Here is a 55,042-nt window from a genome sequence, read left to right as displayed (position 1 = left end):
CGGCGACGCGCCGTCGCCGCCCGCCCTCGCCAAGCGCGTGCGCACCGCGTTCCGGCTCGACGACCAGCAGTGGCGAGCTCTCGTGGACGAGGCGGCGGCGGGAGCCAGGGCGTGGACCCACGCCGACTGGCTCGACCTGCCCGTGCGCGACCGGGTGGCCCTGTACGCCGCCTCTGGAGCCGACCGCCCCACGGTCGAGCGCCTGGCCGAGTCACGCACCGTCCACGGTCCCTCGTTCCTCGTCGATCGCGACGCCCTGCGGATCGACCTCGGAGACCCGGTCGCGGTGCCCGAGTGGCTCCTCGTGGCACAGGAGCACGACCTCGTCACGCGTCTGAGCGTCGAGGTCGCCGGATCCGAACCGGTGCACGTGGCCGGGACCTCGTTCATCTCCGGGCTGGCGTTCGACCCCGAGGCCGACTCCGTCCGCGTCGAGGCCGCCACGAGCCATGGCGCCCTCGAGACGGCCGTGACGATGCGACCCGATCCCGTCGCCGACGCCGAGTCGGGGGAGCGCTGGGCCGACCAGACCGGCGCGTCCTGGTGGGCCACGATCGAAGCTGACCGTAGCGAGCCGATCACCCTGACGGTCACCATCGAGTCGGCCGGGGTGACGCGCACCGCCGAGGCCGTCGTGCCCGCGCTGACCGGGGCGGTGCCCGTGGTCGTCAGTGCCACCGGGTCGGGCGTGCTGCTCGACGCCGGCGACCACACGCTGCGGGTGGCCGCGACGTCCGAGGGCTGGGGCGCCGGGCCGTCACCGCTCTCGCTCGAGGCCCGGATCGACCGGTTCGGTGTCGCCGCCACGATCCCGGCGGGGCGCTTCGCCGTCACCGCCGACGAAGCCCTCGAACTCGCCGACCCCTCGGTGCTTGAGCTGCCCCTGGCCGAGCGCGCGATCGACCTGGTCGACCTGCTCGTCACGCCACGGGGCTGGTCGCCGGGAGAGGCCGCCGTGTCGCTCGTGGTCCGCAACCCGATCCCGGTGCACGACCGCGGACGCCGCCGCCAGCGACTCCTGCTCGACGAGGTGCGCGAGCAGGCGGGTCCGCTGCGCGAGCGAGCCGTCGCGATGTGCTTCGGCGGCGCGGGCGCCGGCGACAGCGTCGCCCCCGTGGCGCGCGAGCTCGTCCACCGGGGGATCCCGGTCGACTGGGTCGTCGCCGACCACTCCGTGACCGTGCCCGACGGCACCCGGCCCGTGCTGCTGCACTCGCGCGAGTGGCACGAGGCGTTCACGCACGCGCGGTACCTGGTCAACAACGCCGAGTTCCCGCACTACGTGCGCTTCCGCGACGGCCAGCGCTACCTGCAGACCTGGCACGGCACCCCGCTCAAGCGCATCGGCCGCGACATCGCCTCACCCCGGCTCTCGGCCGGCTACACCGCCGCGATGGCCCGCGAAGCCGCCGTCTGGGAGGCGCTGCTGGCGCAGAACCCGTTCGCGGCCGAGACGCTGCCGCGCGCGCTGGGCTTCGCCGGCCGGGTCCTGGGCGAGGGCTACCCGCGCAACGACGCACTCGCCGGTGACTCGGGCCGGGCGCTGAGGAACGCCACCCGTATGGCACTCGGGCTCGGCGACGAGCGCGTGGTGCTCTACGCGCCCACGTGGCGCGATGCCGCCCGCACCGAGCAGGGCCGCCGGGCGTTCGTCTCCCACCTCGACGCGGCCGCCGTGCACGAGCAGACCGGTGCCACCGTCCTGCTGCGCAGCCACAGCAACGCCGCGGCGGGTCGCGGCCGGATCAGCGGCCCCGGTGTCCTTGACGTGACGGCGCACCCCGACGTCACCGCGCTCCTGGCGGCCGCCGACGTGCTCGTGACCGACTACTCCTCGGTGATGTTCGACTTTGCTGTCACCGAGCGCCCGCAGGTGCTCCTGGTGCCCGATGTCGACCAGTACCGCGACGACCGCGGCTTCTACTTCGACCTGCAGCAGGCGCCGCCCGGCCCCATCGTGACCTCCACCGAGGAGGTCGTCGAGGCGCTCGCCGCTGCCGGTGGGACGTCGGAGCAGGCGCGCGCGTTCCGCGAGCGGTTCGCCCCGCTGGACGACGGCGAAGTCACGGCCCGCGTGGTGGACGCGTGGCTCGGCCCTCAGGCGCCGAGCAGCCCCAGCAGGTAGCTGCCGTAGCCGCTCTTGACCAGTGGCTGGGCCAGCTCGGCCAGCTGGTCGTCGGTCAGCCAGCCCTGGCGCCAGGCGATCTCCTCGGGGCACGAGACCTTGAGGCCCTGCCGCTTCTCGATCGTGCGCACGAACGCTCCCGCGTCGGCCAGGTCGTCGAACGTGCCGGTGTCGAGCCAGGCGGTGCCGCGCGGGAGGACCTCGACCTGGAGGGTGCCCTCCTCGAGGTAGGTGCGGTTCAGGTCGGTGATCTCCAGCTCGCCCCGGTGCGAGGGCTTCAGGTCGCGGGCCCGCTCGACCACCGAGTTGTCGTAGAAGTACAGGCCGGGGACCGCGAAGTTGCTCCGCGGGTGCTCCGGCTTCTCCTCCATCGAGATCGCCCGGCCGCTCTCGTCGAACTCGACGACGCCGTAGGCACGCGGGTTCGCCACCTGGTAGCCGAAGACCGCGGCGCCCACGGTGTGGTCGAAGCGGTGCAGGCTCGTGCCCAGCCCGGCCCCGTAGAAGATGTTGTCGCCCAGGACGAGCGCGGCGCCCTCGCCGCCCACGTGGTCGGCGCCGATGATGAACGCCTGCGCGAGCCCGTCGGGGGAGGGCTGCTGCGCGTAGGTCAGGTTCACGCCGAACCGCGACCCGTCGCCGAGCAGGCGCTCGAAGGCCTCCGCGTCGTGCGGTGTCGTGATGATGAGGATGTCGCGGATCCCCGTCGCCATCAGCGTCGACAGCGGGTAGTAGATCATCGGCTTGTCGTAGACGGGGACGAGCTGCTTGCTGACGCCGAGGGTGATCGGGTGCAGTCGCGAGCCGGTTCCCCCGGCCAGGATGATGCCGCGCATGGTTCGTACCCTAGGTGATCGCCGCGAGGGACGGCATCCGTCGGCCGGTACGCTCGTGCGCATGCGTCGATTGCTGGTCACCGGCGGTGCCGGGTTCATCGGGTCCAACTTCGTCCGTCAGGTCATCGACCGGACGGACGATCACGTGACCGTCCTGGACAAGCTCACCTACGCGGGCAGCCGTGAGTCACTGGCGGGGCTGCCCGAGGACCGGGTGTCGCTCGTCGTGGGCGACGTCGCCGACTCCGAGCTGGTCGACTCGCTCGTGGGGCAGCACGACGCGGTCGTGCACTTCGCCGCCGAGTCGCACAACGACAACTCGCTGGTCGGGCCGCGCCCGTTCCTGGACACCAACATCATCGGCACCTTCGCCCTGCTGGAGGCGGCCCGCAAGCACGACGTGCGGTACCACCACATCTCCACCGACGAGGTCTACGGCGACCTGGAGCTCGACGATCCCGAGCGGTTCACCGAGTCGACGCCCTACAACCCGTCGAGCCCCTACTCCTCGACGAAGGCCGGCTCCGACCTGCTCGTGCGGGCCTGGGTCCGCTCGTTCGGCGTCCGCGCGACGATCTCCAACTGCTCGAACAACTACGGGCCGTGGCAGCACATCGAGAAGTTCATCCCGCGCCAGATCACCGGGCTGATCGACGGCGTCCGTCCGCGCCTGTACGGCGAGGGGCTGAACGTGCGCGACTGGATCCACGTCGACGACCACAACTCGGCCGTGCTCACGATCCTGGAGTCGGGCGCGATGGGCGAGACCTACCTCATCGGCGCCGACGGCGAGAAGTCCAACCGTGAGGTCGTCGAGGCGCTGCTGCAGCTCTTCGGCCGCGAGCCCGACGACTTCGACCACGTGGCCGACCGCGCGGGACACGACCTGCGCTACGCGATCGACTCCACCAAGCTGCGCACCGAGCTGGGCTGGACGCCGCAGTTCTCGGACTTCGCGTCGGGCCTCGAGGACACGGTGCGCTGGTACCGCGAGAACGAGCAGTGGTGGCGCCCCGCGAAGGCTGCCACCGAGGCCAAGTACGCAGCGACGGGTCAGTGAGGGAGCCGATGAAGATCGAGACCACTCCCGTCCCGGGCCTGCTCGTCGTCCACCTGGACGTCCACGGCGACAACCGCGGCTGGTTCAAGGAGAACTGGCAGCGCGAGAAGATGGTCGCCGCCGGGCTGCCCGACTTCGGGCCCGTCCAGCAGAACATCTCGTTCAACGGCGTCGCCGGCACTATCCGCGGCATCCACGCCGAGCCGTGGGACAAGTACGTCTCGGTCGCGTCCGGGCGAGCCTTCGGCGCCTGGGTCGACCTGCGCGAGGGCGAGTCGTTCGGCTCCTCGTTCTGGGTCGAGCTGAACCCGCAGACCGCGGTGTTCGTGCCGCGCGGGGTCGCGAACTCCTTCCAGGTCCTCGAGGACGGCACCGCGTACAGCTACCTCGTCAACGACCACTGGCGCCCCGACGCGGTCTACGCCAACGTCAACCTGCTCGACCCGGAGGTGGCCGTCCCGTGGCCGCTGCCCGTGGCCGAGATGTCCGAGAAGGACCGCAACCACCCGCTCCTGGCCGAGGTCACGCCGCTCGCGCCGCGCCGCACCGTGGTCATCGGGGCCGGCGGCCAGCTGGGCAAGGCGTTGCAGCAGCTCCTCCCGGACGCCGAGTACCACGACTTCCCCGAGGTCGACCTCTCCAAGCCCCAGACCCTCGACTCGATCGAATGGAACGGCGTCGGCACGCTCATCAACGCCGCGGCCTACACGAACGTCGACGGCGCCGAGACCCCCGAGGGCCGCACGCTGTGCTGGGCGATCAACGTCACGGGCGTCGCCGCCATGGCCCGGATCGCCATCGCCCACGGCCTGACCTTCGTCAACGTCTCGAGCGACTACGTGTTCGACGGCACGAAGGAGGAGCACGAGGTCGACGAGCCCGTCTCGCCGCTGGGCGTCTACGGCCAGACGAAGGCGGCCACCGAGGCCGTGACGTCGGTCGTGCCGAAGGGCTACCTGGTTCGCACCAGCTGGGTCGTGGGGGAGGGCGCGAACTTCGTCGACACGATGCGCCGCCTCGCCCGCGACGGCGTCTCGCCGTCGGTCGTCGACGACCAGTTCGGCCGGCTCACACCGGCATCGGTGCTGGCCGAGGGGATCCTCGACCTGCTCCGCACCGAGGCGCCGTACGGCATCCACCACGTCACCGGCCGCGGCCCCGTGGAGTCGTGGGCCGACATCGCCCGCCGCGTCTTCGCCGAGGAGGGCCGCGACCCCGCCGACGTCACCGGCGTCTCCACCGAGGAGTACATGGCCGGCCGTCTCTCCGCCCCGCGGCCGCGCCACTCGGCGCTGCGGCTGAGCTGAGGCCGCCCGGTTAGGGTGGCCGCGTGGCGCGTTCCCTCACCCCGCTCGACCCCGCCGAGTTCACGGCGATCTGTGCGCGGATCGACACGGGCACGGCCGACCGGGCCGACCTGAAGGCCGCCACGAAGCACCTGCTGGCGCTGCTGCAGCGACGGGCGCCGGGGCACAGCGTCGAGGTCCGCATCCCGCCGTTCGCCGCGATCCAGTGCATCGAGGGGGCCAGCCACACGCGCGGCACGCCGCCGGCCGTGGTCGAGACCGACCCCGAGACTTGGATCGCGCTCGCGCGTGGCCGACTCGCCTGGGCCGATGCGCGGGTCCGCGCGAGCGGCGAGCGCTCCGACCTCACGCCACTGCTGCCGCTGGTGGAGGACGACGCTCGCTAGGGTCTTCCCCATGCGCGTGCGACTCCTGCTCCTGTCGGCCCTCGTCCTCCCGATCCTCGCTGCCTGCGGCGGAGGGGACGACGACTCCGCCTCCTCGTCGGGCGAGTGCACGTACGCGCAGGAGGGCGCGGCCGCCAAGGACGCCGAGCTGCCGCCGTCGGACCTGCTCGCGCCCGAGACGCTCACGATGAAGACGAACCGGGGCGACTTCGCGCTCACCCTCGACGCCGAGGCCGCACCCTGCACCGTGAACTCGTTCGCGTCGCTGGCCGAGCAGGGCTACTTCGACGGCACGAAGTGCCACCGCCTCGTCCCCGGCTTCGTGCTGCAGTGCGGCGACCCGTCGGCCACCGGCAGCGGCGGGCCGGGCTACAGCTTCGAGGACGAGCTCAGCGGCGACGAGACGTACCCGGCCGGCACGCTCGCGATGGCCAACAGCGGACCGGACACCAACGGCTCGCAGTTCTTCATCGTGCTCGACGACGCCGAGCTGCCCGCGGCCTACACCGTGTTCGGCACGGTCGACGAGGACGGGCTCGAGGCCGCCCGGGCGATCGCCGAGGAGGGCAACGGCCCGGACGGAGTCGCCCCCAAGACCGACGTCGTGATCGAGTCGGTCTCCTGACTCAGACCTGGCGCGCCGCGTCGGTCCAGTAGGGCTTGCGCAGGTCGCGCTTGAGGATCTTGCCCGAGGGGTTCCGCGGCAGCAGCTCGACGATGTCGATGCTCCGCGGCACCTTGTAGTGGGCGAGGTTCTCGCGCGCCCATTCGATGATCTCGGCCTCGGTCGCCTCGGCCCCGGGACGCAGCGCCACGACGGCCTTCACGGACTCGCCCCACGTCGCGTCGGGCACGCCGATGATCGCGACCTCGAGCAGGTCGGGATGCTCGGACAGGACCCGCTCGACCTCGGGGGAGTACACGTTCTCGCCGCCGGTGATGATCATGTCCTTGATGCGGTCCTCGACGTAGACGTAGCCGTCGGCGTCGATCCGGCCGATGTCGCCGGTGCGGACCCAGCCGTCCTCGGCGTACAGCTCGGCGGTCGCCTCGGGACGTCCGTGGTAGCCGGCGGTCGCCTGCTCGGTGCGGAACCACAGCTCGCCGGCCGCGCCGGTCGCCACGTCCTGCAGGGTGGCGGGGTCGACCACGCGGGCCTCGACGCCCGGGATCGGCTTGCCGGCCGAGAGCAGCCGCTCGGGATGCTCCAGGTCACGGTGCTCGTCGTCGTGCAGCATCGTGACGACGCCGCAGAACTCGGTGAGGCCGTAGACCTGGTAGAACGCCGTGTCGGGCCAGTGCTCCTGCGCCCCGCGCAGGATCGTCAGCGGCATCGGCGCGGCGCCGTAGGAGAAGCCGCGCAACCCGCTGAACAGCTTCATCGCATCGGGCCCGGCCTGCAGCAGCATCGCCACCACCGCGGGCACGAGGAAGGCGTGGGTGACGCCCGACATCATCGCGCCGGCCAGCGCGCCGGCCTCGACGTCGCGGATGATGTGGCCCGGCACCCGGTTCTTGAGGCCGAACATCGCGTAGGACGTGCCGCCGACGTGGAACATCGGCATCGCGACCAGCATCTTCGCGTCCTCGCCGTAGGCGATGCCGGTGTCGGCGTTCTCGGTGTGCGCCACCAGGTTGCGCTGGCTGAGCATCACGCCCTTGGGGCGGCCCGTGGTGCCCGAGCTGTACATCAGGACGACGGTGTCGTCGACGGACGAGTCGTCCGCCTGTTCGAGGGGCTCGCCGGCGGCCTGCCACGCCTCGAACTCGTCGGCGTCGCCGCCCATGACGACGATCTTCTCCACGGTGGTGAGCCGGTCACGGATGACGTCGACCTGGTCCAGCAGCTCGTGACCGACGAAGAGCACCTTCGCGCCGGCGTCGTTGATCGTGTAGTCCAGCTCGTCGCCGGCCAGGCGCCAGTTCACGATGGCCGTGGAGGCGCCGATCAGGCTGGCGCCGAGCACGAGCTGCAGGATCGCCGGGTTGTTCTTGTCCACGACGGCGACGTGGTCGCCGCGACCGATGCCCTCCGCCGAGAGAGCGCCGGCGGTCCGCCGGATCGAGTCCCAGACCTGCGCCCAGGTCCACTCGCGGCCCTCGTAGATCCAGCCCGTCTGGTCGGGCGCGGCCTGCGCGGCGGCTCGGGCGTGATCGGCGATGAACGTCGCATCGGACATGGGGTCTCCCTCTGAGGCCTTGGCTGTGATGTGCCTCACACCGTAGTGCTCCGAGTGCCTCGACGGAAGACTTCCAGTCAACCTTGACTGTTAGTGCGCGCGTCCGCTCCGGGCGGTACTGGTCGGGGAAGGCGGGAACGGCCGGTAGACTGCCGGTGTGCCCCGCGGAGATGGTCTCCTGACCCACGAGCTCGATCCCAGTGACGCCGGACCCCAGGACGCCTGTGGCGTGTTCGGCGTCTGGGCCCCCGGCGAGGAAGTCGCCAAGCTCACCTACTTCGGCCTCTACGCCCTGCAGCACCGAGGGCAGGAGTCGGCCGGCATCGCCGTGAGCAACGGCCGCCAGATCCTCGTCTACAAGGACATGGGCCTGGTGTCCCAGGTCTTCGACGAGGCCACCCTCGAGTCGCTCCAGGGCCAGATCGCCATCGGCCACGCGCGCTACTCCACGACCGGTGCGAGCGTGTGGCAGAACGCCCAGCCCACGTTCCGGCCCACGGCCCAGGGCTCGGTCGCGCTGGGGCACAACGGCAACCTGACCAACACGCACGAGCTCGTGCAGCTGCTCCGCGAGCGGACGGAGGGCGACGCCAAGTCGGTGTCGGCCGAGACCGCCACCACCGACACCTCGGTGATGGCCTCGCTGCTGGCGTCCTACCGCGACCGCTCGGTCGAGGACGCGGCGCTGGAGGTCCTGCCCCAGCTGCGCGGCGCGTTCTCCCTCGTGTTCATGGACGAGACCACTCTCTACGGCGCGCGCGACCCCCAGGGCATCCGCCCGCTCGTGCTCGGCCGCCTCGAGCGCGGCTGGGTCATCGCGAGCGAGACCGCCGCGCTCGACATCGTCGGCGCCTCCTACATCCGCGAGATCGAGCCGGGCGAGTTCGTCGCGATCGACGAGAACGGCCTGCGCAGCAGCCGGTTCGCCGACGCCGCGCCGAAGGGCTGCATCTTCGAGTACGTCTACCTCGCGCGCCCCGACACCACGATCAACGACCAGCGTGTCTTCAGCGTGCGCGAGCGCATCGGTCGCCGCCTGGCCAACACCGCGCCCGTCGAGGCCGACCTCGTCATCCCGGTGCCCGAGTCCGGCACGCCCGCCGCGATCGGCTACGCCGAGGAGAGCGGGATCCCGTTCGGTCACGGCCTGGTGAAGAACTCCTACGTGGGCCGCACGTTCATCCAGCCCTCGCAGACGATCCGCCAGCTCGGCATCCGGCTCAAGCTGAATCCGCTGCGCGACGTCATCGCGGGCAAGCGCCTCGTGGTGGTCGACGACTCGATCGTGCGCGGCAACACCCAGCGTGCCCTCGTGCGGATGCTCCGCGAGTTCGGCGCCGCCGAGGTCCACGTCCGGATCTCCAGCCCGCCGGTGAAGTGGCCGTGCTTCTACGGCATCGACTTCGCCTCGCGGGCCGAGCTGGTCGCCAACGGCCTCACGGTCGACGAGATCTGTCGCTCGATCGGCGCCGACAGTCTGTCGTACGTCTCGCTCGACGACCTCATCGCCGCCACGAACGTCCCGGCCGACAACCTCTGCCGGGCCTGCTTCGACGGGGTCTACCCGATCGAGCTGCCCGACGACGACCTCATCGGCAAGCACCTGCTGGAGCTGCCGTCCAACGGGACCGAGCCCTTGAAGGTGATCCAGTGACCTCGTACGCCTCCGCCGGAGTCTCCATCGAGGAGGGCGACCGCGCGGTCGAGCTCATGAAGCAGTGGGTCGCCAAGGCCACCCGTCCCGAGGTCGTGGGCGGCATCGGCGGCTTCGCCGGCCTGTTCGACGCCTCGGCCCTGAAGAGCTACACGCGCCCGCTGCTGGCCACGAGCGCCGACGGCGTCGGCACGAAGGTCGCCATCGCGCAGGCGATGGACCGCCACGACACGATCGGGTTCGACCTGGTCGGCATGCTCGTGGACGACCTCGTCGTGTGCGGGGCCGAGCCGCTGTTCCTCACCGACTACATCGCCACCGGCAAGGTCGTGCCCGAGCGGATCGCCGACATCGTCAAGGGCATCGCCGCGGCATGCGCCGAGACCGGCACCGCGCTGCTGGGCGGCGAGACGGCCGAGCACCCCGGCCTCCTGGCCCCCGACGAGTACGACGTCGCCGGATCCACCACGGGCGTCGTCGAGGCCGACCGTCTCCTCGGCGCCGAGCGCGTGCGCGAGGGCGACGTGGTGGTGGCGATGGCCTCCTCGGGCCTGCACTCCAACGGGTACTCGCTCGTGCGCCACGTCTTCTTCGACATCGCCGGCTGGAAGCTCGACCGCGACGTGCCGGAGTTCGGCCGCACGCTGGGCGAGGAGCTGCTGACCCCCACCCGCCTCTACACGAAGCCGTGCCTCGCCCTGGCCGACGCCGTCGAGGTGCACGCCATGTCGCACATCACCGGCGGCGGGCTCGCGGCGAACCTCGAGCGGGTCCTGCCCGACTCGGTCTCGGTCCGGCTCGACCGGTCCTCGTGGACCCCGGCCCCCGTCTTCGGCCTCGTGGGCGAGCTCGGCAAGGTCGCGCAGGCCGACCTCGACCTGGCCCTGAACATGGGCGTCGGGATGGTCGCGATCGTCCCGGCCGACGCGGCCGACGCGGCGGTCGCCCTCCTCGGCCAGCACGGCGTCGACGCGTGGATCGCGGGCGAGGTCGCGGCGGCCGGAACCCACGGTGCGGGCGGTTCGGTCACCCTCAGCTGAGAATATTCGTTGCAACGACGGTCAGGCGGCTCGCCTGACCGGGGGTCGTTCATGCGTTCCGAGGTCCTTTGGGTACTCTTGGGAGCACGACATACTGAACCACTGAGTGCGAGGGGGTCGAGCCCATGGGCCGCGGCCGTGCCAAAGCGAAGCAGACCAAGGTCGCTCGCGATCTCAAGTACCGGACATTGGACACGGACTTCAATGATCTGGAGCGAGAGCTTCATGGAGAGTCGGGCGACCCGATTCCCGACCAGTACGTTGATCTCGCCAAGAAACTGGGAGACCCTGCCGCTAGTTGAGCGGTAGGGCGAACTTCTCCCTGGTGTCGGCTCTCTCCAGCGCCTGCATCGGACATCGAGCTCACGACCCGTGGGGCACCTCTGTGCCCCACGGGTGCTCGGCGTTTCCGCCCTCAGCGTGAGAGCTTGCTCGGCCACCAGAAGCGGCGGCCGCACAGCGCGACCAGGGCCGGCGTCGCCACGCCGCGCACCAGCACGGTGTCGAGCAGCACGCCGAACCCGACCACGACGCCCAGCTGGGCCAGCAGCACGAGCGGCAGCACGCCCAGCACGGTGAAGACGGCGGCCAGCAGCACGCCCGCGCTGGTGATCACGCCGCCCGTCACGGCCAGCGCCTTGACGATCGATCCGGTCGCGTCGCCGGTGAGGGCCATCTCCTCGCGCGCCCGCGCGGTGAGGAAGATGTTGTAGTCCACGCCCAGCGCGACCAGGAAGATGAAGGCCAGCAGCGGCGTGCTGACGTCCATCGCCGACCAGCCCAGGACGTGGTCGAACAGCAGCCAGCCCACGCCGAGCGCCGACAGGTACGACAGCACCGTGGTGGCGCACAGGATCACCGCGGCCACGACGGAGCGCAGCAGGACCAGCAGCATGATCAGGACGATGGCCAGCACGATGGGGATGACCGTGGCGCGGTCGTCCGCGGCGGTCTGTGCCTCGTCCAGCGCCTGGGCGTCCGGGCCGCCGACGAGGGCGTCGGGATCGACGTCCTGGACCGCGGTGCGCAGGTCCTCGATGGCGGTGAGGGCCTCGTCGCTCTCGGGTGCGACCGACAACACGACCTGGACCTCGGCCACGTCGTCGGAGGCGCCGGCCGGTCGGGCGCTCTCGACGCCGGAGACCTCGCTCGCGGCGGCCGTGACGGCCTCGACCTGATCGGGAGAGGTCGCCACGACGGTGGGCGCGGAGATGCCGGCGGGGAAGCCGTCCTGCAGCGTCTCCTGCGCCTGGATCGACTCGGGTGTGTCGAGGAACTGCTCGCTCTGGCCGAGGCCGGTGGTGAGGGTGAGGGCACCGGCGGCCATGGCCGTCAGGACGCCCAGGGAGGCGATGGCTACGGGCCAGGGGCGCGACGTGACGGTGCTGCCGACGCGGAACCACCAGCCGCGCTCGGACGGGTCCTCGTCGCCGTTGCGCGGAACGAACGGCCAGAACAGCCAGCGGCCCGGCAGGACCATCGCCGAGGGCAGCACGAGCAGGGCGAACGCCACCGCGATGACGATGCCGATCGCGCCGGCCAGGCCGATGCCGCTGACGAACGGCGAGTCGGCGATCAGGAGGGACAGCAGGGCCAGGACCACGGTGCCGGAGCTGGACAGGATCGCGGGGGCGGCCCCGCCCACGGCGGTCTGCATCGCCTCGTGGCGCGAGTCGTGGCGGCGCAGCTCCTCGCGGTAGCGCGCGATCAGCAGCAGCGCGTAGTTCGTGCCCGCGCCGAAGACGAGGACCGAGGTGATGCCGGTGATCGAGCCGTCGATCTCGAAGCCGAAGGCCCCGGAGATGCCCTCGAGCGTGCGGGCGGCGACGCGGTCGCCGATGCCGATGACGGTCAGCGGGACGAGCCACAGCCACGGGCTGCGGTAGGTGATGATCAGCAGCACCGCCACGACGGCGGCGGTGACGGCGAGGAGGCGCACGTCGGCGCCGTCGAACACCGCACCGAGGTCGGCCTGGACCGCCGGGGCGCCGGTGACCTCGGCCTTCACGCCGTCGGGCAGGTCGGCGCGGGCGACCTCACGGATCTGCTCGACCAGCTCGGCGTTGTCGTCGTTGCTCAGGCCGGTCTTCACCGGGATCGCGACGATCGCGGCCGCACCGTTCTCCGACGGCACGGGCGGGCTCGCCTCGAGGTCCAGCTCCGCGCCGATCGCCTGCGAGCGCTCGCCGAGCGCCGTGAGGTCCTCGGGGGAGAGACCGCCCTCGCGGGAGAACACGACGATCGCCGGTGCCTCGTCGGCCTGGGGCAGCTCGTCGAGCAGCGCCGCGGCGCGCGCGGACTCCGCCGACTCCGGCAGGTTGGAGCCGGCCTCGTTGCCGGAGGTGGGCTCCGGGGCGAAGGCCATGATCAGTCCGGAGACGATCAGCCCCAGCAGCACCACGACGATGGATCGTCGCGGCCCCACGAGGCGCGCGAGCGGAAAGGACCGATGGTCGACTGGAGGCACGCTAGAAGGCTAGGCGATCTAACTAAATCGGAGGTACATCGGGATGCCCACCGGTCCTCCCGCCGGTGTCACGGGAGCCGGATCTGCGCCAGCCGCCCGATCTCGCGGATGCGCTGATCGGCCTGGCGGTCGGCGGCCTCGGCGGTGGTGATGCCCTCGCTCGCCGCGCGCTCGAGGACGGCCAGCGTGGTGTCGAAGATGCCGGTGGCCCGCGCCTTCGCGCGGTCGAAGGAGAAGCCGCTCGGGTCGAGCTCGTCGGCGACCTGGATGACGCCGCCGGAGTTCACGCAGTAGTCCGGCGCGTAGACGATCCCGCGGTCCGTCACGAGCTTGCCGATGCCGTCGTGCGCCAGCTGGTTGTTCGCCGCCCCGGCCACGACACGCGCCGTGAGGGCCTCGACCGACGACTCGTTGAGAGCCCCGCCCAGGGCGCACGGCGCGTAGACGTCGAGGTCGGCGGCGATCAGCGCCTCGGTGGACTCGGCGACCTCGAGGCCCGGGTACTGCTCGACCAGGCGGGCCACGGCGGCCGGGTCGATGTCGGTGACGACCACCTGGGCGTCCTCCTGCACGAGGTGGGCGGTCAGGTGACGCCCGACCTTGCCCACGCCGGCGATGCCGACGCGCTTGCCGGCCAGGGACGTGTCGCCCCACGCGAACTGCGCCGAGGCGCGCATGCCCTGGTAGACGCCGAAGGCGGTCAGGACGCTGGAGTCGCCCGCGCCGCCGTGCTCGACCGTGCGGCCGGTGACGTAGTCGCACTCGCGGGCGATGACGTCCATGTCGGTGGAGAACGTGCCCACGTCGCACGCGGTGAAGTACCGGCCCGCGAGGCTCTGGACGAAGCGGCCGTAGGCGCGCAGGAGGGCCTCGGACTTGTCGGTGCGCGGGTCGCCGATGATCACGGCCTTGCCGCCGCCGAGGTCGAGTCCGGCGAGGGCGTTCTTGTAGGCCATGCCCTGGCTGAGGTTGAGCACGTCGGCCAGCGCGTCACCCTCGCTGGCGTACGGGAAGAACCGGGTGCCGCCGAGGCCGGGACCGAGGGCGGTGGAGTAGAGGGCGATGATCGCCCGCAGTCCGGAGGCCTCGTCGTGGCAGAAGACGACTTGCTCGTGGTGGGTGCCGAAGCTGCTGGGCGTGCTCATGCTTCCTCTTCCTGGGCTGGCGGGGGTGGTGCCGGCCTGTCGGTTGCGGTGGTGTCGCGCGGCCGGGGGTGGTGGCCGCTGTGACCCACGCTACTCGCGAACGTCGCCGGCGGCGGCACGACGTGCGAGGTTGCGGTCCATGCGCCGGAAGAACGGCGCGGTCGCCCGCGTCACGACGCCGGGTAGCAGGGCCATCGACGTCTCGCCGGCCACGCCGAACGCGCTCGTGATCCGCGAGGGGCGCGACACCACGGCGCGCTCGATCCATCGGCCGGCCTCGTCCGGGCTCATCATCGACATCGCCCGGTAGATCTCGGTGCCACCGGACATCTCGGTGCGCACCATCGGGAAGTGCACGGTGCTGGTGGTGATGCCGCGGTGCCCCAGCTCGGCCGACAGCGAGCGCACGTAGGACTCCAGCGCGCTCTTGCTGGCGAGGTAGGCCGAGAACAGGGGGATCGGCACCTGGGTCGACAGGGTCGAGCTGACCACGACGTGGCCACGCCCGGTGGCGAGCATCGACGGCAGCACGAGGTGGATGAGGCGCACGGCGGCGAAGTAGTTGATCGCCATGACGCGCTCGTGGTCGTGCAGGCGGTCGAGCGAGTCCACGATGGGGCGCCGGATCGAGCGTGCGGCGTTGCTGACGAGGACGTCGACGCGGCCGTGGTCCGCCAGGATGCGCTCGACGGCCGAGCGGGTGGACGCCTCGTCGGTGAGGTCGACCGGATGGGCGTGGGCGTCGCCGCCCTCGGCCCGGATCGCCGCGGCGACGGCCTCCAGCTCCGCCTCGCGCCGGGCCAGGAGGCACACCGTCGCACCGCGGGCGGCGAGCCGGCGCGCGGCCGCGGCGCCGATGCCGCTGGAGGAGCCCGTGATGACGACGACCTGCCCGGCCGGATCGATGCCCATGCGTTGTGATGGTAGTCACAGGGTTCGCGTATCGTGGTGGGGTGCTGGCCGAACTCCTGGACCCGATGAAGAACCCACTGACCTACGCGGTGCCGTTCTTCGTGCTGAGCATCGCGATCGAGCTGGCCGCGCTGAAGTGGCTCGACCACGACGACAACGTCACGGGCTACGCCTTCAAGGACGTGCGTACGTCGATCTCGATGGGCATCGGCTCGATCCTGTTCCTGACGGTCTTCAAGATCATCACCTTCTTCGCGTTCGTCTTCGTGTTCGCCCACTTCGCCCTGTTCGAGCTGGACGTCTCGGCCTGGTGGTACTGGCCGGCGCTGCTCGTCGGACTCGACTTCTGCTACTACTGGCACCACCGCTTCAGCCACCGCGTGCGGATCGGCTGGGCCGGCCACCAGTCGCACCACTCCAGCGAGTTCATGAACTTCGGGACCGCGCTGCGGCAGAAGTGGAACCCGTGGTTCGAGTTCTTCTTCTGGCTGCCACTCCCGCTGCTGGGGTTCGCGCCGTGGACCCTGTTCGCCGCCTTCGCGATCAACCTGATCTACCAGTTCTTCGTGCACACCGAGGTCGTCGGCAAGCTGCCGCGGCCGATCGAGTGGGTGTTCAACACCCCCTCGCACCACCGCGTGCACCACGGCTCCGACCCCGAGTACCTCGACAAGAACTACGGCGGCATCCTCATCGTCTGGGACCGGATGTTCGGCACCTTCCAGCGCGAGCTGCACCGTCCGCGGTACGGGCTCACGCACCCGGTCGAGACCTACAACATCCTCACGCTGCAGTACGGCGACTACCGCAAGATGGCCGCCGACGTGAGGTCGGCGTCCACGTGGCGCGAGAAGGTCGGCTACGTGCTCGGTCCGCCCGGGTGGAAGCCCGACGGCACGATCGACCGAGGCCGCACCGAGGCCGGCACGCGCTGAGACGCGGCGGGCGCATGAGCCCCGATCCTCCTAGGCTGGCAGCACCGACTCCGCACCACCGAGAGGATCCCCCGATGGCCAAGAGCAAGGTCGAGAAGAAGCTCCGCGACACGATCTCCACGATCAACGACCTGCGAGGTGAGCTCAAGAAGGTCCGCAAGGCGGCCGAGAAGGCGGCGGCCCAGCAGATCGACAAGGCCACCCGGTCGTCCTCCGCCGAGCTGAAGAAGGTGCGCGAGGAGGTGGCCCAGGTCCGCGACACGACGGCGAAGCAGATCGCCGACCTGACCGCGATGGTCGCCCGGCTCGCCCCCGACCTCGTCAGGCCCGGAGGCTCCGCCACGCCGCCGCCGGCCGAGGCCACCGCGCCCCCGGCCGAGACCGGCTCGGACCGACCGCACGGCGACCCCCTGGCCGCCGCAGCGGCGCAGAGCGTTCCGGCGAAGAAGGCCGGTGCGAAGAAGACGACCGCGAAGAAGGCCACGCTGCCGGACTCCGCCACCGAGGCCGACGACAGGCTCTCCTTCGCCGGCGAGGCACTGGCCGCGTCGGACGCGAGCGGGCCCGTCGACCCCGAGGTGCCCGGCACCGCTCCGACGGCCGAGGTGACGCCGGAGCCGGCCGTGAAGGCCGCGGCGAAGCGGCCGGCCGCCGCCAAGAAGACGCCCGCCACGAAGTCCCCGGCGAAGAAGACCACCACCGCGAAGAAGACCGCGACCGCGAAGAAGACCGCGACCGCGAAGAAGACCGCGACCAAGAAGGCGCCGGCGAAGAAGGCCGGCGCGACGTCCACCGCGAAGCGCACGGCCTCGCCGGGCCGCAAGACCGCCGCGCGCAAGGCCACGACCGCCACCGGGACCACGTCGCCCACGACGCCTCCGGCCACGCCGCAGAACCCGGCCAGCGCGGACGCTCCCGCGTCCGACTGAGAGGACCCGCCGGCCCTGCCACTCACTGGGGCCGGCGGTGCACCTTCCACTGCGCGGCCTGGGCGACCGGCTTGATGACCATCAGGTCGACGTCCACGTGCCGCGGCCGCGTGGCGACCCACGTGATCGCGTCGGCGATGTCCTCGGCCACGAGCGGCTCGTCCACGCCCGCGTAGACGGCGTCGGCGCGCGTGCTGTCACCGTCGAAGCGGGTCAGGCTGAACTCCTCGGTCCGGACCATGCCCGGCGCGATCTCCGTGATCCGCACGGGCTGGCCGTTGAGCTCGAGTCGCAGGGTCTCGGTGACGGCGGCCAGGGCGTGCTTGGCCGCGGTGTAGCCGCCGCCGCCCTCGTAGGTCACCCGGCCCGCGGTGGAGCCGACGTTGATGATCGTGCCGGCACCGGAGTTGATCAACGCCGGCGTCAGCGCCTTCGTCACCGCGACGGTGCCGAGGACGTTCGTCTCGTACATCCAGCGCCAGTCGTCCAGGTCGGCCTCGGTGACGTCCTCGAGGCCCTTCGCGCCGCCGGCGTTGTTGACGAGCAGGTCGAGCCGGTCGCCGACGGCCTCGGCCAGCCGGGCCACGTCGTCGGGGTTCGTGATGTCGCACGGCAGTGCGATGGCGTCGATCTCCTCGGCGAGCCGCTCGATGCGGTCGCGTCGGCGGGCGGCGGCCAGGACGGTGTAGCCGGCGGCCGACAGGGCGCGGGCCGTGGCCTCGCCGATCCCGCTGCTGGCTCCGGTGACGACGGCTGTGGGCATGGGGACAGCGTGCCAGAATGGATCGCATGGCTGCCCGAGGGATCCGTCGTGTCGCGATGCTGTCGGCGCACACCTCCCCCCTCGACCAGCCGGGCACCGGCGACGCGGGCGGCATGAACGTCTACGTCCTCGAGCTCTCGCGCCGGCTGGCCGCCCGCGGCATCGAGGTCGAGGTCTTCACCCGGGCCACGTCCCGCCACCTGCCTCCGGTCGTCGAGGCCGACGAGGGCATCCGGGTGCACCACGTCGCCGCCGGACCCTTCGAGGGACTGACGAAGGGCGACCTGCCGAGCCAGCTCTGCTCGTTCGTCCGCGACGTGCTGCGCGTCGAGGCCTGGCACGAGCCCGGCTACTTCGACCTCGTCCACTCCCACTACTGGCTCTCGGGCCAGGTCGGCACGGTGCTGCGCGAGCGCTGGGGCGTCCCGCTCGTGCACTCGATGCACACGATGGCCAAGGTCAAGAACGCGTCGCTCGCGGCCGGCGACCGTCCCGAGCCCGTCGGCCGGGTCGCCGGTGAGGAGGAGATCGTGCGGTTCGCCGACCGGCTGATCGCCAACACCGCCGAGGAGCGGCGCGAGCTGATCGACCTCTACGAGGCCGACCCGCGCGCCGTCGCGGTCGTGCACCCCGGTGTCGACCTCGACGTCTTCAGCGCGAGCGAGCCCGACGACGAGCCGCCGCTCGTGGTCTTCGCCGGCCGGATCCAGCCGCTCAAGGCACCCGACGTGGTGCTGCACGCCTCGGCGCTGCTCGACGTGCCGCACCGGGTCGCGATCATCGGCGGGCCGTCCGGCAGCGGGCTGGACCGCCCCACCGAGCTCACCGACCTCGCCCACGAGCTGGGCATCGCCGACCGGGTGGAGTTCGTCCCCACGGTCACCCAGGCCGAGCTGGCCACCTGGTACTCGCGGGCCGCGGTCGTCTGCGTCCCGTCGTACAGCGAGTCGTTCGGGCTCGTCGCGATCGAGGCCCAGGCCTGCGGCACCCCCGTGGTCGCCGCGGCGGTCGGCGGCCTCACCACGGCCGTCGCCGACGGCGTCACCGGCACGCTCGTCGACGGGCACGACCCGGCCGCCTACGCGGCGGCGCTGCGGCCGTACCTCGCCGACCCGGAGTTCCGGTCCGACGCCGGCGCCAAGGCCGTGCGCCACGCGGAGTCGTTCGGCTGGGACGTCACCGCCGAGCGCACCCTCGACGTCTATGCCGCCGCCCTGCACGATCGCGAGGCGGCGCGGGAGGAGGCAGGATGACCGACGTTCGCGACGTGATCGTCAGTTCGCTCGACGACGCCGGCCTGGAGTACGTGCGCCACGGGCAGGACGTGTTCGAGGTCGAGCTGCCGGGGGAACGCAAGCTCAAGACCACGTGCCGCCTCGAGGTGGGCCGGCACGCGCTCGGCGTCCACGCCTTCGTGGCGCGCAACCCCGACGAGAACCACGAGGCCGTCTACCGCTGGATGCTGGAGCGCAACCTCAAGCTGTTCGGCGTCGCCTTCGCGATCGACTCCGCGGGCGACATCTACCTCGACGGCCGGCTGCCGCTGGAGGCGGTCACCGCCGACGAGCTCGACCGCCTGCTGGGCTCGGTGCTGTCGTACGCCGACGAGTCCTTCAACACGATCCTCGAGCTCGGCTTCGCCTCGAGCATCCGCAAGGAGTGGCGCTGGCGCGAGTCCCGGGGTGAGCCCACGCGCAACCTCGACGCGTTCCGCCACCTGCGTCCCCAGGACTGAGCCGTGAAAGCCATCGTCTTCGCCGACGTCGTCGACGCCTGGTCCTACGTCGGCGCCGTGCGCTTCGAGCGCGCCGCGGCGCTGTTCACGATCCTGACCGGTGAGCCGGTCGAGGTCTCCTATCGGGCCGCCACCTTCGACGCCTCCGCCCCGGCCGACGACGTCGTCGCCGCCGCTCGCATCACCGGCATCGACCTCAACGTCGACGAGGTGGTGCCGGCCGACTCCACCGACGCGTGGCGCCTCCTGACGTGGGCGGCGGAGTCCGGGCCCGAGGTCCAGCGCGAGCTCCTGCACCAGCTGTGGCGGGCCCACTTCCTCGAGGGCGCCGACATCGCCGACGGCTTCGTGCTGGCCAGCCGCGCCGCCCTCGTGGGGCTCGACCTCGAGACCTCCGAGGCTCTCCTGGCGAGCGACGAGCTGCTGGTCGAGGTGGGGGAGCAGCGGAACACCGCCGCCGCCATCGGCGCCGACGCCGCGCCGTTCGTGGTGGTCGAGGCGCGCTACACGCTCGCGGGCGTGCACTCGCAGGACGACTACCTGCGGGCCCTGCAGTCCATCACCGCGCAGTCCTGAGCCGGGCTCCCGGGCCCGGCACTAGGCTGTCGCCATGAGCACCTTGGTCCTGCTGCGTCATGGTCACAGCGAGTGGAACGCCCTCAACCTGTTCACCGGATGGGTCGACGTCGACCTCAACGAGCAGGGGCTCCAAGAGGCGCTGCGCGCCCCGGAGCTGCTGCGTGAGGCGGGCCTGCTGCCCGACGTCTCGCACACCTCGCTGCTGCGGCGCGCGATCCGCACGGCCGAGATCACCCTGAACGGCATCGACCGCCACTGGATCCCCGTGAAGCGCAGCTGGCGCCTCAACGAGCGCCACTACGGCGCCCTGCAGGGCAAGGACAAGAAGGCCACCCTCGAGGAGTTCGGCGAGGAGCAGTTCATGACGTGGCGGCGCTCGTACTCCACGCCCCCGCCGGCGCTGGCCGACGACTCGGAGTTCAGCCAGGTGGGCGACGCCCGCTACGCCGACCTGCCGAACGAGCTGATGCCGCGCACCGAGTGCCTGGCCGACGTGCTCGTGCGGATGCTGCCGTACTGGTACGACCAGATCGTTCCCGACCTCCGCGCCGGCAGGACGGTGCTCGTCACCGCGCACGGCAACTCGCTGCGCGCGCTGGTGAAGCACCTCGACGGGCTCGGTGAGGAGGAGGTCGTGGGACTGAACATCCCCACCGGCATCCCGCTGGTCTACGACCTCGACGACGACCTCAAGCCCACGCAGCGCGGGGGCCAGTACCTCGACCCCGACGCCGCGGCGGCCGCCATCGCCGCCGTGGCGAACCAGGGCCGCTGACTAGGCGTACTTGTAGCCCAGCCCCCGCACGGTCGTGAGGATCGTGGGGTGGGCCGGGTCGTCCTCGATCTTGGCGCGCAGGCGCTTGACGTGGACGTCGAGGGTCTTGGTGTCGCCCACGTAGTCGGCGCCCCACACCCGGTCGATCAGCTGGCCGCGGGTCAGGACGCGACCGCTGTTGCGCAGGAAGAACTCGAGCAGCTCGAACTCCTTGAGCGGCAGCTTCACCTCGCCGCCGTCGACCGTGACCAGGTGACGGTCGACGTCCATCCGGACGCCGCCGACCTCGATCACGGCGTCGTCGTCGACCTCCTCGGGCGCGCCGCGACGCAGCACCGCCCGGATCCGCGCCACCAGCTCACGCGGGGAGTAGGGCTTGGTGACGTAGTCGTCCGCCCCCAGCTCGAGCCCGACGACCTTGTCGACCTCGGTGTCCTTCGCACTGACCATGATGATCGGCACCGAGGACGTCTGGCGGATCGTGCGGCACACCTCCGTGCCCGACAGCCCCGGCAGCATGAGGTCCAGCAGGACGATGTCGGCACCGCCGCGCTCGAACGCGGTCAGCGCGTCGGGGCCGGTCTCGGCGACCGCGACGTCGTAGCCCTCCTTGCGCAGGACGTACGACAGGGCCTCGCTGTAGCTGGCCTCGTCCTCGACGATCAGGACCTTGGTCACTCGAACTCTCCTTCATCGACGTCCCGCGCCGGCAGCACCAGCGTGAAGGACGAACCGAGGCCTGGTTCACTCCAGACCTCGACGGAGCCGCCGTTGCCGGCGGCGACATGCTTGACGATCGACAGGCCCAGGCCCGTGCCCCCGGTGGCGCGGGCGCGCGCCGGGTCGACCCGGTAGAACCGCTCGAAGATCCGGTCCTGCTCCTCCGGCGGGATGCCCACGCCGTGGTCGGAGACGGTGATGCGGATGTCCTCGCCGTCGCCCGTGGCGGAGACCGCGACGACCGAGCTGTCGGGACTGTAGGTGACGGCGTTCTCGACGAGGTTGCTGACCGCAGCGTGCAGCTGGGCCCGGTCCCCCTGGACGTAGAGGTCGGGCTGGACGTCCTGCGAGATGGCGATGGACTTGGCCTCGGCGTCGGTGAGCGAGTGCTCGATCGCCTCGGCCACGAGCTCGCCGACCTTCACGAGCGCGGCGTCGTCGCTGGCGACGTCGGCCTGCAGCCGCGACAGGTCGATGATCTGCTGCACGAGGCGCGTCAGGCGCTCGCCCTCGGTCTGCATGCGGCCCGCGAACCGGTCGACCGCCTCGGGGTCGTCGCGGGCCTCGCTGACCGCCTCGGCGAGCAGGCTGATCGCGCCGATGGGGGTCTTCAGCTCGTGGCTGACGTTGGCGACGAAGTCGCGGCGCAGGGCCTCCACGCGCTGCTCGCTCGTGCGGTCCTCCACGAGAGCGAGCATGAGCCCGTGCGACAGCGGCGCGACCCGGGCGCGGACGTAGACGAGCGGCCGGCGGCGGATGCGGATCTCGAACTCGTCCTCGCGGACCTCGCCGTCGCGGCGGACCTGCCGGACCAGGTCGAGCAGCTCACCGCTGCGCAGCCGGTCGTCGTCGGTGACCAGGCCGAGGGCGATCGCCGGCGCGGAGGCGCGCAGGACGCGCTCCTCCTGGTCGAGGACCACGGCCGAGGACCGCAGCACCGACAGCACGGTCGCGATGTCCGGCGGGACGGCCGCGGCCGGAGCGGGCGGGACGACCTCCTGGGATCGCTCGGAGAACCGCCACACGTACGTGATCACGGCGCCGAGCACGATGCCGGCAGCGCCGGCCAGGATCTGGGAGACCTCCACGGGACCGATCGTAGGCCGACGACACGTGCCGGCCACCATCGCGGCGGGCCCGAGAGGCACGGTTTCCGCTGGCGTTCACCCCCCGTTCACCGCAGGTCGTCTCGCATTCATGCGGCGCGCCTACCGTCGAGCCATGCGCGACCAGTACTACGAGCAGCTCGACGTCATCGTCGACGAGCTCGTCCTCATCACCGACCGGGTGCGAACCGCGGTGGCCGACGCCACGACCGCACTGCTCGACACCGACATCGCAACCGCCGAGGCGGTCATCGGCTCCGACCGTGGCATCGAGGAGGCGATCGACGAGGTGGAGGAGCGGGCCCTCGTGCTGCTGGCGACCCAGCAGCCCGTCGCCACCGACCTGCGGCAGCTCGTCTCGACCTTGCGGATGGTGGCCGACCTGCAGCGCATGAGCGCGCTGGCCGTCCACGTCTCCAAGATCGCCCGCCGCCGCGCGCCCGAGGCGGCCGTGCCGCTGCCGGTGCAGCCGCTCATCCGTGACATGGCGCGGGTCGCCCACTCGATGATCGGGTCGGCTGCCCGGATCGTCTCCGAGCGCGACCTCGGCGCGGCCGCCGAGCTCGAGATCGAGGACGACGAGATGGACCGCCTGCGCCAGGAGCTCTTCCGCGTCCTGCTCGACGGCACGTGGGAGCACGGCGTCGACACGGCGATCGACCTCGCGCTGCTGGGTCGCTACTACGAGCGCATCGGCGACCACGCCGTCAGCATGGCCCGCCGCGTCGTCTACCTCGTGACGGGCGAGCTTCCCGTCGCCTGACCTGCGGAACGCGAACGGCCCCGGCGATCGCCGGGGCCGTTCGTCGTGCTCGGGGTGAGGATCACGACGAGGGCGGGGACGTGTCCTCCTGCTCGACGTCGGACTGGTCCTCGCCGCCCTCGGCCGGATCGGACTCCTGCTCCTGGACGGTCTTGGCCTCGCCGGTGGGACGCTTCGCGACGTCGGCGTACATCTCGGTGCGGGCCACGACCGGGACCTCGATGCTGACGTCCCCACCGGGGGTGGCCGCGAAGCTGATGACCACGTAGTCGCCGGCCTCGATGTCGCTCTTGACGACGATCTCGCCCGCCGTGCCCAGCGTCAGCAGCGTGTCGGGCTTCAGCGTGATCGGACGGGCCAGCTTCTTCGCGGCGCCGTCGACCGTGACCGACTCGATGGTCTGGTTCTCGGTGGACAGCAGGCCGCCGGAGAAGGTGGCGGTGCCGTCGGCGTTGTCCACGAACAGTCCGTTGTAGACGCCGATCGGGCCCGTGCGCAGGTTCGAGCCGACAGCGGCTTGGTACTGCTGGTTCGTCTGGGCGCCGAAGCTGGTGCCGCAGGCGGAGAGCGCGAACGGGGCGGCGACGGCCAGGGCGATGGCGGCAAGGGTGCGACGTGTGCTCACGCTGGCATGGTATCCGGGGCACCCGGGAGCGAAGGCAGGCAGGGTACTCGTTCCGCCATGTTATTCTGGTCACCTAGGAAAGGTGCTTTCTCCATGGCTTTCTCTGTCGGCGAAACCGTCGTGTACCCCAATCATGGCGCGGCGGTGATCGAAGACATCGAGGTCCGGAACATCAAGGGCGTGGACCGCACGTACCTCGTTCTCCGGATCATCGCTCAGAACGATCTGGTCGTCCGCGTTCCTTCCGACAACGTCGATCTCGTGGGCGTCCGCGACGTGGTCGATGAAGCAGGACTCGAGCGGGTCTTCAGCGTGCTCCGTGCCGAGCACGTCGAGGAGCCCACCAACTGGTCCCGACGTTACAAGGCGAACCTGGAGAAGCTGCACTCCGGCGACGTCCTCAAGGTGGCCGAGGTCGTCCGCGACCTCTGGCGCCGCGATCACGAGCGTGGCCTCTCGGCCGGCGAGAAGCGGATGCTGGCCAAGGCGCGCCAGATCCTCGTCTCCGAGCTCGCGCTCGCCGAGAACACGAACGAGGACAAGGCCGAGATCCGTCTCGACGAGGTCCTCGCCTCCTGACGCAGCAACCCACTCACTGACGAGCGCCCGGCTTCGGCCGGGCGCTCGTCTGTTGTGGGGCGGTCACCACCAGGCGAGGCCGAGGGCGACGAGGTCCTCCACGAGCTCCTCGCGAGTCAGGGGAGGATCGTCGTCCAGCACGAAGCGCACGGCCAGCGACTCCACCGCCAGGACGATCAGCCACGAGGGCGGGCCGGGTCGCGACGCCGGGCGCCGGGAGGCTGCCGGCCGCCGAGGTAGGCGCGCAGCACGTCGCGCACCCGTCGCTCCAGGCCGAGCCGGTCGTCGAGGTGACGCGACGCCGGCAGCTCCTGCCACACCACGCGCAGCAGCGTGGGGTCGCGTTCGAGCGCCGACAGCAGGGCCTCGGCCGTCGCACGGGCCATCGCCTCGGGATCCTCGTGCACGTGGTCGACCAGCGAGGCGACCACGTCCTCGGCCAGCCGGTCGACGTACCGCGCGGTGACCTCCTCGACGATCGAGGCCTTGTCGGGGAAGTACTGGTAGAGCGAGCCGGGGCTCACCCGGGCCCGGTCGGCCACGCGGTTCGTGGTGAGCCGGTCGTAGCCGCCGGCCACCAGCACCTCGCGGGCCGCGGCGACGATCCGGTCGACCATGTCGCGTGAGCGCTGCTGACGGGGGAGCTTCCTCAGGGCCATGACGCGAATTGTATGCGAGCAATTACTCGTGTCACGGTGTCGTCATGACGACGGTCCAGAGTCCGCCCGCCCGCTTCCGGGCCGGGGGAGAGCGCAACGTGAGGCTGGGCCGGGTGCTCAAGGTCCTCGCCGGGGTGCGTGAGGTCGACGAGCTCCTGATGGCGCGGATCGGACGGGGGTTCACGCAACGCGACGAGCTGGGCGCTCGGCTGGCAGCGGCGATGCGCCTGCCTGCCGGCGATCCCGAGCGCGTGTCCATGGCGCAGTTCCGCGCCGCGCTGGAGCACGGCATCGACGCCGAGGCGCCGCCCGCGCTCGCGGAGTTCGTGGGGACCTTGCGGGAGGACCCGCCCTGGCTCGACCGCGACCTGGTCGAGGAGGGGGCGCGGGTCTTCCGGCGCTTCGGGCGGAACGCGGCCGACGTGCTGCTGCAGCTCTCGCTGATCGGGGGCTACCGTTTCGGCGGGCCTCCGGACCTGCTCGTGGCGACCGGAGCGCTGGCCGGGGAGAGCACGCAGCGTCGGCTCGCCGAGACCCAGTCGTGGGCGGTGGCGGTGACGACGGCCGGCGGCCTGGACGTGCACGGCGAGGGCTGGCGCACCACGGCGCACGTGCGGGCGATGCACGCGCTGGTGAACCACACGTTCGAGCCGCGGTGGGACGTCGAGCGGTGGGGCCTGCCGATCAACCAGGCCGACCAGGCGGGCACGCTCGGCCTGTTCGACGGCACGGTGCTGATCGGTGTGAAGGCGCTCGGGGTGCCGGTGGGTCAGGACGACTCACGTGCCGTGATGCACCTGTGGAAGTACGTGGGCTGGCTGATGGGTGTTGACGAGCCGTGGCTGGTGGACTCCGAACGCGAGCGCCAACGGATCAACTACCACGTCGTGCTGGCCCAGGACGGGATCACCGAAGCGGGACCGCAGCTCTCGCAGGACATCATCGCCGTGCTCGGCCGGTTGCCGCACGGGCGCTGGAAGACCGAGCGCTCACTCAGCATGCTGAGCCTGTTCCTCGGCCGCGAGAGCATGCGTGAGCTCGGACTGCCGTGGCGACCTCCGTGGGCGCACGTGATGCTGTGGGTGGCCAACTCGGCGCGGCACCGGGTGCTGGGGCGGCTGCCCGGCGGGAAGCGGCGCCTCGAGGAGAGCGGCGCCCGCGTCGCGCAGAAGATCCTCGCGGAGTACTACGCCTCCGACGACCGCGCCGTGGCCGACCTGCCCAGCTGAGTCGCCGCCTTCTCAGACGTAGCGCTCCAGAATGCTGGACTCGGCGAGGCGGGAGAGGCCGTCGCGCACGCCGCGGGCCCGCAGGTCGCCCACGCCCTCGACGGCCTGGAGGTCGTCGAGGCTCGCGCCGAGCAGGCGCTGCAGCGTGCCGAAGTGCGTGATGAGGCGCTCCACCACCGAGCCGGGCAGGCGCGGGATGCGCGCGAGCAGCCGGTAGCCGTGCGGCGAGACCGAGGCGTCGAGCGAGTTGCCGTCGCCGATCTGCAGGGCGGCGGCGACGACACCGAGGTCGAGCACCTCCTGCGACTCCAGCGCGGCCAGCTCGTCGAGGACCTTGACCACCTGGTCGTCGGCGCCGGCGGGCAGGTAGTCGCGCACCACGAGGGTGCGCTCGGACTCGACCCCGCCGACGAGCTCGTTGAGCTGGAGCGACAGGAGGCGGCCGTCGGAGCCGAGCTCGAGGACGTACATGTCGATCTCGTCGGAGATGCGTCGCACCATCTCGAGGCGCTGGGCCACCGCAGTGACGTCGCGGACGGTGACGAGGTCCTCGACCTCGAGCGCCGACAGCGCGTCGGACACCTCGTCGAGGCGGGTGCGGTAGCGCTCGAGCGTCTGCAACGCCTGGTTCGCGCGGCTGACGACGACCGTGGGCTCCTCGAGGACGTAGCGCTGGTCGTCCTGGTACAGCGCGATCGTGTGCATCGACGCCGACACGGAGATCACCGGGACGCCGGTCTGGCGGGCCACGCGCTCGGCGGTGCGGTGGCGGGTGCCGGACTCGGTGGTGGGGATCGACGGGTCGGGCATGAGGTGCACCGCGGCCCGCATGATCCGCGTGGCCGAGGAGTCCAGGATGATCGCGCCGTCCATCTTCGCCAGCTCGCGGACGCCGGTGGCCGTGAAGGGCACGTCGAGGGCGAAGCCGCCCGTGGAGATCGAGTCGACGATCCGGTCCTGGCCGATCACGATCAGGGCGCCGGTGCGCCCGCGCATGATGCGCTCGAGTCCCTCACGCAGCGCCGTTCCGGGCGCGACGGAGGTGAGTGTGGCCCTCAGGTCCGGAACCGCCACGACATCCCCCGCTCTCGGTCATGGACGTGGTCGCCTCATCCTAGGGCAGCGCCCGGAGCGCGGCGGCCAGATCTCCGGTTCGCAGCACCTTCAGGCCCACGCGGTCGAGGTTCTCGCTGCCCGTGGGGACGATCGCGTGGGTGAAGCCGATCCGCGCGGCCTCGCGCAGCCGGGCCTCCAGCCCGCGCACGGGACGGACCTCGCCGGCGAGTCCGACCTCGCCGATGGCGACGAGCCCGCCGGGCAGCGGCGAGCCGCCCGCGGCCGAGATCACGGCCAGCGCGACGGCCAGGTCGACCGACGGCTCGTGCAGGCGGGCACCGCCGACCGAGGCGGTGTAGACGTCCTGGTTGCCCAGCGAGACACCGGTCTTGCTCAGCACCGCCAGCAGCATCGCGACGCGGGAGGAGTCCAGGCCGCTGGAGGAGCGCCGGGGCGACGGCGTGGTGGCGGCGACGGTGAGGGCCTGGACCTCGGCCAGCAGCGGCCGGCGCCCCTCCATCGTGACCGTGACGCACGTGCCCGGGACCGGGGACTCGTGACGCGAGACGAACAGCCCCGTCGGATCGGGCACCTCGACGATCCCGGCGTCGACGAGGTCGAAGCACCCGATCTCGTCGACCGGGCCGAACCGGTTCTTGGTGGCGCGCAGCAGCCGCAGCCTGCTGGTGCGGTCGCCCTCGAACTGCAGGACGACGTCGACGAGGTGCTCGAGGACGCGGGGGCCGGCGACCGACCCGTCCTTGGTGACGTGGCCGACCAGGAGGGTGGCGATGCCCTCGGCCTTGGCGCGCCCGATCACCGTGGCAGCGACCTCACGCACCTGGGTGACACCGCCGGGGACGCCCTCGATCGAGGCCGACCCGATGGTCTGGACCGAGTCGACGATCAGCAGGCTGGGCTTGACCGCGTCGATGTGGGTGAGCAGGCCGCCGAGGTCGGTCTCGGCGGCGAGGAAGAGCTCGTCGGCCAGGGCGCCGGTGCGCTCGGCACGCAGCCGGACCTGGGCGGCGGACTCCTCGCCCGAGACGTACAGGGTGCGGCGGCCGGCGCGGGCCCAGCGTGCGGCCACCTCGAGCAGCAGCGTGGACTTGCCCACGCCCGGCTCGCCCGCCATCAGCATCACGGCACCGGAGACGACGCCACCGCCGAGGACGCGGTCGAGCTCGGGGATGCCCGAGCCCACGGAGGCCGCCTCCGTGGCGGTGACCTGGGCGATCGGGACGGCGGGGCTGGAGACCGGGCCGGCCGCCGTGCGGCCGTTGCGCGAGCTGCCGCCGACGACGTCGACGGTGCCCCACGCCTGGCACTCTCCGCAGCGGCCGACCCACTTGGCGGTGGTCCAGCCGCACTCGGAGCAGGCGAACGCGGAGGCGGTCTTCGGTGGCATGGAAGGAGCCTAGACGCGAGGTCCGACAGACCGCCGGGTCAGATGCGGACGGTCCCGTCGGGCGTCTCGAACTCGGCCGCGAGGATGCCCGGCGCGCCGTTCGGGGCGACCCACCGGACCTCGATCTGCTCGAGGGCGCCGACGGCCGGCTCGCCCAGCCAGTCGGCCAGGCGCTCGGGGCTTCCGGCGATCTCCAGGCCGACGAGCGCGATCTCGGTCTCGGCCATCTGCGAGGGGTGCTCCTCGGGCGGCACGCCCCAGCTCATGACGAACGGCAGCTGCGGATCCGCGCGCATGCCGTGGACGCCGATCTGCTCCCACGTGAGGTTGTAGCCGTCGGGACGGTGGCGGTTGCCCGGCACGGCGTGACGGCCGATGCGGTGCTCCACGGACGTGATGTCGTCGACCGAGACGCACCAGCCCATCCAGCCGCCGCCGAGCTCGGAGCGTGCCTTGACGGCCTGGCCGAAGGGCGCCTTGTCGGAGGCGGGGTGCTCGAGCGCCTCGACGACCTCGAGGTACTGACGGTTCCTCAGCGGCAGGATCATGTTGTTGGTGCCGAAGCGGGGGTGGACGCCGCCGGCCTGGAACACGGCGCCGAACTTCTCACTCAGCTCGGTCGTGGTCTCGATGAGACCGGCCGGACCGACTGCGAACGACAGATGATCGAGGTGCATACGGCATTGTTGCCCGTCATGTGATCGCGGTCGCAGTCAGGGTCACCTTGGGTCGGCGGGGTGCGGCACCGGCCGTCCCGCCGCGACGAAGCGCTCGCAGTGGACGACGAGCTCGGCGTAGCCGGCCTCGCCCATCAGCGCCGTCAGCTCGGCGCGATTGCCGACGTAGACCGGGTCGGCGGCCACGTGGGACTCGGTGTTCGACGAGCAGTACCAGTCGAGGTCGGCGCCGCCCGGGCCCCACCCGGCGCGGGTGTACTCGCCGATGCTGACCTCGGTGTAGGACGAGCCGTCGCCCGGGTCGACCTCGCGGAACTGACGTCGCAGAGGCAGCTGCCAGCACACGTCGGGCTTCGTCGTGTGGGGCTCGAGGCCGGTGGCGAGGGCGTGGGCGTGCAGCGCGCAGCCGTAGCCGCCGGGGAAGTCACGGGAGTTGTGGAAGATGCAGGCGCCGTCCGCGACGCGCGTCTTCAGCTCGCCGTCCTCGTCGCGCTCGGTCCACCCGTCGCGGTGCCCCAGGTCGTGCAGCTCCCACTCGGTGGGGTCCAGCCGCTCCACGAAGCCGGCCACCCGGGCGTGGTCGTCCTCGTCGCTGAAGTGGGCCCCGAGGGTGCAGCAGCCCGAGTCGGGGGCGTCCGCGTAGATGCCAGGGCAGCCGGCGCCGAAGATGCAGGTCCACCGCGACGTGAGCCACGTGAGGTCGCAGCGGAAGACCTCGGTGGCGTCGTCGGGGTTCGCGAACTCCACGAAGGAGCGGGGAAATCCCAGGTCGACCTCGGGCACGGTCACACAGTAGGTCACGTGGCGGTGCCACGTAGGGTTGACGAACGTGATGACCGGGGGACGACCCACCACGGCGTGGTGCACGATCGCGGGCGCCGCGTCGGCGCTCGTCGTGCTCGGCCTGTACTGGCCCGGCCGCCTGCCCGGCGCGGGTGCGGCCACCGAGATCCTGCTGGTCGCCGCCGGCGCGCTGCTGGGGCACACGCTGCTGGTGGAGCGTGGCCGCCCGCTCGGGCCCGCCCTCGGAGCCGGACTGCGCCTCCTCGTGCCGCCCCTGCTCGCCCTCGTCGCCACCGGGCTCGCGGTGCAGCGCTGGGTCGACGTCCGTGCGTGGGACCCCGTGCTGGACGAGGTCCGCGACGCAGCGGTCGCGGCCACCAACGTCCGCGGAGTCGCCGCCGAGTCGCCCGTCTACCTCTTCTGGATCATCGCGCTGCTGGTGCAGTCGGCCGCGCTCGTCCTGGTGCTGCGCTGGGTCGCTGGCCGGCTCGCGAGCGGACTCGGCCTCATCGTGCTCGCGCTGTCGGTCGCGTCGTTCGCCTGGTGGGCGTTCGACCCGGCGGGGCATCTCGGGGCGAGGTTCTGGCCGGTCGGACTCGGCGTCCTGGTGTCCCTGGCGATGGCCCGGCGGCCCGAGGCGGCCGAGCGGCGCGAGCTCGCCGTCATCGCCTGGCTCACGACGCTGGCCGTGGCGGGCGTCGCCGTTCTCGGAACGGGCGGGGTGCTGGACACCGTCACGGGCGCCGTGGTCGGCCTCATCCTGGTGCTGAGCGGGCCCGCCCCGGGTTCGCCCGCGGTCCTGCTCGGCCCGCGGCTGGCCGCCTGGTTCGGCGCCGTCGCCTGGGCCGGTCTGTGCTGGGCGGGCCCCGCGCTGCGGCTCGCGCCCGAGGTGATCGGACGCGAGCTCGGCCTGCGCGACCGTGCCTTGCTGCTCCTGATGGTGGGTGCCGTCGCCGTCGCCACGGTGGGCCTGATCGCCGCCGTGCGCGCGCTCGTCGATCGCGGCGGGGTCTGGGTCGGCGTCGCGGCCGCCTCGGTCCTGGCCGCCTTCCTGGTCACCGTGCCGGGCCTGGGCCGGGTCGAGGCGATCGAGAGCGACGTCGCCCGCGTCGAGACCGTGATGACGGCCGACCTGCCCGACTGCCTCGGTGCGATGACGATGGCGGCGGTGAGCGACGGTCGTGACTGCGCCAACCCTGAGCTCGACGGCGTCATCCGTCCGCCCCTGAACCGGGCCCGGTGGGACTTCGAGTCCTACCTCGACTGCTGGTCGGACCCGAGCGACGCCGATCTCGACGTCTGCCAGCTGGGGGAGGACGCGAGCCCGGACCCCGACGTGCCCCGCGTGCTCGTGCTGGGCGACTCCCACGCCCGCGTGCTGCTGGGCGCCTTCCGCCGCCTCGACGAGCGCGGCGTGATCGAGGTCGACGCCGCGACGAAGGCCAGCTGCGGGTGGAGCACCCTGCCGGTCCTGGACCGCAAGGACACCGAGCGTGGCCCGCGGTGCGACGTGTGGCGCGGGCGGCTGGCGGAATGGCTGGTCGACCACGTCCAGGACTACGACGTCGTCGTCACCACCGCGTACAACGGCCGGATGAAGGGCCCGGACGCCCGCCAGGTGGCCAGCCACGTGGAGGCCTGGAAGCCGGTGGTCGAGGCGGGCGTGCCGGTCGTGGCGCTGCGCGACAACCCGCGACTCGAGGAGGACACGCTGGACTGCCTGACCGAGCTGGACTCGCGCGAGTGGTCGAGGTGCGACGTCCCGGTCGAGGATCTCGTCCCGGAGTTCGATCCCTTCGGCCCGGCGGCGGAGCAGCTCGAGGGCGCCCACTTCGTCGACACGAGGCCCTTGTTCTGCGTCGACGACCGGTGCCCGGCCGTGATCGGCGGGGTCAACGTCTACCGCGACTACAACCACGTCTCGGCGACCTATTCGGCCACGCTGGCGCCGGTCCTCTACCGCGAGATCGCCCGCACCGGGGTGTTCGAGCCGCGGTGGACCGCTGCGCAGGCGGTCGCCTCGATGTCAGACTGAGCCCATGCGCATCGGCGTCCTCGACATCGGTTCCAACACCGGGCACCTGCTCATCGTCGACGCCTTCCGGGGCGGACCGCCGGTGCCGGCCCACTCCTTCAGCGAGCCACTGCGGCTCGCGGAGAACCTCGACACCGACGGTCACCTCACCCGCGAGGGCATCGACCGGCTCGCCAAGTACGTGGTCGAGGCGGGCTCGCAGGCCGAGGACAAGGGCGCCGAGCGCGTGCTGGCCTTCGCCACCTCGGCGGTGCGCGAGGCGGGCAACGCCGACGAGGTCATCGCCCGCGTCGCCGACGCCAGCGGCATCCAGCTGCAGATCCTCCCCGGCGACGACGAGGCGCGACTGACGTTCCTCGCGGTGCGCCGCTGGTTCGGCTGGTCGTCGGGCCGTCTGGGAGTGTTCGACATCGGCGGGGGCTCGCTCGAGCTCGCGGTCGGGTCGGACGAGACGCCCGACACCGCGACGTCGCTGCCCCTCGGAGCCGGCCGACTCACCCGCGAGTGGCTCGACCGGGGTCTCGACCACGACGACCTGCGCCGCGAGGTGCGACGCGAGATCGGTGCCGTCGCCGGCCCGCTGCTGCGGGGCGGGCCCTTCGACCAGGCGGTCGCGACGAGCAAGACGTTCCGCTCGCTGGCGCGGATGTGCGGTGCTGCCCCGTCGGGCGACGGCCCCTACGTGCGTCGCACCCTGAAGCACCGCGACCTCGTCGAGCTGGGCCAGGAGCTGCGGGTCGCGTCCGACGAGCAGATCGCCGCGATGCCCGGCGTGTCCGCCCTGCGCGCGCACCAGATGCGAGCGGGCGCCGTGGTGGCCGAGGCGACGATGGAGCTCTTCGGACTGGAGGAGCTGCTCATCTGTCCGTGGGCCCTGCGCGAGGGTGTGCTGATCGAGTACCTGGACCACATGTGACCAGCACCGCTCTAGGCTGGGAGTCGTGAGCACGCGCTCGAGCGACCCGATGGTCTCGCTGTCCACGTCGTCGGTCTACCCCGAGGGCACGGCAGCCGGCTTCGCGACCGCGGCGCGGCTGGGCTACGACGGGGTCGAGGTGATGGTGGGCCTCGACGAGGTCAGCGCCGACACCACCGCGATCAAGGCCTTGGCGTCGTCGCACGACATCCCCGTGGTCTCGATCCACGCGCCCTGCCTGCTGGTGACGCAGCGCGTGTGGGGCACCGACCCGTGGGGCAAGCTGCACCGCAGCGCCGAGATGGCGCTCGACGTCGGCGCCGACACCGTGGTGGTGCACCCGCCCTTCCGCTGGCAGCGCGAGTACGCCCGCGGCTTCGTCGAGGGCATCACCCGGCTCGAGGACGAGTACGACGTGGCGTTCGCGGTGGAGAACATGTACCCGTGGCGCTCGGGCAAGCGCGAGTTCCAGGCCTACGCGCCCGGGTGGGACCCGGTGCCCTTCGAGTACGAGAACGTCACGGTGGACTTCTCGCACAGCGCCACCTCACGGATCGACTCCATGCAGCTCATCGACGACCTGGGCGACCGACTGGCGCACATCCACCTCGCCGACGGATCCGGGTCGATGAAGGACGAGCACCTCATCCCCGGCCGCGGCACGCAGGGGTGCGACAAGCTGCTGGGCCACCTCGCCGACCGGGGCTTCACCGGCCATGTCGTGGTGGAGGTCAACACCCGCAAGGCGGCCGACCGCGACGCGGACCTGCTGGAGGCCTTGGCCTACGCGCGGCTGCACCTGGCGCCCACGCCCGTCTGAGCCGGGTCAGGACCGCTGGGCGACGCAGAACTCGTTGCCGGCCGGGTCGGTGAGCGTGACCCACTGGAAGTTCTCGTCGCCGCGCTCGGCGACCAGGCCGGCACCGGCCTCGCGCAGCCGGGCGACCTCGGCGTCGAGGTCGTCGGCGAGCACGTCGAGGTGCAGGCGGTTCTTGCCCGGCGTGGGGTCCTCCACCTTCTGGAAGGCCAGCGTGGGGCTGTCGGGCACGGAGACGATGACGTACCAGCCGTCGTTCTCCTCGGTGATGGTTCCGCCGGTCTGCTCGGCCCACCAGGTGGCCAACGCCGTGGCGTCAGTCGTGTCGCACGTGATCATCGCTGGAGTGACAGTCATGGGCCCACGCTAGGGCCGTGCCCCGACAGTCTGGTGGCGATGAGCGAGCCGACGACCAGCTGGAGCTGGTGGTAGACCATGAGCGGCAGGATCATCAGCGGGAACGTGGTCGCGGAGAACAGCACGCTGGCCATCGGCAGGCCCGCCGCGAGCGACTTGTTGGTCCCGCAGAAGTAGATCGCGATCCCGGCGCCGCGGCCGAACCGGCGCCCGGCCAGCCAGCAGAGCACCGACGAGACGGCCAGCAGCCCGACGCAGACGGCGCCCACCACGGCGCCGTCTCCCCAGTCGAGCACGCTCCACACGTCGGCGTTCGTGCCCCGGCTGAAGCCGGCGTAGACCACGAGCAGCACGGTCGACCGGTCGAAGCGTCGCAGTCCCGTCTCGTGGCGCACGAGCCACGGCCGCAGCCACCGCCGTGCGACCTGCCCGGCGAGGAACGGCACGAGCAGCAGGCCGACGATCCGCAGGACGGCCTCGGCGTCCACCGTGACGTCGCCCCCGAGGACCAGCGCCACCAGCAACGGCGTGAGGAAGACCCCGAGCAGGCTCGACGTCGAGGCCGCGACCACGGCGATCGCGCGGTCGCCGCCGGCGATCGACGTGAAGGCCACGGACGACTGCACCGTGGAGGGGACGAGGCACACGAACACGAGCGCGGTGAGCAGCTGCTGCGAGATCACGGCCGGCGCCAGCGGGGACAGGGCCAGGCCCATCAGCGGGAAGACCACGAACGTGACGGCCACGATCACGGCGTGCACGCGCCACGCGGTCAGGCCGTGCACCACCTCGGCGGTCGACAGCCGCGCCCCGTAGAGGAAGAACAGCGCGACGATGCCCACCTGGACCAGCACGGACACCACGTCGAGCACGACACCCTGCGCGGGAAGGACGATCCCGAGGCCGGCCAGGCCCAGGATCATCAGCACGAACGGGTCGATGCGCACCGGGCCACGATAGGCCGCTTCGGCACGCCGTCGCCCGGGGGTCGCCGTCCGGTCGCCGTCGGTTCGTTCCACACTGGCACCGTGACTTCCATGAGTGAGACCACCATCGGCGCCGTCTGCGTCTTCTGCGGAGCGCGCGACGGAGCCCGCCCCGAGTACCTCGCCGCCGGGGAGCAGCTCGGTGCCGCACTGGCCCGCGCCGGAGTCGACCTGGTGTTCGGTGGCGGCGGGATCGGCATCATGGGGGCCGCCTCCCGCGCGGCCCGCGAAGGTGGCGGCCGCGTCGTCGGCGTCATCCCGCAATCGTTGCTCGAGCGCGAGGGTGGGCACCGCGGCGATCCCGACATGCACGTCGTGGAGACCATGCACGAGCGCAAGGCGCTGATGCACCAGCTGTCGGACGCGTTCGTCGTCCTGCCGGGCGGGCTCGGCACGTACGAGGAGTTCTTCGAGATCCTCACGTGGCGCCAGCTGGGCTTCCACGACAAGCCGATCGTCGTGGTCGACACCGCCGGCTACTACGGACCGCTGCGCGAGATCGTCTCGCACGGCGCGGCCGAGGGCTTCACCGGTCCTCGCGACGAGGAGCTGTTCACGATCGTCGCGTCCGTCGAGGAGGCGCTCGCCGTCCTGGGGATCGACGCGTGAGAGACGCCCGTCACGCCTGAGGGCAGGGCCGGAGCCGGGACGCGCCCGCAGGGAACTACCCTCGGACCCATGAGGATCGCGGTCGTCGGTGGCGGGGTCATGGGTGGCACGCTGGCCGAGGCGACGACGCGCGCCGGGCACGATGACATCGTCGTGATCGAGCGCAGCGCCGAGCGCCGGGCCGACCTGGAGGCCCTCGGGCACGCCACCGCCGAGGACGTTTCCGCGGTCGCCGGGGCCGACGTGATCCTGCTCGTCGTGAAGCCCCAGGACGTCGCCACGGTACTCCCGGGGATCGCCGCCTCGGTCGACGCCGGGGCCACCGTGGTCTCGCTCGCCGCCGGGGTGCGCACCGCCACGATCGAGGCGGCCCTGCCCGACGCCGTCGCCGTCGTCCGCGCGATGCCGAACACGCCGGCCGTCATCGGGCGCGGGATGTTCGGCGTCTCACCCGGCAGCCGGGTGCCCGCCGACCGGCTCGAGGCCGTGGTCGACCTGCTCGGCTCCGGTGGCGAGGTCGTCGTGGTCGACGAGTCCCACCAGGACGCGGTCACCGCCGTCTCCGGGTCGGGACCGGCCTACCTGTTCCACCTCGCCGAGCACATGATCGCCGCCGGCATCGAGGGCGGACTCGACCCCGAGGACGCGCGCACCCTCACGGTGCAGACCCTCGTCGGCGCGGCCGAGCTGCTGGCCGGCTCGGACGAGTCGCCCGAGGAGCTGCGCCGTCGGGTGACCTCGCCGAACGGCACCACGCACGCCGCGATCACCACGTTCGACCAGCACGGGGTGGGCGAGGGGATCCGAGCCGGCGTTCTCGCCGCGATCGCCCGGTCCGCGGAACTAGGGTGACGGGCATGGACGATCGCGCCGCGGTGGTGTTCGACGAGCACCTCACCGACTACGACTTCGGGCCCTCGCACCCGATGGCGCCGATCCGGGTCAAGCTGACCATGGCGCTCGCCGAGGAGCTGGGGGTGCTGGAGGACCTCGACGTCGTGGGTGCCCGGCCCGCCACCGAGCGCGAGCTGCTCAGCGTCCACACGCCCGACTACGTCGAGCGCGTGATCAACCTGAGCAAGCATCCGACGCACACCGACGCCGCCCACGGCCTGGGCACCGAGGACAACCCGGTCTTCCGCGGGATGCACGACGCCAGCGCCCTGATCGCCGGAGCGAGCCTGGAGGCGGCGCGCCTGGTCTGGACCGGCGAGCGCAAGCGAGCGATCAACGTCAGCGGTGGCCTGCACCACGCGATGCCCGGCCGCGCGAGCGGATTCTGCGTCTACAACGACGTCGCGATGGGCATCCAGTGGATGCTCGACCACGGGGCCCAGAAGATCGTCTACATCGACGTCGACGCCCACCACGGCGACGGCGTGCAGGCGATCTTCTACCACGACCCCCGGGTGCTGACGATCTCGTTGCACGAGTCGCCGCAGACCCTGTTCCCGGGCACCGGCTACTCCACCGAGGTCGGCGCCGAGGGAGCCGAGGGCTCCGCGGTCAACGTCCCGCTGCCCCCCGGAACGTCCGACGCCGGCTGGCTCCGCGCGTTCCACGCGGTGGTGCCGCCGATCGTCCGCGAGTTCGCGCCCGAGGTGATCGTCAGCCAGCACGGCTGCGACTCGCACATGGACGACCCGCTGACCAACCTCATGCTGAGCGTCGACGGGCAGCGTGCGTCCTACCTGGCGGTGCGCGACCTGGCCGAGGAGGTCACCGCGGGCAAGTGGCTCGCCACCGGCGGGGGCGGCTACGCCGTCGTCGACGTCGTGCCGCGCGCGTGGGGCCATCTGCTGTCGATCGTCAGCGGTCATCCGCTCCCGCCCGAGACCGAGACGCCCGAGGCGTGGCGGCGGGCCGTGGAGGAGCTGCGCGGCCAGCCCGCGCCCACCCGGATGACCGACGGCCGGCGAGCGCTCTACCGGCGCTGGGAGGACGGGTACGACCCGGCCTCGTGGCTCGACCGATCGATCCAGGCCACCCGGACCGAGACTTTTCCCCTGATCGGCCTCGATCCCTCGTACTGACCGAAATCCCCGGCGCAACTGCGGGTTTGGGGGTACGGTCGCGGTACACAAGGAGCGGGTCGAGCGCGGACGGTACGCCAAGAGGCCATGAGTTTCAAATTTTTCGTTCCCAGGTGACCCTTCTGCCACTAGTCTTCACACCAAGCACGCGCGCTCACTCTCCGGTGGGGAAGCCGGAGAGCGCGCGTGCCCCTGGGAGGATGGTGTGAGATGTCTGAGGGAACCCGCTTCATGACCGTTGCCGAGGTCGCGGACCAGATCCGTGTCTCGAAGATGACGGTGTACCGGCTCGTGCATTCCGGCGAGCTCGAAGCCGTGCGTGTCGGCCGTTCCTTCCGTGTGCCTGAGCACGCGGTCGAGGAGCTGCTGCAGAAGTCGTTCTACCAAGCCGGCTGATCCGGCCCGAGGTCCGCGGGGGGCGGACCGACGGTCGCTGACGTTCCCCTGCCCACCGCTGTGTGCAGGCGGGGTGCGATCGCCTAGGGTTGGTCTGTCCTGTGTGAAAGATCAGATCGAGGTGAGTCGTGGGTTCTGTCATCAAGAAGCGCCGCAAGCGGATGTCGAAGAAGAAGCACCGCAAGATGCTGAAGCGCACACGCGTGCAGCGCCGCCGTCTGGGCAAGTGACCGATGGCCGGGGTCGTCCTCGTCACGGGCGCGGCCACGCCGGGCGTGGCACTCGCTGCGAGGCGCATCGCTGAAGCTGGTGATGCCAGGGTCGTCGCAGTCGACACGACCCTGCCCACCGACGATCTCGGGTCAGTCAAATTCGTGCGTGCGGACATCCGCACGCCGGTCATCTCCAAGGTTCTTGCCGTCGAGGACGTCGACACCGTGGTCCACATGGACCTGGCGCCGATGCGATCGCGCGGGGGCGGCAGTGCCACCAAGGAGATCAACGTCATCGGCACGATGCAGGTGCTCGCCGCCTGCCAGCGTTCCGACACCGTCCAACGCGTCGTACTCGCCAGCAGTGCTGCCGTGTACGGCGCGTCGCCGCGTGATCCCGCGGTGTTCACCGAGTCCGCCACGGCACGCGGCGGCACGAAGTCCGGGTTCGCCAAGGACATCGTCGAGGTCGAGGGCTACACGCGCGGCTTCGCGCGCCGTCGTCCCGACGTCACCGTCACCACGCTGCGCATGGCGCAGTGGCTGTCGCCGCACTTCCCGACCGTGCTGGGGACGTACTTCGCGAACCCGGTTCTCCCGGTCCCCATGGGCTTCGACGCCCGGTTGCAGCTGCTGCACCCCCAGGACGCGCTCGAGGTCATCTCGATGGCCGCGCTGTCCGACCGGCCCGGCACCTTCAACGTCGCGGGCGACGGCATCCTCATGCTCACCCAGGCCGCCCGGATCATGGGCAAGCCCACCATCCCGCTGCCGCCGCTGGGCTTCGGCTCGGTGCTGCGCCGGATGGTGCACTACATGGGCTCGGACGTCTCGCCGGGCGTCCACCGTCTACTGACGTACGGCCGGGTGCTGGACACCACCGCCCTGCGCGAGATCTTCGGCTACAGTCCCCGGCACACGACGCGCGAGACCTTCGAGTGGTACGCCGAGGCGGCGCGCCCGGGTCTGCTGCACTCATGGGGGATCACGGGATGAAGGACGACCTCAAGGGCATCGGGACGTCGGGGCGCGCTGGTCGCGGCAACGGCTCGACGTCGCCCTCGCGAGCCGCGCGCACGCTCGCCGGGCCCGCCGCCAAGAAGGCGACTCCGAAGGCCCCCGCCAAGAAGGCCGCAGCGAAGAAGTCCGGCTCGGGCACGAAGCCCACCTCGGCCGCGCAGGCCGAGGCGGCCACCTCCGCCGCCGCCAAGGAGGCCGCCGCCACCGCCCCGGCGAAGAAGGCGACGAAGAAGACCACCAGGAAGGCGCCCGCGGCGAAGAAGCGCCCCGAGGCGCCGCAGCAGCCCACGGCGGCGCCCGAGGAGACCGCGCCCGGTCCCCAGCGTGAGCGTCACCTGCATGCCGTGCCCGAGGACGAGCCGCCCCGCCAGGAGCCGCCCCGCGAGGCCACCGCCGACATCGATCCCGAGGACGTGGCGGCGGCCTTCGCTGAGGGCGCCCGCCGGCTCATGGGCACCGACTGGCAGGTGAAGGTCGTCGACATCGTCGGCAACCTGCGCCGGCGTCTCTCGGGCGGCTACGAGGTGGACGAGTTCGGCCTCGACCCCGAGGTGCTCGACCTGCTCTCGAACCTCGTCGAGCCGCTGGCCGAGAGCTGGTTCCGCCTCGAGGTGCGCGGCGTGGAGAACATCCCCACCGACGGTGGCGCGCTGCTGGTGGCGAACCACTCCGGCACCGTGCCCGTCGACGGCCTGATCACCGGCTACGCCGTGCGCAAGCACACCGGCCGGCCGATCCGCCCGCTCGGCGCCGACCTCGTGTTCCGGCTGCCCTACGTGGGCCAGATCGCGCGCAAGATGGGCGCCACCCTCGCGTGCGCCGAGGACGCCGAGCGCCTGCTGACCTCCGGGGAGCTCGCCGCGGTGTGGCCCGAGGGCTTCAAGGGCGTCGGCAAGCCGTTCAGTGAGCGCTACAAGTTGCAGCGCTTCGGCCGCGGCGGCTTCGTCTCGTCCGCGATGCGCGCGCAGGTGCCGATCATCCCCGTGTCGATCGTCGGTGCCGAGGAGATCTACCCGCTGATCGGCAACATCCCGTCGCTCGCCCGGCTGCTCGGTCTGCCGTACATCCCCATCACGCCGTTCTTCCCGCTGTTCGGTCCGCTCGGCCTGATCCCGCTGCCCAGCAAGTGGATCATCGAGTTCGGCGAGCCGGTCCGCACCGACGCCTACCCGCCGGAGTCGGCCGACGACCCGATGCTCCTGTTCAACGTCACCGACCAGGTCCGCGAGACGATCCAGCAGACCCTGTACACGCTGCTGGTCGAGCGCGGCAATCCCTTCGTCTGATCCGCCCCAGGAGCACGCCCATGTCGCGACGTCCGGACCTGCTGCTCGACACCCCGACGCTCGAGCCGTCGGACGACCTCGTCCACCGGCTGGCCGCCGCGGCCCGCACGAGCGGCGTCACGGTCGCGGCTCCGCGCCGACGGCACCGCGTCGCCGTCGCGGTCGCGGCGTTCCTCGGCATCAGTGCCGTCTCCGTGGGTGGAGCGTGGGCGGTCGGTGCGATCGAGGTTCCCGGGCTGCCGCCGTCGCCGCTGCGCGAGGCCGTCGTGACGCCCGACCCGCCAGCACCGCAGGGCGAGCAGGGTGGCGCCCCGGCCGGCGACGCCGACCGTGGTGAGGGGTCCGGCGGCGGTGCCGTCGATCCCGGAGCGCCCTCGAGTCGCGAGACGGGCTCATCCGCGCGCGACGACGAGGCAGGGCGCGGGGCCGACTCCCCGGCGTCCGACGCGCCGGTGAAGGACAAGGACCAGGGCACGGAGCAGGGCAAGGACCAGAGCAAGGACCCGGCTCCGGGTCGCGAGAAGGACCGGGGTCAGGGCGAGACCCGCAGCGAGGACAAGGGCGAGAACGGCCAGCACGTCGGGCAGGAGAAGCAGAAGAAGGACCGCGGTGACGGCGGCTCGGCGCGGGAGCAGGACGGCGGCCAGGCAGGCGAGCGCACCGGGAGGAAGCCGGCACCGGCGGAGCCGCAGGACAAGGAGCCGGGGGCCGGCGATGACTGACGACGCCCTCGTCTCAGCGGCCAAGCGCGGCGAGCAGGAGGCGTGGCGCGCCCTCTACGTCGAGCACGCCGGCCGGCTGGTCGCCTGGCTGCGCATCCGGCCCACCGGCGACTCCGCGGCCGCTCCCGAGGACGTGGCGGCCGAGGCGTGGTTCGTCGCGGCGAGCAAGATCGCGGAGTTCGAGGGGACGTCGTCCGACTTCGGCGGCTGGATCTTCGGCATCGCGCGCCGGATCAGCGCCACCTCGCGCCGTACGTGGCAGCGTCGCAACACCCGTCCGAGCGAGGGGGAGGAGCTGGCGCTGGAGCCGGTTCCCGACCACGGTCCCGACGTCGCCCACCAGGAGTGGCTCCGGGCCGTCCTGGCCGGTCTGCCACCCCGCGAGCGCGCGGCGGTGGGCCTCGTGGACGGGCTCGGCATGGATCCGCACACGGCCGCCGAGGTGCTGGGCGTCAGTGCGGTCGCGCTGCGCGTGGCACGGCACCGCGGCCTGCGCCGGCTGGAGCGCCGACCGTCGGTGCGGGCCTCCCTCGAGTCGATCCCGGACGGGGCGCCCGGGGTCTGAACCCGCACCGACGGAGAAAAAGCCGGCCCGCCCCGGGGGATTGGGGCGGGCCGACAACTGCACGCCCACGCAGACGAGGGCGAGTCCCGGGGGGACGATCAGGAGGCGGGCTGGCTCGCCAGGCACTTGGCGAGGCGCGCCTTGGCGTGAGCGACGCGCTGCACCTGGGCCTTCTTGATCTTGACGACCTTGGTGCGACTCGCCTTGGCCACCTTGAGCTTCTTCACGGCCTGACGCTTCTCGGCGCGGGTGTCGGCCTGGGCGACGGCCTTCTTGGCCTTCTTGACCTTCGCCTGCTTCTTGGCGAACACGGCGTTCACCTTCGCCAGCTGCGCCTCGGCGCGGGCGACCTGGGTGGTCTGGGTCGCGCAGGGCTCCTTGGTCGGAGCGTCGGCGTGCGCGGGAGCCGTCAGAGGGCCAAGCGAGAGGGCGAGGCCGGCGGCGAGCGCGCCGATGCGTGCGCTGTTCTTCATGTGATCTCCTCAGATGATGGGCAGTCCGGAGACTGCTGACACCTCTCACATGTCACGGGAGCGCACCGGCGTTACACGCCCCCGGAGTTTTTTTTGGCGCGCTGGTCAGGACTCCTTCGCGCCGAGGCGCTTGAGTAGCTGGTCGCCCTCGATGTCAAGGTCGGGAAGCAGCCGGTCGAGCCAGGCCGGCAGGCGCCACGCGCGGTCGCCGAACATCGCCATCAGCGCGGGCACGAGCGTCATGCGCACGAGGAACGCGTCGATCGCGATCGCGACCGCCAGGGCGAAGCCGATCTGCTTGATCATCGGGTCGCCGTTGAAGATGAAGCCGGCGAACACGGCCGTCATGATCACCGCCGCGGCCACCACGACACGGCTGGAGTGGCTGAACCCGTCGATCACCGACTCGCGGCCGCTGTGGCCGTGGACCCACGACTCGCGCATCGACGACACCAGGAACACCTGGTAGTCCATCGCCAGGCCGTAGGCGATGCCCGTCACCAGGATCGGCAGCATCGCCATCACCGGGCCGGTGGAGTCGAGCCCGAACAGGCCGTTGAGCCAGCCCCACTGGAACACGGCGGTGGTGGCGCCGAGGGTGGCCAGGATCGTCAGCAGGAAGCCCGCCGTGGCCTTGAGCGGCACGATGATCGAGCGGAACACGATCGTCAGGACGATGAGCGAGAGCAGGACGACGATGCCGAGGTAGATCGGCATGACCTCGCCCATCTTCTCGGCGATGTCGATGCCCATGGCGGTCTGGCCGGTGACGCCGAGGTCGATGTCGTACGTCGCCTCGACATCGGTCGACGCGTCGCGCAGCGAGTGCACGAGGTCCTCGGTGGACGGATCGGTCGGGCCCTCGCGAGGAATCAGCGAGACGAGCACGGTGCGGCCGTCCTCGCTCATGCCTGCGGCGGTGGCCGAGGCGACGTCGTCGAGCTGGCCGAGCTCGGCCAGGACGGCGCCCGCGGCCTGCTGGTCGACGGGCTGGTCGTCGCGCGACGACAGGACCACGAGCAGGGGGCCGTTGAGGCCCTCGCCGAACGCCTCGCTGACCGTCTCGTAGCTCTCGCGCTGGTCGGTGCCGGAGTTGTAGTTCTCGCTCGACGGCAGGCCCAGGCGCATGTCGAGCGCCGGGATCGCGATGACGAGGGTCGTCAGGATGACGGCGCCCGAGGCGAGGAAGCGGTGCTTGGACAGGAAGGTCGCCCAGCGGCGCGCGGTGGCGTGGTCGACGCCGGCGGCCTCGCGCTCCTGGAACTTCTCGCGGGCCTTGGCCGACACGATCCGCTCGTTCACCAGCCCCAGCAGGGCGGGCAGGGCGGTGAGCGCCACGAGGACGGCCACGGCCACGGTGGCGGCGGCGATGATCGCCATCGTCGTCAGGAGGCTGATGCCGATGACCGTGAGCGCCGCGAGGGCGATCACGACGGTCGTGCCGGCGAAGAACACCGCACTGCCGGCGGTGCCGACGGCACGCCCGGTGGCCTCGTGGGCGGACAGCCGCTCACGCATGATGAGCCGGCGCTGGCGGTTGACGATGAAGAGGGCGTAGTCGATGCCCACGGCCAGGCCGAGCATGAGGCCCAGCACGACGCTCATCGAGCCGAGGTCGTAGAAGTGGCCCAGCGCGTAGGCGCCGCCGACGCCCACGCCGACGCCGAGCAGCGCGGTCGCGAGCGGCAGTCCGGCGGCCACGACGGAGCCCAGGACCAGGAAGAGCACGACCGCGGCGACGACGATGCCGACGGCCTCGCCCGCGCCGGCCACCTCGGGCAGCTCCTGCAGCGAGGCTCCGGGCAGGACCTCCACGTCGGTGCCCTCCAGGGGCGCCTCGGCGTGGTCGAGCACCTCCTCGATGGCTCCGGTGGGGAGGTCGATCGTCTGCTTCGTGAACTGGAACTGCGCCATGGCGACGGTGCCGTCCGGCGAGATGGTCACGCCGGGAACGAGCTCGCCTCCGACCACGAGCGGCACGGGCTGGTCGAGCTCCTGGCCGGCCTCCGCGGCCGCGATGGCCTGCTCAGCGGCCTGGACCTGGGCGGCCATCTGCTCCTGCGCCGCGGCCTGGGCCTGCTCGGAGCCGGCGAGGTCGAGCGGGTTCACGACGTTGTCGTCCTCGTAGATCCCCTGCATCGACTGGGCCAGGGGAGCGGCGGACGCCTCGTCGAAGAAGGTGGTGCCCTCCGGAGCGCGGTAGACGATCTGGCCCGCGCCGCCCGCGGCGGCCGGCATCTCGCGCTCGAGCTGCTCGAGCACCTCCTGGGCGGGGACGCCGTTGATCGTCACCTCGCTGCTGAGCTTCGGCGCGTTGACCGCGATCGACCCGACGATGACGACGAGCAGGACGAGCCAGGCGCCGAGGAAGCGGAACGGGTGGGCGAAGGCGGACTTGCCCCACCGGTACAGGAGAGTCGACACAGGCGTTCCTCACGAAGTGATAGATGTCTCTCACATCGTAGGATGGGGAGTGGAACGAAGCGAGGGGAGGGGAGGAGACCTGTGTCACGACGTGACTCGCGGGCCAACGCCGAGCGCATCGTCGTCGCGGTCCAGCGCCTCTGGGTCGAGGATGCCGCGCCCTCGATGGAACGGATCGCGACCGAGGCCGGCGTCGGCGTCGCCACGGTCTACCGGCACTTCCCGAACCGCGCCGCCCTGGAGAGCGCCGTGTTCGCGCGGATCTTCGCCGAGGAGCTGCTGCCGCTCGTCGACGGCGCCGAGGAGGAGGACGCCGACCTGCTCGACGTCGCCGCACACTTCGTCGAGGTGATCGGCCGCTACGCGCCCGTGCTGAGCGAGGTGGGCGCGAGCCAGGTCACCGACGAGGCGCTCGAGGTGCTCGCGGAGCCGTTCGTCGACCTGCTGCGGCGCGGCCAGCTGCGGGGCGTGCTGCGCCGCGACCTCGAGCCGGTCGACCTTTACTGGCTGCTGCGGATGATCGTGCTGGGCCTCAACTCGCCGGTCGCCACGGAGACGGTCCGCCGCCGCTACCTCGCGATGCTGCTGCCCGCGCTGTCGCCCGAGGCGGAGGGTGAGCTGCCGCCGCTCTCCGACGAGGACTACGACCGCCTCGGCGCCCCGCCCGAGCGACGCCAGCCGCCGCTCGACGCCGACTAGGAGCGGCGCAGGCGCCGGACGGCCAACCGGGTGAGCAGCCAGGCGGTGGTGGCCAGGGCCGCCGCGGCGCCGGCCTTCGCGCCGGCGGCGACCACCTTGCGGCCGGTGCGGTAGTCGCGCACGAGCCACCCGTTGGCCTTGGCGTGCGAGAGCAGGGCGCCATCAGGGTTCACCGCGCACGGGTGCCCGACGAGGGACAGCATCGGGATGTCGTTCGAGGAGTCGGAGTAGGCGTAGCAGCGCTCGAGGTCGAGGCCCTCGGACTCCGCCAGGGCGCGCACCGCGATCGCCTTGCCCTCTCCGTGCAGCATGTCGCCGACGAGTCGCCCGGTGTAGACGCCGTCGACGTGCTCGGCCACGGTGCCCAGGCCGCCGGTCAGGCCCAGCCGGCGGGCGATGACCTGCGCGATCTCCACCGGCGCCGCCGTCATCAGCCAGACCCGCTGGCCGCGGTCGAGGTGCCACTGGGCCATCGCGCGGGTGCCGGGCCAGATCTTGGCGGCCATGTACTCGTCGAAGACCTCCTCGCCGATCTCCTCCAGCTCGCTGACCTCGTGGCCGGCGATGAACTGGAGGGCGGCGTTGCGGGCCTGCTCGATGTGCTGGGGGTCCTCGACGCCGACGTACTTGAAGTACGCCTGCTGCCAGGCCGCACGGGCGATGTCGCGCGTGGTGAAGAACTCGCGGCGGTGCAGGCCGCGGGCGAGCAGGAAGATCGACGCGCCCTGCATGATCGTGTTGTCCACGTCGAAGAACGCGGCGGCGGTGGGGTCGGCGGGCTGGGCGAGAGCCTGCTCCACCTCGGCGGCGGCGGCCGCCGCCTGGCCGGCCAGGATCGAGCGCGACTGCAGATTGCGCGGGGCGTCGTGCGGTCGTCGCGGGGACATGGCGTCACTGTAACGGCGTTGCCGGACGGCGAGGTGTGGTTGACTCGACGCCATGACCGTCAACGTGAGTGACGATCTGCGCGAGACCGCGCGTCGTGACCCTGAGGGCATCGCCCTGATCGAGCCCCGGAGCGACCGTCGCGTGACGTGGGCCGAGTTCGACGAATGGGCCGATCGTGTCGCCCAGACCCTCCTCGGACGCAATGTCCTCGCAGGACAGCGGGTCGCCCTCGTCATGTCCAACGGCATCGACCTCGCCGTGGCCTACTACGGCGTGCTCCGCGGCGGCCTCGTGGCCGTGCCGATCAACCCGCGCGCCACCCCGCGCGAGATCTCCCGGATGGTCGAGGCCTGCTCGCCGAAGATCGTCGTCGGCGATGCCCAGTCGATCACGCAGGTGCGCCAGGCCGAGACGGGCGACTCGCTCATCGTCGTCCACCGCGCCGCCCCCGAGGCGGGGGAGCTGCGCTTCGGGGCGCTGCTCGAGCAGGCGGTCGAGCTGGAGCCGATCGCCCCGCGCGACCCCGAGTCGCTCGCGGTCGTCCTGTTCACCTCCGGTGCCACGGGCCTGCCGCGCGGCGTCATGCTCACGCACCGCGCGCTCGCGGCCGACCTCGACCAGCTGCTCCAGGTCGACTCGCCGCCCGTCATCACGCCCGACGACGTCGTGCTCGGCCTGCTGCCGATGTTCCACATCTACGGCCTGAACTGCGTGCTGTCGCTCTCGGTCCGGGTCGGCGCCACCGCCGTGCTCGTGGAGGAGTTCCACCCCGGCGCGCTGCTGGGCGACATCGTCGACCACGGCGTCACCAACCTGCCCGTCGCGCCGCAGGTGATCCAGGCCCTCGTCGGGCTGGAGGGTCTGACCGAGGCGTTCGACGGCGTCCGTGTGGTCGTCTCCGGTGCCTCGGCGCTCGACCCCGAGCTCGCCGAGGCGTTCCATGCCCTCTCCGGCAAGCCCGTCGAGCAGGGCTACGGCCTCACCGAGACCTCGCCCGTGCTCACCATGACCATCGGCGACGGCCGCGAGCCGGGCCAGCTGCCGCCCGGTGGCTCGGTCGGGCGCCCGCTCCCGGGTGTCGAGATCGCGCTGCGCGACTTCCTGGGCCAGCCCGCAGCCCCCGGCGACCCGGCCCAGATCTACGCCCGCGGTGCCAACCTCTTCTCCGGCTACTGGCCCGACGGCTCGGACGGCCCCGACGCCGAGGGCTGGTGGGCCACGGGCGACATCGGTCTGCTCGACGACGCGGGCAACCTCGTCCTGGTCGACCGGCTGAAGGAGACCATCAACGTCTCGGGCTTCAACGTCTACCCCTCGGAGATCGAGGAGGCGATCGTCGACACCCCGGGTGTCGAGGCGGTCGCCGTGATCGGCGTCCCCGACGAGCGCACCGGCGAGGCGGTGGTGGCCTTCGTCGTCCCCGACGACCCCGAGGGCGACTCGGCCCCGGTCGAGGCCGCGGTCCGCACCATCGCGGCCGAGCGGCTGGCGCGCTTCAAGGTGCCGTCGCGCGTCATCGTGGTGGCCGCCCTGCCGCACTCGCCCACGGGCAAGGTCGCGAAGGGGCGCCTGCGCGCCCTCGCGCGCTCGGAGCCGGCATGAGCGAGCGCCAGCGAGCGAGCATGGGGCACCTCGTGCCGGCGCGCCCGTACCGTCGTTTCTTCTCGGGGGAGCCGGCATGAGCATCGCGCACGCCGAGGACGCCCGCGTGGTGGTCTACTCGCGTGAGGGGTGCCACCTGTGCGCGGCGGCCGAGCAGGTCGTGGCCCAGCTCGTGGCCGAGACCGGCGACACCTGGACGCGCGTGGACATCGACGCCGACCCCGACCTGCGGCAACGGTTCACCGACCAGGTGCCGGTGACGTTCGTCGACGGGCGCCAGCACGACTTCTGGCGCGTCGATCCGGCGCGTCTGCGCGCGGCGCTCGCCCGCGGCTGAGCCGCCGCGACGGCCGCCGCCGCGGGGCGCATTAGCGTTCCTTGCCGCAGTCAGGGAAACTTCAAGGCGTGTCAGATCGCATCTACGTCCGCCGTTACGTCGACCCGATGAACCCTCCGTCGATGAAGGTCTTCCGTGTCGGCTGCGGCAAGAACTCCGGCAACCTCATCTTCGCCGCGTCCGCGCAGCGCTCGGTGATGGTGGACGGCGTCGACGTCGAGGCGAACAACCTGAACACCCTCATGCGCAGCGTCGACCGCCTCAACGAGGAGGAGCGACACGTCGTGATCCCGCTGGCGAACGCCTTCCGCCGCGGCTACCTCCCGCAGCTCACCGCCCTCACGTCGGCGATCGAGCAGCTCACGGTCCCGGTCACGATCCTCGGGGTCGGCGGGCAGTTCCAGCTCGACGGGACGCCGGAGCGCTCCGAGGAGGTCGACGCCGCCGCTCAGCGCTTCATGCGCGCGGTCCTGTCGCGGGGCCCGTCGATCGGCGTGCGCGGCGAGCGCACCGCCGCCTACCTGTCCGACCTCGGCTTCTCCGACGTCGACGTCATCGGCTGCCCGTCGATGTTCCTGCGCGGCGCCGACCTGAGGATCCGCGACACCGCGCCGGCGTTCGACGAGCACACCAAGGTGAGCCTGAACCTCACGCCGCACGTGCGGATCCCCAAGGGCTGGGTCGAGGACGTCTTCGACCGCCACCCCCGCACCGAGTACGTCGCGCAGCAGGTCAACGACCTCGACGCGATGCTCGGCGGACCCACGGTGAAGGCGACGTCCCCCGGGTACCCCGGCTCCATCCGCCACCACGCGTTCCTGGAGAACAAGGCGGTCTTCCACTGCCACGCGCCCACGTGGATCCAGTCGATGGCCGACCGCGAGTTCACCGTGGGCCACCGCATCCACGGCAACATCGCCTCGCTCCTGTCGGGCACGCCGGCGCACGTCATCGTCCACGACAGCCGGACCCGCGAGCTGTGCGAGTACTTCGAGATCCCGCACACGCAGGTCACCGAGCACCGCCGCGAGGACACCCCCGAGCGTCTCTTCGAGCGGTCGGACTACACCCGACTCGTGCAGGGCCACCCCGAGCGCCTGGCCCGCTTCGCCGGCTTCCTGGAGAAGCACGGCCTGCGCCACGCGCTGGACCTCCCGGCCGGCGAGGCGCCGTTCGACCGCGCCGTGGCGCAGGTCGACGTGCGGCCGGGTCTCGTCGTCCGCCCTCGCTCCACCGAGCCCGAGCTGATGGACCTGCGCGTCTGGAACGCGGCGCGCTCGGCGCACCAGGGCATCGCCCAGGCGGAGGCGCGGACGAAGAAGCTCGAGGCCCGGGTGGCCGAGCTCGAGTCGGGGAACCAGCGTCGCGGCCTGTTCCGCCGCAGCCGCTGAATTGATGCGTCCCGAGATCCAGGCCCTGCGGGCGGTCGCCGTCCTGGCGGTCGTCGGCTTCCACCTGTGGCCCGGCCGCCTGAGCGGCGGCTACATCGGCGTCGACGTCTTCTTCGTCATCTCCGGCTTCCTCATCACGAGCCACCTGATGCGCGAGGTCGAGCGCCAGGACCGCGTCGACCTCGCCCAGTTCTGGGCGCGGCGCGCCCGGCGCCTGCTGCCGGCGGCGTACCTCGTGCTGTTCGTGACGGCCATCGGCGTGCTGCTGTGGCTGCCGCCGGCCCAGTGGACGCAGAACTTCCGCGAGATCGTCGGCTCGACCCTGTACGTCGAGAACTGGGTCCTGGCGATCGACTCGGTCGACTACCTCGCCGCCGACGGCGTCCCGTCGGCCGTCCAGCACTACTGGACCCTCTCGGTGGAGGAGCAGTTCTACCTCGTCTGGCCGCTGCTGATCATCGGCGCCCTCGCGCTCGCACGCCGCTTCGGCGGGCTGTCCCGGAAGCGCGCCGTCGTGATCGTGCTGTCGGTCGTGACGCTCGCGAGCTTCCTGTACTCGCTGTGGCTCACCGCGCAGCACCCACAGCTGGCCTACTTCGCGACGCCGGCACGGGCGTGGCAGTTCGGCGCGGGCGCCGTGTTCGCGGTGGCCCTCGTCGACCGGATCCGGCTGCCGCGCCGCACCGCGATCGCCGCCTCGTGGATCGGCTTCGGCGTGATCGCCGTGTGCTCCTACGTCTACGACGAGAGCACGCCGTTCCCCGGCACCGCCGCGATCGCGCCGGTGCTGGCGACGCTGCTCGTGATCGCGGCCGGCACCCCTTCGGGGCGTCTCTCGCCCACGCCGCTGATGGCGTGGCGACCCGTGCAGACCACGGGCGACCTCTCGTACTCGATGTACCTGTGGCACTGGCCGCCGATCATCCTGCTGCCCGAGATCCTCGACGGCGAGATGGGCCTGTGGCCGCGCGTGGGCATCCTCGTCGCGACCTTCGTCCTGGCCTGGCTCACGATGCGCTTCGTCGAGAACCCGATCCGCTTCGGCACGCGCTTCGGCATCCGCCGGCCCGTCGTCACCGCGATCGGCTCGCTGACCGCCGCGGCCGTGGTCGTGGGAGTCGCCGCGTACGGCTGGCAGGCCGGCCGCGCGCAGGAGGAGCGTGCCGAGCAGCTGACAGCGCGCGTCAACGCCGACATGCCCGACTGCTTCGGCGCCGGCTCGATGCCACCGGCGGGGGAGTGCGAGAACCCCGACCTCGCCACGATGCGCGTCCCCGCCGGGCCCGACGTCAGTCGCGACTGGGGCGGCCGCAGCGAGTGCTGGGGCAAGAACGAGCAGGTCGAGCTCAAGTCGTGCGAGTTCGGCGAGCGCTCCGGCGACCGGCCCCACGTCGTGCTGCTGGGCGACTCCCACGCGCGGGCCATGCTGCCCGCCTTCGTGCGCCTGGCCGAGATCGGCGAGCTCTCGCTGACCACCCACCTCAAGGGCGGCTGCGCCTGGTCGACCGACCTGCCGGGCCGCACCGCCGTTCCCGAGGTCCTCGACACGTGTCCCGCGTGGCGCGGCAACGTCGAGGAGTGGCTCGGGCAGAACCGCGACGACATCGACCTGATCGTCACCACCGGCTACTCGCGCAACCTCGCGGGCTCGCGCACGCAGCAGGCGAAGGCGCTCTCGGAGGCGTGGACCCGCGGGACGAAGCTGGGCATCCCGGTGGCCGCGCTCGTCGACAACCCCGACAACGGCACCCCGCCGGCGAAGTGCCTGGACCGCGTCGACTCGTGGGACGAGACCACGTGCTCGGTCCCGCGTGAGGACGCGTTCCCGTACGGCGACCCGTTCGGCGAGGCGGCCCGGATGACCGACGGTGCGCACCGGATCGACATGACCGACTTCTACTGCCTCGAGGACGTCTGCCCCGCGATGATCGGCGGCGTGAACGTCTATCGCGACCGTCACCATTTCACCGCGACGTTCACCCGGACGCTCGCCCCATTCCTGTGGAACCGCATCACCGGGGCGGTCGACGGGCTCCCCACCGGTAACCGCTGAACGGGCCGCGTCGTCGTCGCCGATTTTGTGAAAGGGTTCCCAAACTCTTAGACTGACGGCGCGCCACGGCCCAAAATTCCCGTCATTCCGCGGCGCAGGAGCATCGTGACCATTCTTCGCAGCCCCGCTGGGATCCCCGACGCCACCGTCGCCCGGCTCCCGCTGTACCTGCGTGCTCTCGATGAGCTCGCGGAGCGAGGGACCGACGTCTGCTCGTCCGAGCACCTGGCCACCGCGGCCGGCGTGAACTCCGCGATCGTCCGCAAGGACCTCTCGCACCTGGGCTCCTACGGCACCCGCGGCGTCGGCTACGACGTCCGCTTCCTGGCCGGTCACATCGCCACCGTCGTCGGCCAGACCCAGCCCTGGCCCGTCGTCATCGTCGGCGCCGGCCACCTCGGCACGGCCCTCGCCGCCTACCAGGGCTTCGGCGCCCGGGGCGTCAAGGTCGCCGCGATCGTCGACGCCGACCCCGAACTGATCGGCACCGACGTCGGCGGTCACGAAGTGCTCTCGATCGACGACCTGGCGGCCATCGTCGTGCGCGACGAGGTCTCGCTGGGCATCATCGCCACCCCGCCCGCCGCCGCGCAGAGCGTCGCGGACGCCCTCGTCGCCGCCGGCATCAGCAGCATCCTGAACTTCGCGCCCACCGCGCTGCAGGTCCCCGCCGAGGTCGATCTCCGCCAGGTCGACGTCGCCGCCGAGCTGCAGATCCTGGGCTACCACGCCCACCGCCGGCAGGCGGCTCCCAGCACGGAGGTGCTCGCATGAACGAGCGTCAGCGAGTGAACCAACGGCACCTCATGCCGGCACGCCCGTACCGTCGCCTCTCCTCGGGGGTGACGGCATGAGCGTTCTCGTCGTCGGACTGTCCCACCGGTCGGCGCCCGTCGACCTGCTCGAGCAGGCCTCCCTCGACACCGATGCGGCCGTCAAGCTGTCGCACCTGGCGCTCGACGTCCCGGCCGTCACCGAGTCGGCCGTCATCTCCACGTGCAACCGCGTCGAGGTCTACGTCGAGGCCGACCGCTTCCACGGCTCGGTCGAGGAGGTCACGCAGCTGCTGGCCGACATGGCCGGACTGCGTCGCGAGGCCCTGCTGCCGTACGTCTACGTGCACTACGACCAGGCCGCCGTGGCCCACCTGTTCCGCGTGGCCGCCGGACTCGACTCGATGATCCTGGGCGAGAGCCAGATCCTCGGCCAGGTGCGCTCCACGCTGCACCAGTCCCAGGCCGAGGCCACCGCCGGCACCAGCCTCAACACGCTCTTCCAGCAGGCCCTGCGCATCGGCAAGCGCGGTCACGCCGAGACCGGCATCGACCGCCTCGCGCCGTCGCTGGTCACCGCCGCCCTCGGTGCCGCGGGCGACGCGGTCACCGATCCGCAGGCCCGCTTCCTCGTCGCCGGCGCCGGCACGATGAGCCTGCTCGCCGTGCGCACCCTGATCGAGCGCGGCGTCGAGCCGTCGCGGATCTGGGTCGCGAACCGCACGTTCCAGCGCGCCTTCGAGCTCGTCGCCAGCCACGGCGTCAGCGCGGTCCGCTGGGAGTCGCTCGACGTCGAGCTCTCCGCCGCCGACGTGCTCATCACCTGCACCGGAGCCGCGGGCGTCGTCTTCGACACCGAGCGGATCGAGCGCGCCATGAGCGACGGCCGCCCGCTCACGGTCATCGACCTGGCGCTGCCGCGCGACGTCTCGCACGAGGTGCGTGACCTGCCGAACGTCGACGTCATCGACATCGAGGTCCTGGCCGCCCACGCCACCGCCGACTCCGTCGCCGAGGACGTCGAGCAGGTCCGCGAGATCGTGCAGTCCGAGGTCGACTCGTTCCTGGCCAGCCGCCAGCAGGCGAAGGTCACGCCCACGGTCGTCGCGCTGCGCAGCATGGCCACCGAGGTCGTCAGCTCCGAGACCGCGCGCCTGCAAAGCCGGCTGTCCGGCCTCGACGACGCCCAGCTCGACGAGGTCCGCCGCGCGATGCGCCGTGTCGCCGAGAAGCTGATCCACCAGCCCACGGTGCGCGTCAAGGAGCTCGTCGAGGGCCCCGAGAACCTCACCTACGCCGACGCGCTGGCCCACCTGTTCCAGCTCGACCCCTCGGCCGTCAGCGCCGTCACCGACCCCGGAGGTGACCCCGCGTGATCCGTCTCGGAACCCGCGCCAGCAAGCTCGCCACCACCCAGTCCGGCTGGGTCGCCGACCGCCTCCGCGAGGCGCACGGCGTCGAGGTCGAGCTCGTCGAGATCTCCACCTACGGTGATCGCTCCAGCGCTCCGCTGGCCCAGATCGGCGGCACCGGCGTCTTCGTCGCGGCCGTCCGCGAGGCCGTGCTCGACGGCACGGTCGACTTCGCCGTGCACTCGCTCAAGGACCTGCCCACCGGCGCCGCCGAGGGCCTCACCCTGGCCGCCGTGCCGGTGCGCGAGGACCCCCGCGACGTCCTGATCGCCCGCGACGGCCTCACCCTCGGCGAGCTGCCCCGCGGCGCCCGGGTCGGCACCGGCAGCCCCCGCCGGGTCAGCCAGCTGAACGCCCTCGGGCTCGGCATCGAGATCGCCGAGCTGCGCGGCAACGTCGACACCCGCATCGGCAAGGTCACCGGCGGCGAGCTCGACGCGATCGTGCTCGCCCGCGCCGGCCTGCTGCGCCTGGGCCGCGCCGACGAGGCCACCGAGGTCCTCGACCCCCTCCAGATGCTGCCGGCTCCCGGACAGGGAGCCCTCGCGTGCGAGTGCCGCGCCGATGACGACGCGACCACCGCACTGCTCGCCGTGCTCGACG

56 protein-coding genes (2 of these 56 only partly in view) are annotated in these 55,042 nt (G+C 71.8%); 37 read left to right on the top strand and 19 right to left on the bottom strand.

Translation table 11 applies throughout. The features are described 5' to 3' along the window. Positions 1 to 2,125, top strand: partial view of a CDP-glycerol glycerophosphotransferase family protein gene (locus ACY1JX_RS08365; RefSeq protein ID WP_462565818.1) — the 3' portion only. It extends 41 nt beyond the left edge of the window; only the last 2,125 of its 2,166 coding nucleotides appear in the window; its start codon lies off the left edge, out of view; its stop codon occupies positions 2,123 to 2,125. On the opposite strand, the gene rfbA is transcribed toward ACY1JX_RS08365, so the two are convergent. Then, entirely contained in the window at positions 2,098 to 2,961 is an 864-nt protein-coding gene (gene rfbA / locus ACY1JX_RS08360) for a glucose-1-phosphate thymidylyltransferase RfbA (protein ID WP_462565817.1), read from the bottom strand. The genes ACY1JX_RS08365 and rfbA overlap by 28 nt on opposite strands. 61 nt (positions 2,962 to 3,022) lie before the next feature. On the opposite strand from rfbA, the gene rfbB reads away from it, so the two are divergent. The 4 genes from rfbB to ACY1JX_RS08340 are packed head-to-tail and all read left to right on the top strand — an operon-like array spanning position 3,023 to position 6,339. Next, positions 3,023 to 4,021 carry a dTDP-glucose 4,6-dehydratase gene (rfbB, locus tag ACY1JX_RS08355; protein WP_181754216.1) on the top strand — a complete coding sequence of 333 codons (999 nt, stop codon included), beginning with the start codon at positions 3,023 to 3,025 and terminating at the stop codon, positions 4,019 to 4,021. An 8-nt stretch (positions 4,022 to 4,029) separates the two neighbouring features. Then, entirely contained in the window at positions 4,030 to 5,328 is a 1,299-nt protein-coding gene (locus ACY1JX_RS08350) for a sugar nucleotide-binding protein (RefSeq protein WP_462565816.1), read from the top strand. Positions 5,329 to 5,351: 23 nt separating this feature from the next. Beyond that, positions 5,352 to 5,714, top strand: a complete 363-nt coding sequence (locus tag ACY1JX_RS08345; RefSeq protein WP_286930224.1) for a sterol carrier family protein — start codon at positions 5,352 to 5,354, stop codon at positions 5,712 to 5,714. A 10-nt stretch (positions 5,715 to 5,724) separates the two neighbouring features. Then, complete coding sequence (locus ACY1JX_RS08340; RefSeq protein WP_462565815.1) at positions 5,725 to 6,339, top strand: peptidylprolyl isomerase; 615 nt, start codon at positions 5,725 to 5,727, stop codon at positions 6,337 to 6,339. Position 6,340: 1 nt separating this feature from the next. Here ACY1JX_RS08340 and ACY1JX_RS08335 read toward each other — a convergent pair whose 3' ends face one another. Then, positions 6,341 to 7,894, bottom strand: coding sequence for a long-chain-fatty-acid--CoA ligase (locus ACY1JX_RS08335; RefSeq protein WP_462565814.1), 1,554 nt, complete (start codon positions 7,892 to 7,894; stop codon positions 6,341 to 6,343). A gap of 157 nt (positions 7,895 to 8,051) precedes the next feature. Between ACY1JX_RS08335 and purF the strand changes: the two genes are divergently transcribed. From purF to ACY1JX_RS08320, 3 genes are all read left to right on the top strand, one after another. Further along, positions 8,052 to 9,548 carry an amidophosphoribosyltransferase gene (gene purF / locus ACY1JX_RS08330; protein ID WP_286930220.1) on the top strand — a complete coding sequence of 499 codons (1,497 nt, stop codon included), beginning with the start codon at positions 8,052 to 8,054 and terminating at the stop codon, positions 9,546 to 9,548. 56 nt (positions 9,549 to 9,604) lie between these two features. Next, positions 9,605 to 10,588 (top strand): phosphoribosylformylglycinamidine cyclo-ligase, encoded by a 984-nt coding sequence (gene purM / locus ACY1JX_RS08325; protein ID WP_462565881.1) that lies wholly within the window; start codon positions 9,605 to 9,607, stop codon positions 10,586 to 10,588. A 125-nt stretch (positions 10,589 to 10,713) separates the two neighbouring features. Continuing rightward, a complete protein-coding gene (locus ACY1JX_RS08320) occupies positions 10,714 to 10,890 on the top strand; it encodes a DUF3073 domain-containing protein (RefSeq protein WP_078699958.1) in 177 nt (58 codons plus the stop codon). A gap of 113 nt (positions 10,891 to 11,003) precedes the next feature. Here the strand turns inward: ACY1JX_RS08320 and ACY1JX_RS08315 are convergent, their stop codons facing one another. The 3 genes from ACY1JX_RS08315 to ACY1JX_RS08305 form a co-directional block, all read right to left on the bottom strand. Then, on the bottom strand, positions 11,004 to 13,055 hold the full coding sequence (locus ACY1JX_RS08315; protein WP_462565813.1) for an MMPL family transporter: 2,052 nt from the start codon (positions 13,053 to 13,055) through the stop codon (positions 11,004 to 11,006). 68 nt (positions 13,056 to 13,123) lie between these two features. Further along, positions 13,124 to 14,200 carry a Glu/Leu/Phe/Val dehydrogenase dimerization domain-containing protein gene (locus ACY1JX_RS08310; protein ID WP_462565812.1) on the bottom strand — a complete coding sequence of 359 codons (1,077 nt, stop codon included), beginning with the start codon at positions 14,198 to 14,200 and terminating at the stop codon, positions 13,124 to 13,126. Positions 14,201 to 14,290: 90 nt separating this feature from the next. Continuing rightward, positions 14,291 to 15,112 carry an SDR family NAD(P)-dependent oxidoreductase gene (locus ACY1JX_RS08305; protein WP_462565811.1) on the bottom strand — a complete coding sequence of 274 codons (822 nt, stop codon included), beginning with the start codon at positions 15,110 to 15,112 and terminating at the stop codon, positions 14,291 to 14,293. A 41-nt stretch (positions 15,113 to 15,153) separates the two neighbouring features. On the opposite strand from ACY1JX_RS08305, the gene ACY1JX_RS08300 reads away from it, so the two are divergent. Both ACY1JX_RS08300 and ACY1JX_RS08295 read left to right on the top strand, forming a co-directional pair. After that, complete coding sequence (locus ACY1JX_RS08300) at positions 15,154 to 16,047, top strand: sterol desaturase family protein (protein ID WP_462565810.1); 894 nt, start codon at positions 15,154 to 15,156, stop codon at positions 16,045 to 16,047. A gap of 74 nt (positions 16,048 to 16,121) precedes the next feature. Then, positions 16,122 to 16,976: a hypothetical protein gene (locus ACY1JX_RS08295; protein ID WP_462565809.1), complete on the top strand. Its 855-nt coding sequence runs from the start codon at positions 16,122 to 16,124 to the stop codon at positions 16,974 to 16,976. Between the two features lie 22 nt (positions 16,977 to 16,998). On the opposite strand, the gene ACY1JX_RS08290 is transcribed toward ACY1JX_RS08295, so the two are convergent. Then, positions 16,999 to 17,739: an SDR family NAD(P)-dependent oxidoreductase gene (locus ACY1JX_RS08290; RefSeq protein ID WP_286930204.1), complete on the bottom strand. Its 741-nt coding sequence runs from the start codon at positions 17,737 to 17,739 to the stop codon at positions 16,999 to 17,001. Between the two features lie 26 nt (positions 17,740 to 17,765). Here ACY1JX_RS08290 and mshA point away from each other — a divergent pair, with 26 nt between their 5' ends. Genes mshA through ACY1JX_RS08270 form a run of 4 tightly spaced genes read left to right on the top strand, consistent with a single transcriptional unit; the run spans position 17,766 to position 20,828 of the window. Then, the gene (gene mshA, locus ACY1JX_RS08285) at positions 17,766 to 18,992 is read left to right on the top strand and encodes a D-inositol-3-phosphate glycosyltransferase (RefSeq protein ID WP_286930202.1); all 1,227 of its coding nucleotides are present in this window, start codon (positions 17,766 to 17,768) and stop codon (positions 18,990 to 18,992) included. Beyond that, entirely contained in the window at positions 18,989 to 19,474 is a 486-nt protein-coding gene (locus ACY1JX_RS08280; RefSeq protein WP_181754237.1) for a type III secretion system chaperone family protein, read from the top strand. Before mshA ends, ACY1JX_RS08280 begins: the two co-directional genes overlap by 4 nt. Before the next feature lie 3 nt (positions 19,475 to 19,477). Next, positions 19,478 to 20,050, top strand: coding sequence for a DsbA family oxidoreductase (locus tag ACY1JX_RS08275; protein ID WP_462565808.1), 573 nt, complete (start codon positions 19,478 to 19,480; stop codon positions 20,048 to 20,050). Between the two features lie 34 nt (positions 20,051 to 20,084). After that, on the top strand, positions 20,085 to 20,828 hold the full coding sequence (locus ACY1JX_RS08270; protein ID WP_462565807.1) for a phosphoglyceromutase: 744 nt from the start codon (positions 20,085 to 20,087) through the stop codon (positions 20,826 to 20,828). Here the strand turns inward: ACY1JX_RS08270 and ACY1JX_RS08265 are convergent, their stop codons facing one another. Beyond that, positions 20,829 to 21,506 carry a response regulator transcription factor gene (locus ACY1JX_RS08265; protein ID WP_078699966.1) on the bottom strand — a complete coding sequence of 226 codons (678 nt, stop codon included), beginning with the start codon at positions 21,504 to 21,506 and terminating at the stop codon, positions 20,829 to 20,831. It abuts the gene before it with no gap. After that, entirely contained in the window at positions 21,503 to 22,636 is a 1,134-nt protein-coding gene (locus ACY1JX_RS08260) for a sensor histidine kinase (protein WP_286930193.1), read from the bottom strand. Before ACY1JX_RS08260 ends, ACY1JX_RS08265 begins: the two co-directional genes overlap by 4 nt. Positions 22,637 to 22,769: 133 nt before the next feature. Here ACY1JX_RS08260 and phoU point away from each other — a divergent pair, with 133 nt between their 5' ends. After that, positions 22,770 to 23,417 (top strand): phosphate signaling complex protein PhoU, encoded by a 648-nt coding sequence (gene phoU / locus ACY1JX_RS08255; RefSeq protein ID WP_181754249.1) that lies wholly within the window; start codon positions 22,770 to 22,772, stop codon positions 23,415 to 23,417. Positions 23,418 to 23,478: 61 nt separating this feature from the next. On the opposite strand, the gene ACY1JX_RS08250 is transcribed toward phoU, so the two are convergent. Next, complete coding sequence (locus ACY1JX_RS08250; RefSeq protein ID WP_462565806.1) at positions 23,479 to 24,042, bottom strand: hypothetical protein; 564 nt, start codon at positions 24,040 to 24,042, stop codon at positions 23,479 to 23,481. A 93-nt stretch (positions 24,043 to 24,135) separates the two neighbouring features. Between ACY1JX_RS08250 and ACY1JX_RS08245 the strand changes: the two genes are divergently transcribed. Beyond that, on the top strand, positions 24,136 to 24,621 hold the full coding sequence (locus tag ACY1JX_RS08245; RefSeq protein WP_181754253.1) for a CarD family transcriptional regulator: 486 nt from the start codon (positions 24,136 to 24,138) through the stop codon (positions 24,619 to 24,621). A gap of 176 nt (positions 24,622 to 24,797) precedes the next feature. Here the strand turns inward: ACY1JX_RS08245 and ACY1JX_RS08240 are convergent, their stop codons facing one another. Then, positions 24,798 to 25,280, bottom strand: coding sequence for a TetR/AcrR family transcriptional regulator (locus ACY1JX_RS08240; RefSeq protein ID WP_462565805.1), 483 nt, complete (start codon positions 25,278 to 25,280; stop codon positions 24,798 to 24,800). A 44-nt stretch (positions 25,281 to 25,324) separates the two neighbouring features. On the opposite strand from ACY1JX_RS08240, the gene ACY1JX_RS08235 reads away from it, so the two are divergent. Further along, positions 25,325 to 26,509 carry an oxygenase MpaB family protein gene (locus ACY1JX_RS08235; RefSeq protein ID WP_462565804.1) on the top strand — a complete coding sequence of 395 codons (1,185 nt, stop codon included), beginning with the start codon at positions 25,325 to 25,327 and terminating at the stop codon, positions 26,507 to 26,509. A gap of 12 nt (positions 26,510 to 26,521) precedes the next feature. On the opposite strand, the gene disA is transcribed toward ACY1JX_RS08235, so the two are convergent. Genes disA through ACY1JX_RS08215 form a run of 4 tightly spaced genes read right to left on the bottom strand, consistent with a single transcriptional unit; the run spans position 26,522 to position 30,433 of the window. After that, positions 26,522 to 27,583 (bottom strand): DNA integrity scanning diadenylate cyclase DisA, encoded by a 1,062-nt coding sequence (gene disA, locus ACY1JX_RS08230; RefSeq protein ID WP_181754257.1) that lies wholly within the window; start codon positions 27,581 to 27,583, stop codon positions 26,522 to 26,524. Between the two features lie 40 nt (positions 27,584 to 27,623). Further along, a complete protein-coding gene (radA, locus tag ACY1JX_RS08225) occupies positions 27,624 to 28,973 on the bottom strand; it encodes a DNA repair protein RadA (protein WP_462565803.1) in 1,350 nt (449 codons plus the stop codon). Between the two features lie 38 nt (positions 28,974 to 29,011). Further along, positions 29,012 to 29,650: a VOC family protein gene (locus ACY1JX_RS08220; RefSeq protein WP_462565802.1), complete on the bottom strand. Its 639-nt coding sequence runs from the start codon at positions 29,648 to 29,650 to the stop codon at positions 29,012 to 29,014. 42 nt (positions 29,651 to 29,692) lie between these two features. Further along, complete coding sequence (locus ACY1JX_RS08215; RefSeq protein WP_462565801.1) at positions 29,693 to 30,433, bottom strand: hypothetical protein; 741 nt, start codon at positions 30,431 to 30,433, stop codon at positions 29,693 to 29,695. Between the two features lie 49 nt (positions 30,434 to 30,482). Here ACY1JX_RS08215 and ACY1JX_RS08210 point away from each other — a divergent pair, with 49 nt between their 5' ends. From ACY1JX_RS08210 to ACY1JX_RS08200, 3 genes are read left to right on the top strand one after another with little or no spacing between them, the layout of a single operon-like run. Beyond that, on the top strand, positions 30,483 to 32,468 hold the full coding sequence (locus ACY1JX_RS08210; protein WP_462565800.1) for an SGNH hydrolase domain-containing protein: 1,986 nt from the start codon (positions 30,483 to 30,485) through the stop codon (positions 32,466 to 32,468). Between the two features lie 4 nt (positions 32,469 to 32,472). Then, on the top strand, positions 32,473 to 33,384 hold the full coding sequence (locus tag ACY1JX_RS08205) for a Ppx/GppA phosphatase family protein (protein WP_462565799.1): 912 nt from the start codon (positions 32,473 to 32,475) through the stop codon (positions 33,382 to 33,384). Between the two features lie 25 nt (positions 33,385 to 33,409). After that, positions 33,410 to 34,204 (top strand): sugar phosphate isomerase/epimerase family protein, encoded by a 795-nt coding sequence (locus ACY1JX_RS08200; protein ID WP_376785959.1) that lies wholly within the window; start codon positions 33,410 to 33,412, stop codon positions 34,202 to 34,204. A 6-nt stretch (positions 34,205 to 34,210) separates the two neighbouring features. Here the strand turns inward: ACY1JX_RS08200 and ACY1JX_RS08195 are convergent, their stop codons facing one another. After that, positions 34,211 to 34,558 carry a VOC family protein gene (locus ACY1JX_RS08195; protein ID WP_462565798.1) on the bottom strand — a complete coding sequence of 116 codons (348 nt, stop codon included), beginning with the start codon at positions 34,556 to 34,558 and terminating at the stop codon, positions 34,211 to 34,213. After that, positions 34,555 to 35,505, bottom strand: a complete 951-nt coding sequence (locus ACY1JX_RS08190) for a bile acid:sodium symporter family protein (protein ID WP_462565797.1) — start codon at positions 35,503 to 35,505, stop codon at positions 34,555 to 34,557. The genes ACY1JX_RS08195 and ACY1JX_RS08190 overlap by 4 nt, the downstream gene beginning before the upstream one ends. A 90-nt stretch (positions 35,506 to 35,595) precedes the next feature. Between ACY1JX_RS08190 and ACY1JX_RS08185 the strand changes: the two genes are divergently transcribed. The 9 genes from ACY1JX_RS08185 to ACY1JX_RS08145 all read left to right on the top strand — a co-directional run bounded on the left by ACY1JX_RS08185 (position 35,596) and on the right by ACY1JX_RS08145 (position 42,387). Continuing rightward, positions 35,596 to 36,153 carry an LOG family protein gene (locus ACY1JX_RS08185; protein WP_462565796.1) on the top strand — a complete coding sequence of 186 codons (558 nt, stop codon included), beginning with the start codon at positions 35,596 to 35,598 and terminating at the stop codon, positions 36,151 to 36,153. Between the two features lie 69 nt (positions 36,154 to 36,222). Further along, a complete protein-coding gene (gene proC / locus ACY1JX_RS08180; RefSeq protein ID WP_462565795.1) occupies positions 36,223 to 37,005 on the top strand; it encodes a pyrroline-5-carboxylate reductase in 783 nt (260 codons plus the stop codon). A gap of 5 nt (positions 37,006 to 37,010) precedes the next feature. Further along, positions 37,011 to 38,186 (top strand): acetoin utilization protein AcuC, encoded by a 1,176-nt coding sequence (locus ACY1JX_RS08175; RefSeq protein WP_462565794.1) that lies wholly within the window; start codon positions 37,011 to 37,013, stop codon positions 38,184 to 38,186. A 210-nt stretch (positions 38,187 to 38,396) separates the two neighbouring features. Continuing rightward, complete coding sequence (locus ACY1JX_RS08170) at positions 38,397 to 38,582, top strand: helix-turn-helix domain-containing protein (RefSeq protein WP_078699209.1); 186 nt, start codon at positions 38,397 to 38,399, stop codon at positions 38,580 to 38,582. Positions 38,583 to 38,710: 128 nt separating this feature from the next. Further along, positions 38,711 to 38,812 (top strand): 30S ribosomal protein bS22, encoded by a 102-nt coding sequence (locus tag ACY1JX_RS08165; protein ID WP_019143756.1) that lies wholly within the window; start codon positions 38,711 to 38,713, stop codon positions 38,810 to 38,812. Between the two features lie 3 nt (positions 38,813 to 38,815). After that, positions 38,816 to 39,790, top strand: a complete 975-nt coding sequence (locus tag ACY1JX_RS08160; RefSeq protein WP_462565793.1) for an NAD-dependent epimerase/dehydratase family protein — start codon at positions 38,816 to 38,818, stop codon at positions 39,788 to 39,790. Beyond that, positions 39,787 to 41,100 (top strand): lysophospholipid acyltransferase family protein, encoded by a 1,314-nt coding sequence (locus tag ACY1JX_RS08155; protein ID WP_286930156.1) that lies wholly within the window; start codon positions 39,787 to 39,789, stop codon positions 41,098 to 41,100. Before ACY1JX_RS08160 ends, ACY1JX_RS08155 begins: the two co-directional genes overlap by 4 nt. Positions 41,101 to 41,120: 20 nt before the next feature. Further along, positions 41,121 to 41,822, top strand: coding sequence for a hypothetical protein (locus tag ACY1JX_RS08150; protein WP_462565792.1), 702 nt, complete (start codon positions 41,121 to 41,123; stop codon positions 41,820 to 41,822). Further along, positions 41,815 to 42,387, top strand: coding sequence for an RNA polymerase sigma factor (locus ACY1JX_RS08145; RefSeq protein WP_462565791.1), 573 nt, complete (start codon positions 41,815 to 41,817; stop codon positions 42,385 to 42,387). Before ACY1JX_RS08150 ends, ACY1JX_RS08145 begins: the two co-directional genes overlap by 8 nt. Before the next feature lie 98 nt (positions 42,388 to 42,485). Here the strand turns inward: ACY1JX_RS08145 and ACY1JX_RS08140 are convergent, their stop codons facing one another. Both ACY1JX_RS08140 and ACY1JX_RS08135 read right to left on the bottom strand, forming a co-directional pair. After that, the gene (locus ACY1JX_RS08140; RefSeq protein WP_462565790.1) at positions 42,486 to 42,860 is read right to left on the bottom strand and encodes a hypothetical protein; all 375 of its coding nucleotides are present in this window, start codon (positions 42,858 to 42,860) and stop codon (positions 42,486 to 42,488) included. Positions 42,861 to 42,965: 105 nt separating this feature from the next. Then, complete coding sequence (locus tag ACY1JX_RS08135; RefSeq protein ID WP_462565789.1) at positions 42,966 to 45,284, bottom strand: MMPL family transporter; 2,319 nt, start codon at positions 45,282 to 45,284, stop codon at positions 42,966 to 42,968. An 81-nt stretch (positions 45,285 to 45,365) separates the two neighbouring features. Here ACY1JX_RS08135 and ACY1JX_RS08130 point away from each other — a divergent pair, with 81 nt between their 5' ends. Next, positions 45,366 to 45,983 (top strand): TetR/AcrR family transcriptional regulator, encoded by a 618-nt coding sequence (locus tag ACY1JX_RS08130; protein WP_462565788.1) that lies wholly within the window; start codon positions 45,366 to 45,368, stop codon positions 45,981 to 45,983. Here the strand turns inward: ACY1JX_RS08130 and ACY1JX_RS08125 are convergent. Next, positions 45,980 to 46,870 (bottom strand): HAD family hydrolase, encoded by an 891-nt coding sequence (locus tag ACY1JX_RS08125; protein ID WP_462565787.1) that lies wholly within the window; start codon positions 46,868 to 46,870, stop codon positions 45,980 to 45,982. The genes ACY1JX_RS08130 and ACY1JX_RS08125 overlap by 4 nt on opposite strands. Positions 46,871 to 46,922: 52 nt before the next feature. Here ACY1JX_RS08125 and ACY1JX_RS08120 point away from each other — a divergent pair, with 52 nt between their 5' ends. The 7 genes from ACY1JX_RS08120 to hemC form a co-directional block, all read left to right on the top strand. Next, entirely contained in the window at positions 46,923 to 48,473 is a 1,551-nt protein-coding gene (locus ACY1JX_RS08120) for a class I adenylate-forming enzyme family protein (RefSeq protein WP_462565786.1), read from the top strand. Positions 48,474 to 48,549: 76 nt separating this feature from the next. After that, the gene (locus tag ACY1JX_RS08115) at positions 48,550 to 48,810 is read left to right on the top strand and encodes a glutaredoxin family protein (protein ID WP_462565785.1); all 261 of its coding nucleotides are present in this window, start codon (positions 48,550 to 48,552) and stop codon (positions 48,808 to 48,810) included. 68 nt (positions 48,811 to 48,878) lie between these two features. Further along, a complete protein-coding gene (locus tag ACY1JX_RS08110) occupies positions 48,879 to 50,201 on the top strand; it encodes a polysaccharide pyruvyl transferase family protein (RefSeq protein ID WP_462565783.1) in 1,323 nt (440 codons plus the stop codon). Positions 50,202 to 50,205: 4 nt separating this feature from the next. Beyond that, positions 50,206 to 52,254, top strand: a complete 2,049-nt coding sequence (locus tag ACY1JX_RS08105) for an acyltransferase family protein (protein ID WP_462565782.1) — start codon at positions 50,206 to 50,208, stop codon at positions 52,252 to 52,254. A 105-nt stretch (positions 52,255 to 52,359) separates the two neighbouring features. Further along, positions 52,360 to 53,028, top strand: coding sequence for a redox-sensing transcriptional repressor Rex (locus tag ACY1JX_RS08100; RefSeq protein ID WP_286927634.1), 669 nt, complete (start codon positions 52,360 to 52,362; stop codon positions 53,026 to 53,028). A gap of 76 nt (positions 53,029 to 53,104) precedes the next feature. Further along, positions 53,105 to 54,403, top strand: a complete 1,299-nt coding sequence (locus ACY1JX_RS08095; protein WP_286927635.1) for a glutamyl-tRNA reductase — start codon at positions 53,105 to 53,107, stop codon at positions 54,401 to 54,403. Further along, on the top strand, positions 54,400 to 55,042 hold the 5' portion of the coding sequence (hemC, locus tag ACY1JX_RS08090; RefSeq protein WP_286927636.1) for a hydroxymethylbilane synthase. The gene runs 281 nt beyond the window's last position; 643 of the gene's 924 nt are visible here — the first part of the coding sequence; it begins with the start codon at positions 54,400 to 54,402; its stop codon lies off the right edge, out of view. The genes ACY1JX_RS08095 and hemC overlap by 4 nt, the downstream gene beginning before the upstream one ends.

The organism is Aeromicrobium sp. JP4, from assembly GCF_054957925.1.
The sequence above is the reverse complement of the archived record's forward strand: the minus strand, read 5'-3'. Positions and strand labels throughout refer to the sequence as shown.

What these genes read in the sequence shown, in the direction of transcription:
- ACY1JX_RS08235 (WP_462565804.1), top strand. Translation starts at nt 25,325, where the DNA reads ATGACGACGGTCCAGAGTCCGCCCGCCCGCTTCCGGGCCGGGGGAGAG.
- rfbA (WP_462565817.1), bottom strand. Translation starts at nt 2,961, where the DNA reads ATGCGCGGCATCATCCTGGCCGGGGGAACCGGCTCGCGACTGCACCCG.
- radA (WP_462565803.1), bottom strand. Translation starts at nt 28,973, where the DNA reads ATGCCACCGAAGACCGCCTCCGCGTTCGCCTGCTCCGAGTGCGGCTGG.
- ACY1JX_RS08115 (WP_462565785.1), top strand. Translation starts at nt 48,550, where the DNA reads ATGAGCATCGCGCACGCCGAGGACGCCCGCGTGGTGGTCTACTCGCGT.
- ACY1JX_RS08205 (WP_462565799.1), top strand. Translation starts at nt 32,473, where the DNA reads ATGCGCATCGGCGTCCTCGACATCGGTTCCAACACCGGGCACCTGCTC.
- ACY1JX_RS08350 (WP_462565816.1), top strand. Translation starts at nt 4,030, where the DNA reads ATGAAGATCGAGACCACTCCCGTCCCGGGCCTGCTCGTCGTCCACCTG.
- ACY1JX_RS08195 (WP_462565798.1), bottom strand. Translation starts at nt 34,558, where the DNA reads ATGACTGTCACTCCAGCGATGATCACGTGCGACACGACTGACGCCACG.
- ACY1JX_RS08310 (WP_462565812.1), bottom strand. Translation starts at nt 14,200, where the DNA reads ATGAGCACGCCCAGCAGCTTCGGCACCCACCACGAGCAAGTCGTCTTC.
- ACY1JX_RS08120 (WP_462565786.1), top strand. Translation starts at nt 46,923, where the DNA reads ATGACCGTCAACGTGAGTGACGATCTGCGCGAGACCGCGCGTCGTGAC.
- ACY1JX_RS08170 (WP_078699209.1), top strand. Translation starts at nt 38,397, where the DNA reads ATGTCTGAGGGAACCCGCTTCATGACCGTTGCCGAGGTCGCGGACCAG.
- ACY1JX_RS08295 (WP_462565809.1), top strand. Translation starts at nt 16,122, where the DNA reads ATGGCCAAGAGCAAGGTCGAGAAGAAGCTCCGCGACACGATCTCCACG.
- ACY1JX_RS08140 (WP_462565790.1), bottom strand. Translation starts at nt 42,860, where the DNA reads ATGAAGAACAGCGCACGCATCGGCGCGCTCGCCGCCGGCCTCGCCCTC.
- ACY1JX_RS08145 (WP_462565791.1), top strand. Translation starts at nt 41,815, where the DNA reads ATGACTGACGACGCCCTCGTCTCAGCGGCCAAGCGCGGCGAGCAGGAG.
- ACY1JX_RS08175 (WP_462565794.1), top strand. Translation starts at nt 37,011, where the DNA reads ATGGACGATCGCGCCGCGGTGGTGTTCGACGAGCACCTCACCGACTAC.
- ACY1JX_RS08185 (WP_462565796.1), top strand. Translation starts at nt 35,596, where the DNA reads ATGAGTGAGACCACCATCGGCGCCGTCTGCGTCTTCTGCGGAGCGCGC.
- proC (WP_462565795.1), top strand. Translation starts at nt 36,223, where the DNA reads ATGAGGATCGCGGTCGTCGGTGGCGGGGTCATGGGTGGCACGCTGGCC.
- ACY1JX_RS08305 (WP_462565811.1), bottom strand. Translation starts at nt 15,112, where the DNA reads ATGGGCATCGATCCGGCCGGGCAGGTCGTCGTCATCACGGGCTCCTCC.
- ACY1JX_RS08220 (WP_462565802.1), bottom strand. Translation starts at nt 29,650, where the DNA reads ATGCACCTCGATCATCTGTCGTTCGCAGTCGGTCCGGCCGGTCTCATC.
- ACY1JX_RS08160 (WP_462565793.1), top strand. Translation starts at nt 38,816, where the DNA reads ATGGCCGGGGTCGTCCTCGTCACGGGCGCGGCCACGCCGGGCGTGGCA.
- ACY1JX_RS08150 (WP_462565792.1), top strand. Translation starts at nt 41,121, where the DNA reads ATGTCGCGACGTCCGGACCTGCTGCTCGACACCCCGACGCTCGAGCCG.
- ACY1JX_RS08125 (WP_462565787.1), bottom strand. Translation starts at nt 46,870, where the DNA reads ATGTCCCCGCGACGACCGCACGACGCCCCGCGCAATCTGCAGTCGCGC.
- ACY1JX_RS08290 (WP_286930204.1), bottom strand. Translation starts at nt 17,739, where the DNA reads ATGCCCACAGCCGTCGTCACCGGAGCCAGCAGCGGGATCGGCGAGGCC.
- purM (WP_462565881.1), top strand. Translation starts at nt 9,605, where the DNA reads ATGAAGCAGTGGGTCGCCAAGGCCACCCGTCCCGAGGTCGTGGGCGGC.
- ACY1JX_RS08095 (WP_286927635.1), top strand. Translation starts at nt 53,105, where the DNA reads ATGAGCGTTCTCGTCGTCGGACTGTCCCACCGGTCGGCGCCCGTCGAC.
- ACY1JX_RS08335 (WP_462565814.1), bottom strand. Translation starts at nt 7,894, where the DNA reads ATGTCCGATGCGACGTTCATCGCCGATCACGCCCGAGCCGCCGCGCAG.
- rfbB (WP_181754216.1), top strand. Translation starts at nt 3,023, where the DNA reads ATGCGTCGATTGCTGGTCACCGGCGGTGCCGGGTTCATCGGGTCCAAC.
- ACY1JX_RS08320 (WP_078699958.1), top strand. Translation starts at nt 10,714, where the DNA reads ATGGGCCGCGGCCGTGCCAAAGCGAAGCAGACCAAGGTCGCTCGCGAT.
- ACY1JX_RS08210 (WP_462565800.1), top strand. Translation starts at nt 30,483, where the DNA reads ATGACCGGGGGACGACCCACCACGGCGTGGTGCACGATCGCGGGCGCC.
- ACY1JX_RS08340 (WP_462565815.1), top strand. Translation starts at nt 5,725, where the DNA reads ATGCGCGTGCGACTCCTGCTCCTGTCGGCCCTCGTCCTCCCGATCCTC.
- ACY1JX_RS08105 (WP_462565782.1), top strand. Translation starts at nt 50,206, where the DNA reads ATGCGTCCCGAGATCCAGGCCCTGCGGGCGGTCGCCGTCCTGGCGGTC.
- ACY1JX_RS08240 (WP_462565805.1), bottom strand. Translation starts at nt 25,280, where the DNA reads ATGGCCCTGAGGAAGCTCCCCCGTCAGCAGCGCTCACGCGACATGGTC.
- ACY1JX_RS08270 (WP_462565807.1), top strand. Translation starts at nt 20,085, where the DNA reads ATGAGCACCTTGGTCCTGCTGCGTCATGGTCACAGCGAGTGGAACGCC.
- mshA (WP_286930202.1), top strand. Translation starts at nt 17,766, where the DNA reads ATGGCTGCCCGAGGGATCCGTCGTGTCGCGATGCTGTCGGCGCACACC.
- ACY1JX_RS08280 (WP_181754237.1), top strand. Translation starts at nt 18,989, where the DNA reads ATGACCGACGTTCGCGACGTGATCGTCAGTTCGCTCGACGACGCCGGC.
- ACY1JX_RS08245 (WP_181754253.1), top strand. Translation starts at nt 24,136, where the DNA reads ATGGCTTTCTCTGTCGGCGAAACCGTCGTGTACCCCAATCATGGCGCG.
- phoU (WP_181754249.1), top strand. Translation starts at nt 22,770, where the DNA reads ATGCGCGACCAGTACTACGAGCAGCTCGACGTCATCGTCGACGAGCTC.
- ACY1JX_RS08155 (WP_286930156.1), top strand. Translation starts at nt 39,787, where the DNA reads ATGAAGGACGACCTCAAGGGCATCGGGACGTCGGGGCGCGCTGGTCGC.